This is a genomic window from Paenibacillus sp. OK060 (genome assembly GCF_900101205.1).
GTDB classification, from domain to species: domain Bacteria; phylum Bacillota; class Bacilli; order Paenibacillales; family Paenibacillaceae; genus Paenibacillus; species Paenibacillus marchantiae.
In genome coordinates, this window is the sequence record NZ_FNFR01000002.1 from 576,714 (window position 1) to 634,384 (window position 57,671).

At 45.0% G+C, this 57,671-nt stretch carries 53 protein-coding genes, 1 pseudogene and 1 riboswitch (1 of these 55 only partly in view); of the genes and pseudogenes, 12 read left to right on the top strand and 42 right to left on the bottom strand.

The window, feature by feature from the left end; all coding sequences use genetic code 11:
- From BLS14_RS08805 to BLS14_RS33545, 12 genes and pseudogenes are all read right to left on the bottom strand, one after another.
- Positions 1–940, bottom strand: partial view of a cytochrome ubiquinol oxidase subunit I gene (locus BLS14_RS08805; RefSeq protein WP_063562784.1) — the 5' portion only. The gene continues 425 nt to the left of window position 1, outside the view; the window shows 940 of its 1,365 coding nt (coding positions 1–940); it begins with the start codon at positions 938–940; the stop codon falls past the left edge of the window.
- Between the two features lie 565 nt (positions 941–1,505).
- Positions 1,506–2,069 (bottom strand): TlpA family protein disulfide reductase, encoded by a 564-nt coding sequence (locus BLS14_RS08810; RefSeq protein WP_256336305.1) that lies wholly within the window; start codon positions 2,067–2,069, stop codon positions 1,506–1,508.
- A 32-nt stretch (positions 2,070–2,101) separates the two neighbouring features.
- On the bottom strand, positions 2,102–2,815 hold the full coding sequence (gene ccmA / locus BLS14_RS08815; RefSeq protein ID WP_090807041.1) for a heme ABC exporter ATP-binding protein CcmA: 714 nt from the start codon (positions 2,813–2,815) through the stop codon (positions 2,102–2,104).
- Positions 2,808–3,629, bottom strand: a complete 822-nt coding sequence (locus BLS14_RS08820) for an ABC transporter permease (protein ID WP_090807043.1) — start codon at positions 3,627–3,629, stop codon at positions 2,808–2,810. Before BLS14_RS08820 ends, ccmA begins: the two co-directional genes overlap by 8 nt.
- Before the next feature lie 25 nt (positions 3,630–3,654).
- Positions 3,655–4,230 carry a nitrous oxide reductase accessory protein NosL gene (locus BLS14_RS08825; protein WP_256336307.1) on the bottom strand — a complete coding sequence of 192 codons (576 nt, stop codon included), beginning with the start codon at positions 4,228–4,230 and terminating at the stop codon, positions 3,655–3,657.
- Positions 4,227–5,582 carry a right-handed parallel beta-helix repeat-containing protein gene (locus BLS14_RS08830; protein WP_256336308.1) on the bottom strand — a complete coding sequence of 452 codons (1,356 nt, stop codon included), beginning with the start codon at positions 5,580–5,582 and terminating at the stop codon, positions 4,227–4,229. Before BLS14_RS08830 ends, BLS14_RS08825 begins: the two co-directional genes overlap by 4 nt.
- Positions 5,583–5,771: 189 nt before the next feature.
- Positions 5,772–6,425 carry a response regulator gene (locus tag BLS14_RS08835; protein WP_063562787.1) on the bottom strand — a complete coding sequence of 218 codons (654 nt, stop codon included), beginning with the start codon at positions 6,423–6,425 and terminating at the stop codon, positions 5,772–5,774.
- Complete coding sequence (locus tag BLS14_RS08840) at positions 6,422–7,267, bottom strand: sensor histidine kinase (protein ID WP_090951147.1); 846 nt, start codon at positions 7,265–7,267, stop codon at positions 6,422–6,424. Before BLS14_RS08840 ends, BLS14_RS08835 begins: the two co-directional genes overlap by 4 nt.
- Positions 7,268–7,295: 28 nt before the next feature.
- A complete protein-coding gene (locus BLS14_RS08845; protein ID WP_064637232.1) occupies positions 7,296–8,024 on the bottom strand; it encodes a response regulator transcription factor in 729 nt (242 codons plus the stop codon).
- A 190-nt stretch (positions 8,025–8,214) separates the two neighbouring features.
- Positions 8,215–9,297 (bottom strand): ABC transporter substrate-binding protein, encoded by a 1,083-nt coding sequence (locus BLS14_RS08850; RefSeq protein ID WP_090951150.1) that lies wholly within the window; start codon positions 9,295–9,297, stop codon positions 8,215–8,217.
- A 101-nt stretch (positions 9,298–9,398) separates the two neighbouring features.
- Positions 9,399–10,154 (bottom strand): ABC transporter substrate-binding protein, encoded by a 756-nt coding sequence (locus tag BLS14_RS33540; protein ID WP_371121625.1) that lies wholly within the window; start codon positions 10,152–10,154, stop codon positions 9,399–9,401.
- A gap of 96 nt (positions 10,155–10,250) precedes the next feature.
- Positions 10,251–11,012, bottom strand: a pseudogene (locus BLS14_RS33545) (helix-turn-helix transcriptional regulator); the annotation flags it as partial.
- Positions 11,013–11,292: 280 nt separating this feature from the next.
- Between BLS14_RS33545 and nrdI the strand changes: the two are divergent.
- The 3 genes from nrdI to nrdF are packed head-to-tail and all read left to right on the top strand — an operon-like array spanning position 11,293 to position 14,728.
- Positions 11,293–11,652, top strand: a complete 360-nt coding sequence (nrdI, locus tag BLS14_RS08860; protein ID WP_063562791.1) for a class Ib ribonucleoside-diphosphate reductase assembly flavoprotein NrdI — start codon at positions 11,293–11,295, stop codon at positions 11,650–11,652.
- Complete coding sequence (nrdE, locus tag BLS14_RS08865; protein WP_090951153.1) at positions 11,639–13,723, top strand: class 1b ribonucleoside-diphosphate reductase subunit alpha; 2,085 nt, start codon at positions 11,639–11,641, stop codon at positions 13,721–13,723. The genes nrdI and nrdE overlap by 14 nt, the downstream gene beginning before the upstream one ends.
- Before the next feature lie 42 nt (positions 13,724–13,765).
- Positions 13,766–14,728, top strand: coding sequence for a class 1b ribonucleoside-diphosphate reductase subunit beta (gene nrdF, locus BLS14_RS08870; protein ID WP_064637224.1), 963 nt, complete (start codon positions 13,766–13,768; stop codon positions 14,726–14,728).
- An 86-nt stretch (positions 14,729–14,814) separates the two neighbouring features.
- Here nrdF and BLS14_RS08875 read toward each other — a convergent pair whose 3' ends face one another.
- The 8 genes from BLS14_RS08875 to BLS14_RS08910 form a co-directional block, all read right to left on the bottom strand.
- On the bottom strand, positions 14,815–15,858 hold the full coding sequence (locus BLS14_RS08875) for a hypothetical protein (protein ID WP_063562794.1): 1,044 nt from the start codon (positions 15,856–15,858) through the stop codon (positions 14,815–14,817).
- A gap of 12 nt (positions 15,859–15,870) precedes the next feature.
- A complete protein-coding gene (locus tag BLS14_RS08880) occupies positions 15,871–16,662 on the bottom strand; it encodes an ABC transporter permease (RefSeq protein ID WP_256336310.1) in 792 nt (263 codons plus the stop codon).
- A gap of 24 nt (positions 16,663–16,686) precedes the next feature.
- Entirely contained in the window at positions 16,687–17,496 is an 810-nt protein-coding gene (locus tag BLS14_RS08885) for an ABC transporter permease (RefSeq protein ID WP_063562796.1), read from the bottom strand.
- Positions 17,493–18,476, bottom strand: coding sequence for an ABC transporter ATP-binding protein (locus BLS14_RS08890; protein ID WP_090951156.1), 984 nt, complete (start codon positions 18,474–18,476; stop codon positions 17,493–17,495). The genes BLS14_RS08885 and BLS14_RS08890 overlap by 4 nt, the downstream gene beginning before the upstream one ends.
- Positions 18,477–18,534: 58 nt before the next feature.
- Entirely contained in the window at positions 18,535–19,710 is a 1,176-nt protein-coding gene (locus tag BLS14_RS08895) for a radical SAM protein (protein ID WP_063562798.1), read from the bottom strand.
- Positions 19,682–20,788, bottom strand: a complete 1,107-nt coding sequence (locus tag BLS14_RS08900) for a glycosyltransferase family protein (protein WP_090951160.1) — start codon at positions 20,786–20,788, stop codon at positions 19,682–19,684. The genes BLS14_RS08895 and BLS14_RS08900 overlap by 29 nt, the downstream gene beginning before the upstream one ends.
- A 22-nt stretch (positions 20,789–20,810) precedes the next feature.
- Positions 20,811–22,103, bottom strand: coding sequence for a hypothetical protein (locus tag BLS14_RS08905; protein ID WP_256336312.1), 1,293 nt, complete (start codon positions 22,101–22,103; stop codon positions 20,811–20,813).
- Positions 22,104–22,188: 85 nt separating this feature from the next.
- Positions 22,189–22,464 (bottom strand): acyl carrier protein, encoded by a 276-nt coding sequence (locus tag BLS14_RS08910; RefSeq protein WP_064637210.1) that lies wholly within the window; start codon positions 22,462–22,464, stop codon positions 22,189–22,191.
- Positions 22,465–22,813: 349 nt separating this feature from the next.
- On the opposite strand from BLS14_RS08910, the gene BLS14_RS08915 reads away from it, so the two are divergent.
- Entirely contained in the window at positions 22,814–23,692 is an 879-nt protein-coding gene (locus BLS14_RS08915; protein WP_079693904.1) for an aminoglycoside phosphotransferase family protein, read from the top strand.
- Positions 23,693–24,201: 509 nt separating this feature from the next.
- On the opposite strand, the gene BLS14_RS08920 is transcribed toward BLS14_RS08915, so the two are convergent.
- Positions 24,202–25,095: an aldo/keto reductase gene (locus BLS14_RS08920; protein WP_090951165.1), complete on the bottom strand. Its 894-nt coding sequence runs from the start codon at positions 25,093–25,095 to the stop codon at positions 24,202–24,204.
- A gap of 153 nt (positions 25,096–25,248) precedes the next feature.
- Positions 25,249–25,737 (bottom strand): GNAT family N-acetyltransferase, encoded by a 489-nt coding sequence (locus tag BLS14_RS08925; RefSeq protein WP_076289151.1) that lies wholly within the window; start codon positions 25,735–25,737, stop codon positions 25,249–25,251.
- A 159-nt stretch (positions 25,738–25,896) separates the two neighbouring features.
- On the opposite strand from BLS14_RS08925, the gene xerS reads away from it, so the two are divergent.
- Positions 25,897–27,003 carry a tyrosine recombinase XerS gene (xerS, locus tag BLS14_RS08930; protein ID WP_064637202.1) on the top strand — a complete coding sequence of 369 codons (1,107 nt, stop codon included), beginning with the start codon at positions 25,897–25,899 and terminating at the stop codon, positions 27,001–27,003.
- A gap of 212 nt (positions 27,004–27,215) precedes the next feature.
- On the opposite strand, the gene mobB is transcribed toward xerS, so the two are convergent.
- Together mobB and glp are read right to left on the bottom strand one after the other, a co-directional pair.
- Entirely contained in the window at positions 27,216–27,761 is a 546-nt protein-coding gene (gene mobB, locus BLS14_RS08935; RefSeq protein ID WP_176854444.1) for a molybdopterin-guanine dinucleotide biosynthesis protein B, read from the bottom strand.
- Between the two features lie 7 nt (positions 27,762–27,768).
- A complete protein-coding gene (gene glp / locus BLS14_RS08940; RefSeq protein ID WP_090951748.1) occupies positions 27,769–29,037 on the bottom strand; it encodes a molybdopterin molybdotransferase MoeA in 1,269 nt (422 codons plus the stop codon).
- 172 nt (positions 29,038–29,209) lie between these two features.
- On the opposite strand from glp, the gene BLS14_RS08945 reads away from it, so the two are divergent.
- A complete protein-coding gene (locus tag BLS14_RS08945) occupies positions 29,210–29,500 on the top strand; it encodes a restriction endonuclease (protein WP_079693907.1) in 291 nt (96 codons plus the stop codon).
- Positions 29,501–29,613: 113 nt separating this feature from the next.
- On the opposite strand, the gene BLS14_RS08950 is transcribed toward BLS14_RS08945, so the two are convergent.
- The 5 genes from BLS14_RS08950 to BLS14_RS08970 form a co-directional block, all read right to left on the bottom strand.
- Positions 29,614–30,360, bottom strand: coding sequence for a DUF4247 domain-containing protein (locus tag BLS14_RS08950; RefSeq protein WP_090951171.1), 747 nt, complete (start codon positions 30,358–30,360; stop codon positions 29,614–29,616).
- 11 nt (positions 30,361–30,371) lie between these two features.
- Complete coding sequence (locus tag BLS14_RS08955; RefSeq protein ID WP_063562808.1) at positions 30,372–30,878, bottom strand: DUF4178 domain-containing protein; 507 nt, start codon at positions 30,876–30,878, stop codon at positions 30,372–30,374.
- A gap of 23 nt (positions 30,879–30,901) precedes the next feature.
- Positions 30,902–31,303 (bottom strand): DUF350 domain-containing protein, encoded by a 402-nt coding sequence (locus BLS14_RS08960; RefSeq protein ID WP_063562809.1) that lies wholly within the window; start codon positions 31,301–31,303, stop codon positions 30,902–30,904.
- A 95-nt stretch (positions 31,304–31,398) separates the two neighbouring features.
- Positions 31,399–32,070 (bottom strand): PspA/IM30 family protein, encoded by a 672-nt coding sequence (locus BLS14_RS08965; RefSeq protein ID WP_024634017.1) that lies wholly within the window; start codon positions 32,068–32,070, stop codon positions 31,399–31,401.
- 129 nt (positions 32,071–32,199) lie between these two features.
- Complete coding sequence (locus BLS14_RS08970) at positions 32,200–32,544, bottom strand: prenylated flavin chaperone LpdD (protein ID WP_090951173.1); 345 nt, start codon at positions 32,542–32,544, stop codon at positions 32,200–32,202.
- Positions 32,545–32,693: 149 nt separating this feature from the next.
- On the opposite strand from BLS14_RS08970, the gene BLS14_RS08975 reads away from it, so the two are divergent.
- Entirely contained in the window at positions 32,694–33,482 is a 789-nt protein-coding gene (locus BLS14_RS08975) for a polysaccharide deacetylase family protein (RefSeq protein ID WP_072733275.1), read from the top strand.
- Between the two features lie 132 nt (positions 33,483–33,614).
- Here the strand turns inward: BLS14_RS08975 and BLS14_RS08980 are convergent, their stop codons facing one another.
- The 3 genes from BLS14_RS08980 to BLS14_RS08990 form a co-directional block, all read right to left on the bottom strand.
- The gene (locus BLS14_RS08980) at positions 33,615–34,283 is read right to left on the bottom strand and encodes a 3D domain-containing protein (protein ID WP_090951176.1); all 669 of its coding nucleotides are present in this window, start codon (positions 34,281–34,283) and stop codon (positions 33,615–33,617) included.
- A gap of 2 nt (positions 34,284–34,285) precedes the next feature.
- Positions 34,286–34,482, bottom strand: a riboswitch (cyclic di-AMP (ydaO/yuaA leader).
- Between the two features lie 285 nt (positions 34,483–34,767).
- Positions 34,768–35,490, bottom strand: coding sequence for an amino acid ABC transporter ATP-binding protein (locus tag BLS14_RS08985; RefSeq protein WP_072733276.1), 723 nt, complete (start codon positions 35,488–35,490; stop codon positions 34,768–34,770).
- Complete coding sequence (locus BLS14_RS08990) at positions 35,477–36,940, bottom strand: ABC transporter substrate-binding protein/permease (protein ID WP_083584624.1); 1,464 nt, start codon at positions 36,938–36,940, stop codon at positions 35,477–35,479. Before BLS14_RS08990 ends, BLS14_RS08985 begins: the two co-directional genes overlap by 14 nt.
- A 181-nt stretch (positions 36,941–37,121) precedes the next feature.
- Between BLS14_RS08990 and BLS14_RS08995 the strand changes: the two genes are divergently transcribed.
- Both BLS14_RS08995 and BLS14_RS09000 read left to right on the top strand, forming a co-directional pair.
- On the top strand, positions 37,122–38,297 hold the full coding sequence (locus BLS14_RS08995) for a M20 family metallopeptidase (protein ID WP_063562814.1): 1,176 nt from the start codon (positions 37,122–37,124) through the stop codon (positions 38,295–38,297).
- Positions 38,298–38,541: 244 nt separating this feature from the next.
- Positions 38,542–40,293, top strand: coding sequence for an alpha-glycosidase (locus BLS14_RS09000; protein WP_063562815.1), 1,752 nt, complete (start codon positions 38,542–38,544; stop codon positions 40,291–40,293).
- Between the two features lie 90 nt (positions 40,294–40,383).
- Here the strand turns inward: BLS14_RS09000 and BLS14_RS09005 are convergent, their stop codons facing one another.
- The 3 genes from BLS14_RS09005 to glgB all read right to left on the bottom strand — a co-directional run bounded on the left by BLS14_RS09005 (position 40,384) and on the right by glgB (position 45,625).
- Positions 40,384–42,090: a right-handed parallel beta-helix repeat-containing protein gene (locus BLS14_RS09005; protein ID WP_090951178.1), complete on the bottom strand. Its 1,707-nt coding sequence runs from the start codon at positions 42,088–42,090 to the stop codon at positions 40,384–40,386.
- 74 nt (positions 42,091–42,164) lie between these two features.
- On the bottom strand, positions 42,165–43,607 hold the full coding sequence (gene glgA / locus BLS14_RS09010; protein WP_090951181.1) for a glycogen synthase GlgA: 1,443 nt from the start codon (positions 43,605–43,607) through the stop codon (positions 42,165–42,167).
- Positions 43,604–45,625 (bottom strand): 1,4-alpha-glucan branching protein GlgB, encoded by a 2,022-nt coding sequence (gene glgB / locus BLS14_RS09015; protein WP_090951751.1) that lies wholly within the window; start codon positions 45,623–45,625, stop codon positions 43,604–43,606. The genes glgA and glgB overlap by 4 nt, the downstream gene beginning before the upstream one ends.
- A 195-nt stretch (positions 45,626–45,820) precedes the next feature.
- Here glgB and BLS14_RS09020 point away from each other — a divergent pair, with 195 nt between their 5' ends.
- Positions 45,821–47,047, top strand: a complete 1,227-nt coding sequence (locus BLS14_RS09020) for a glucose-1-phosphate adenylyltransferase (RefSeq protein ID WP_063562819.1) — start codon at positions 45,821–45,823, stop codon at positions 47,045–47,047.
- Between the two features lie 106 nt (positions 47,048–47,153).
- On the opposite strand, the gene BLS14_RS09025 is transcribed toward BLS14_RS09020, so the two are convergent.
- The 5 genes from BLS14_RS09025 to BLS14_RS09045 all read right to left on the bottom strand — a co-directional run bounded on the left by BLS14_RS09025 (position 47,154) and on the right by BLS14_RS09045 (position 52,688).
- A complete protein-coding gene (locus BLS14_RS09025; protein ID WP_064637177.1) occupies positions 47,154–48,647 on the bottom strand; it encodes a sensor histidine kinase in 1,494 nt (497 codons plus the stop codon).
- Entirely contained in the window at positions 48,644–49,342 is a 699-nt protein-coding gene (locus BLS14_RS09030) for a response regulator transcription factor (RefSeq protein WP_063562821.1), read from the bottom strand. The genes BLS14_RS09025 and BLS14_RS09030 overlap by 4 nt, the downstream gene beginning before the upstream one ends.
- Positions 49,335–50,612, bottom strand: coding sequence for a hypothetical protein (locus tag BLS14_RS09035; protein ID WP_064637175.1), 1,278 nt, complete (start codon positions 50,610–50,612; stop codon positions 49,335–49,337). The genes BLS14_RS09030 and BLS14_RS09035 overlap by 8 nt, the downstream gene beginning before the upstream one ends.
- 67 nt (positions 50,613–50,679) lie before the next feature.
- Positions 50,680–51,405, bottom strand: a complete 726-nt coding sequence (locus BLS14_RS09040; protein ID WP_024634002.1) for a phosphonate ABC transporter ATP-binding protein — start codon at positions 51,403–51,405, stop codon at positions 50,680–50,682.
- 83 nt (positions 51,406–51,488) lie between these two features.
- The gene (locus BLS14_RS09045) at positions 51,489–52,688 is read right to left on the bottom strand and encodes an MFS transporter (RefSeq protein WP_063562823.1); all 1,200 of its coding nucleotides are present in this window, start codon (positions 52,686–52,688) and stop codon (positions 51,489–51,491) included.
- Positions 52,689–52,889: 201 nt separating this feature from the next.
- Here BLS14_RS09045 and BLS14_RS09050 point away from each other — a divergent pair, with 201 nt between their 5' ends.
- Both BLS14_RS09050 and BLS14_RS09055 read left to right on the top strand, forming a co-directional pair.
- A complete protein-coding gene (locus BLS14_RS09050) occupies positions 52,890–53,810 on the top strand; it encodes an ArsR/SmtB family transcription factor (protein ID WP_090951184.1) in 921 nt (306 codons plus the stop codon).
- A 42-nt stretch (positions 53,811–53,852) separates the two neighbouring features.
- Complete coding sequence (locus tag BLS14_RS09055; protein WP_072733280.1) at positions 53,853–54,617, top strand: HAD family hydrolase; 765 nt, start codon at positions 53,853–53,855, stop codon at positions 54,615–54,617.
- An 87-nt stretch (positions 54,618–54,704) separates the two neighbouring features.
- On the opposite strand, the gene BLS14_RS09060 is transcribed toward BLS14_RS09055, so the two are convergent.
- A complete protein-coding gene (locus BLS14_RS09060) occupies positions 54,705–57,053 on the bottom strand; it encodes a type IA DNA topoisomerase (RefSeq protein WP_090951186.1) in 2,349 nt (782 codons plus the stop codon).
- Positions 57,054–57,178: 125 nt separating this feature from the next.
- The gene (locus BLS14_RS09065; protein ID WP_024633997.1) at positions 57,179–57,646 is read right to left on the bottom strand and encodes a ferric iron uptake transcriptional regulator; all 468 of its coding nucleotides are present in this window, start codon (positions 57,644–57,646) and stop codon (positions 57,179–57,181) included.
- Between the last annotated feature and the right edge of the window lie 25 nt (positions 57,647–57,671).

Consider the following 57,671-nt stretch of genomic DNA (forward strand, 5'->3'; position numbering starts at 1 on the left):
GCGGCCATTCGTCCTTCGGAAACTCCTCCAGTCCGGTTACCTCTGCATTAAAGTCACTAAAGGCCAGGAAGCTGAGCAGTTTCGGCAGGTGAAGAGCTCCTATAATTTCATGCTCTGCATTCAGCCATCCCAATAAAATCAAATCCGCGCCACTTTCTGTCTCAAAATGCCATTCTGCCGCTGCAAGTTTCTCCGGCTGATGCTCGGCCAAAAACTTGGCGGACACATCTCCCGCTAACGTGTTCAGTAAGCCGAACAGCAGAACCACCGCCATCATGAGATTCAAGGCTTTTTTGTGGTATGCAGATGCCCCTTTTCTCAGCAGCGAGAAGGCTGCAATTCCGGCTAACAGGGCAGCTCCTGTCAAATATGCTGAGCTTAATACATGAAACACCTTGGAAAACGTCGCCGTATTCAGCATCGCCTCCACTGGGTTAACCGCTGTGAATTGGCCTGCTTCCATGACAAAGCCTCCAGGCTGGTTCATGAAGCCGTTCACCGTCGTAATAAACACAGCCGACATGCCTGCTCCCGTGACGATTGGAATCGTCAGCAGCCAGTGAATGTATGGATTTTTGAATCGATCCCACGTATACAAATAAATGCCCAGAAAGATCGCTTCAAAAAAGAACGCAAACACCTCCATGAATAACGGAAGTGCAATGACATTGCCTGCCAGTTTCATAAAATTCGGCCACACCAGGGCCAGTTGCAGTGAAATCGCTGTACCGGTCACCACACCAACCGCCACAGAAATGACAAACCCTCTTGACCACCTCTTCGCCATCAGTGTGTAATGGGGGTCCTTCTTGCGAATCCCCATGAATTCTGCAATTGCGATCATTAGAGGTATACCGACGCCAAGTGTCGCAAAAATAGCGTGGAAGCCCAGCGTCATACCTGTCACCAGCTTGCTCCACATCACCGTATCGATTGCCATTGTTTACTGCCTCCTTTCAAACTCTGTTCGATTTTCGTACTGATTTGAATCTTTTAATTATTAGGTCAGTCAGCCCTTGGACTGCGTTCTTTATCAGGTTGATAGAAGCCCCACTAGACTGGTTCAGAGTTTATCTACAAACCGTTCCTCCATCGTTGTATGTACAAAGAGAATTTTTTCACAAAGTAAGTGACGAAGGAGCTTTACCACACCATCATTGTGCATTGCTACACATAGTTATTGGACTGAGCATGGGTTGGCGAGCTGTGTTTTACCTGATACTGAAGGGCCAAAGTACTTAACAGGACCTAATAGTTAAAATTATTATATCTTTGTGAATTAGCAATTCAATCACTGACACGTCTTCGTCCCTAAATGTTCAAGAAAGGATCAACTCTTTCTGACAACTCGGTGAAAAGCATAAAAAGCACCCAAAGGGGCTATTGATTCATTAGGCACAACCGTGGTATTGCGATTTTCAATTCTACTATGCTTGCAAGATGTTCGGGAAAAATAAAACAAAAGAAGCCGCTCGTATAGTGAGCGACTTCTCGACTTTTTTTGTTCATAAGTCTGCAAAGCTCCAATTCCGTTGCTGTACGGTCTCCTCCAGCCATTGCTGCAAAGGAATATCCTTAGTCAACTCACCGAGCAAAATGTGACTGAATATACCTTCCTGATCTATGATCATGGTCGCTGGCAACCCGGTGATACGATACAGACCGGAGACCTTTCCGGTCACATCAATGATAACAGGGAAATCGAATTGCTGTTTCTCCATAAATTCACGAATGGTGCCCTTCGCTTCCCCCACGTTGACAAACAGAGCCTCTACATCGTTTTGATACGTCTGAGCAATCTGCTTAATCTTTGGCATTTCCCTCACACAGGGCGTACACCATGAAGCCCAGAAGTTAATCATGACGACTTTGCCCCGATAATCGGAGAGCTTCACCTGTTCTCCGTCTGAATTAACCGCAGTGAATTCAGGAGCAGTTGCACCGGCTTCAATGGCACCGGTTATTTTGGGCTCGGATGATGAAGTCCCCTGGTAAATTGCCCACACAGCGGTCAGTAAAGCAGCCATTCCAATCAGGATAGTAAGCAAACTTCTCATTTTCGCACTCATTTTTTTACTCTTTTTTTCCAATAAATTCACCTTCATTTTAAGCCAAGACTATGATGAAATGCAGCATGAAGCGACCCGAACTGTTGACGAAAGTCCTCAGTAGAGCCATCTCCCACATTACGTCCTTGGTTCATAAAAACAATGTGATCGGCAACATCATCTGCGATCTCAAGCTGGTGGGTGGAGAACACGACCATATGCCCTTCCTCCTTGATCTGTTTTATCAGATTTGCAAACTCCTGCATCCAGAAGGGGTCCAGTCCATTCGTCGGCTCATCCATGATCAGCAGCGGAGGCTTGGACAGCAGAGCCTGGGCAAATAACACACGCTGCCGCATACCTTTGGAAAAGGTCGTGACCCGTTTCTTTTTTTGATCGGCCAAGCCTACCATGGTTAGCACTTCCGTTACTCGCGCTTTAGGCACTTTCCTTAACGCCGCCCAGAACTGGAGCGCCTCCTCTGCCGTCAAACCCTGGTTGAAATGATAATCATCCGGCATATATCCGATCTGTTCCGAATATCGCTTTCGTTCTTTGGACCAGCGCATATTGTTTACAATGATTTCACCCGAGGTAGGTTGAAGAATACCTGCAAGCATACGCAGAACGGTGCTTTTTCCGGCCCCATTTCCGCCGCATAAGGCAAGCACATGACCGGAAGAAACGCGAAAGGATATATCTTCAACAATCTGTTGTTTTTTTATGGATTTACACAGTCCAACAATCTCTGTTTCCACATTATCCATGGGAACGTCCCCTTTCCCATATCCCGTATACTGCCACGATAGAACATGTAATCCACAGCAGACATATCCCCATAAAGATCCAGCTCCCGCTCGATGGATGTACCCAATCTACCCACTGATAATATTCAGGTCCCAGTATCGAGCCCCCGCCAAGTTTGATCACCACAAACAAACGTACCAACTCAGCCGGATTGATGAAGGTTAGAACGGTGAGTAAGGGTTTTACCCACTGATACGGCATGAGTCCCAGCACGGAAATTAGAAGCGTGGGCCACCCGATCACAGCAAAAAACCAAACGGATACCGATATCGTTAACGCTTGCCAGCGATTTTTGGATAACGAACCGATGAACAGTGCAATAGTCAGAAATAGCAACACCAGTCCGCAGGAGAATACCAGAAACAAAAGATATGTCTTAACATCTAAAGGGCTACCCACCCATCCGCTAAGAAGTCCCATCAGGCCATATCCGAATGTAACTATCGTCATTAATACAACCGACAGCCCCAGATATTTGCCAACAATAAAAGACATCGTGCCGATGGGGTAAGTGGACAACAGCTGCCAGCTGCCCTCTTCCTTTTCAGAAGTCAACGAGAACGAGCCCAGAAAGAGGGTCATCAGCGGCAACAGATAAAGAATAAGATTTAACATGGAACCTGTAGTGCCAGAGTATCCTGCTACAAAATTCTGAGAATTAATGATTAACAAACTCAGACTAAATACGCAGAAAAGAATCAAAAATGAATATGCCCAAGGGTTGCGAAATCCCATTTTCATTTCTCGTCGGACGACTTGTACCATATCTCCCATCATGCATCACCATTTTCATTGGTCATTACTTGTGGCCTGATTCTTCCGTTGATTCGCTTTCTCCATGTGTTTCTTCATGCACGCCTTCACCCATTCCCTCCTCGGATTGCCCATGCTCCCCCATCATATCCATCGTCTCTGTGTTTTGTTTCCAGTCGTGGGAGGCGAGGTCTTCAGCGGTCATAATGGTTCCCACACCCTGCTCGGCAACAAAAGCTTCGGCAGATGGTTTATCCTTGAAATTGAGGATGCCGTAAGCCATCGGTGTACGCAGTGAAGCATCGTATACATAAGTGGCTTTGCTGTACTCAATCCATTCCTTGTCATTATAATCACGAACAAAATCCATCCCGATGTTATCTGTTCCGTTCTCTTCTTTCCACTGATGCATACAACCAATGTCATCAAATTTATAATTTTTACCGTCTTTCGTGGTAAGCTGCGTGGCATAGGCATCATCTTTCACCTGCATTTTGCAAATGGCACAGATATCCACGTCTTCATTGATAGGCAATGCCTCGTATTTTTTTCCGCAAGCTGTTAATAACAGCACCCCAAAGAGAAGCACCATAACTGTTTTCCAATGTGTTTTCATTCTCATTTTCGTAATACCCCCATATTGATCATAATAAAAGTGGCCAGGCCCAGCAGAATGCATCCGATGATCCAAACCCCGGTTATCTCTTTGACCCCTTGTGTACCTACCTTCGTCGTCTGAGATACCGCTTCCATGCTCATTAATGGCGATCTGTCGCTTGTCCACTCTGCCTTGCCTTCCGTAAACAAGTTGCTCATAAAGATCATGCCTGGAGATTGAAAGAAAAGCTGATAGGCCGAATTCCGGTTGACCACTTGCTCATAAAAAGGATTAATTCCATAGGACAGTTCACTAATTCCATCATCGTTCAGGTCAAGACCTTGAAAGGAATCCCAGAAGTTTTCCTTCATCTCATTGTTCCGGCTGTCCTTCGCTGAAGCTTCAATCACATTCGAAACAAATTGATTTCTGGTAAACTGATTATCCTCCGCAAGAACGAGCTGAATTCCGATGAAATTCCGGAGCACCGCATTGCCGCGAATTTCATTTCCTGAGGATTCAGCAATGTTCATGCCAACACGGTTACCTTCCACGACATTGTTATGAACCGAGGATTGCTGTACGTCATACAACAAAATCCCTTGTGAATGCACATTTTCGTTCTGTTTGCGAAAAGAGTTTCCCGATACAACCGTATTCTTGACGCCCATGACCATGGCTCCGGTACTGTTGTTCTCTCCCACATTGTCCACAATAGAAGAGCCATCGATATACATACAATGAATTCCATACCTGGTATGTAACAGCGTGTTACCCTTAACCGTAAGATTGCGACTGTTCTCCAGATATATACCATCCCGCATGCCCGTAATTTTGTTGTCTTCGATGTGGGTACGATGGGAATTGTACAGATCAATGCCATTCCCCTTTTGACCACTGGAAGCAGACTCCGGTCCAGCCCATGAAATAGTATTGCTATGTATGAGCCCATCGACGGAACCCCGCAGCACGATTCCAAAACTTTGACTCTGAATATCCAGGCCCGTGATCTCTACTCGATCTCCTTCAACCTGAATCGCTGCAGTGGGTTCATTTGTTAAGTGTCGTACCGTGAAACCCTGCAATGTCACTCCATCTGAACGAATGGTAATGGTGGATTCAGCTTCCGTATTCAATACCATTACGGATGAGTCCCCTCGAATGGATATATTCTTGTCTATACTTACGGGACCAGAATAAATACCCGGCTCAAGTACAAGCACTTCTCCAGGTCTAGAACCATCAATGATTGGCTGGAGTGGAATAGCATCTTTGGTTTCAGGAGCAGCATTTGCAGTGTCCAGCGGGTAAGATAGCGGGATCAACAGTATCCCTATAAGCAGCAATATGCCCAGGACAATCCGTTCGCGAAACATCATAACCTCCTTCATGAAACACACTGCTCATAGTGTACATAAAAACAAATTTTTGCCATATAGCTCAAGCTAGCTATAGAGCTGGACGTTTTGTGTCCAAATTGTGAGGTCATTGTGGTAAAAGTAGAAAAATCACATCCACTTAACATGAAAATAGAAAGAACACACGGATATAGTAAAAAAAGCTTATTACAGACGATTATGGTCTGTAATAAGCCCTTGCTCCAATGCGTAACGTGTCAGTTGAACACGATTTTGAACCTGCAGTTTTTGCAAAATATTTTTTAAATGATTCTTGACGGTATACTCTGAAATTGTATAATTCACAGCGATTTCTTTGTTCGTCCATCCTGCAGCCACGCCATACAGAATATCCTTTTCCCTTGTCGTTAGTGGAACGTCAGGTTCTTTTTTCTCCGTGAGTGAGACATCCTTCAGGATTTGGTAAGCCACCTCGCGGCTCAATGGAGCTTCTTCTGTAACGATGGAATGAAGATATTCCAGCCACATGGAGGGTTCAAGGTTTTTGAGCAGATAACCCTGAGCTCCCCGTTTCAACGCTTCCAGAAGGTGTAGTACATCATCCGAGACGGTAATCATGACAATTTTCACATAAGGAAACGCCAATTTGATCCGCTGTGTTGCCTCAAGACCGTTCATAATTGGCATCTGAATGTCCATGAGGATTAGATCGGGAAGCCACTGTTCTGTATAATCAATCGCTTGTTGACCGTCCGACACGACGCCAATCACTTCGAAGCTGGGGTCCATGGATAAAATTTCACATATGGCTTCTCTCGCATGAGCGTGATCGTCTACAACAAGTACGCGAGTATGGCTCATAACATCTCACCATCCTTTGAAAATTCGACAACAGTAAGCTGCTGTTCCCTTCGGAATTGCATGTTATAGTTCAGCTCATTCATCCGCTCTCTCATGATTTTCAGTCCATATCGATCCTTTCGTTCAAAGGGATTCATCTCAAATCCTTTTCCATTATCTCGAATCGTAATAATCCAGCACTTCTTGTGCCCTTTTCCCTGAATCCATCCTTGAGAAGCAGATGCGTGCTTTTGAATATTAAAAAGAGCTTCCCGAATACAAGCGAGCAATTCTACTTTCTCTTTGTCAGTAAATGCATCATCCGGGATGCTCCAATCCAGTTCGATTCGGACGGGGATATCTTTGGCAATTCTTCGAATTTGACCAAGTAGTGTGACCGATTCGTTCATAGTGAAGGTATTGTCAACGTTAGGATCATAACGTAAATCGGCAATGGCCTGACGCACATAACGATTGACTTCATGAACCGTTTTCTTGATCGAATACACATCGTCCAACTGTTGATCCAACTTGGCTTGTTCCTCTAAACGCCCCACTTTTACCGATAATAAAAAAAGGGATTGGGCGATTCCATCATGGAGTTCCTTGGCCATCTTTTCACGAGATTCCAATGCGGCTTTGGCTTCACGCTCATGCTCCAGCTCTTTTTGAATACGTTCCAACATCAGAAACAGCCGAGTTAACAACGTTATACTCACGACATATACAATGACAGGCGTAAGCCAGTTGCCCAAATTCATTGATATGTAGGGGAGCAGAAACTGATGTCGTACATACTCCCACAGTCCAACGGTCAAGGTGGGAATGAGCAAGATCATCCACTTGATTTGTTTGTAAGACATATTCTCCTCCTGAACTGCAAGATAAGAATCAGTGAGGCAAACGAAGAATATAACCGAACCCCCACAGGGTTTGAATCAGATCTTCCCGATTCGGCACATACTCGGATAGTTTGTCACGCAACCGTTTCACATGGGTATCTACAGTCCGATAATCCAGATCTTCCTCATGCTCCACTTTCCAAACAATTCTCAGCAAATCCTGCCTAGAGAATGCGATTTCCGAGTGTGTCGCCAGATGATAAAGCAAATCAAATTCTTTGGGAGTCATATGAATCTCCTCTTGTCCTACTGTGACTCTACGGGAAGTTGGATTGATTAGAATGGAGGAAATCAACACCTCGCTCGCTGAATGATCTTTTGGCGCAGGTTCGATTAATCCGTTATAACGAGCCATCATAGTTTTAATACGTAGCACAACCTCCCTCGGACTGAATGGTTTCATGACAAAGTCATCCGCCCCTGCTTTGAAAGCTTCAAGCCGATCAGTTTCTTCTGACTTGGCTGTCAGAAACATGACGGGTATGCTTAAGTTGGTCCTAAGATAATGGCATATTTCAATTCCCTTAATATCGGGAAGAATCCAATCGAGAATGATCAAGGCATAAGAACCGTGATGAAGCTGCCCAAGGGCTTGCCAGCCTAGCGAAGCCTCCTCAACGATAAATTGTTCTTTCTCCAAATACATGCGAAGAAGTCTTCGGACCCGTTCATCATCATCTACAATCAATATTCTATTTTGCTGCAGGGTCCCGTTCATGTCTTACCTCCAAATCTTTGCGATATTCTGGTTATTTTCTTAGTTTCTCATTGTAAAGCCTCAAGCCAGTGAGTGAACTTGATGTAATCAGCATACCTTCAACGTACTCAAAAGGCATGACTCCATAGAGCCATGCCTTTAATAATCTATCTCTGAATTGTAGACAATGTATGAACGATTATGTCCAGGCTTATTTCTTGCCAGTGACGGCTGCTACCACATCGTCTGCCACCTTGCCGTCTGCAATTGGGCCGGACATCATCCAATGTCTGGCTGACACTTTGAACACATGGTTGTCCTTCACAGCAGGCATCGTTTTCCATACATGAAGTTTCTCAACTTCCGTTGCAACGGCACTGTTCTCATTGAACTCTTCTTCCGTGCTAATCGATCCTCCGTAGATGGCAAACACATAATCAGCTCCAATAGAAGGCAGCTTCTCTAGAGATGTCGTGACTCCCCAATCGTCCTTAGTATCCTTCTGGAATGCTGCAACGCTTTCGTCTGGATTTAACCCCAATTCAGTGTAGATAAGTGGAGCGAAGCTCGGAAAGAACACCTGCAGATCCTTGTCCGATGGACGCATGAAGACAACTGTTTTGTCCGGGCCCACAGCCGAAATGATATCTTCCTTGGCCTGTTTCAGTTTGTCGGTGTTCGCCTGAAGCACCTCCTGTGCTTTATCTTCCAAGCCCGTTGCCCTTCCTATTTCCACAATGGTTTTCTCCCAATCATCCGGTGAATAGGCAATGGTTGGCGCAATCTTGCTCAGTTCCTCATACGCTTTGTCATCAATGGCGTTTCGCTGAACCACGATAAGATCGGGCTGGGTTGCCAAGATGGCTTCCAGATTCGGATTGAAATCCGCATTTCCAGCGAGCGGAATGTTCAGTGCTTTGAGCTGGTCATCCAAGTAGTAGCCATCAAAGTCGTATGCATAGACCATCGGTACGCCCAGGGACAATGTAAGATCCTCCAGACCAAATACGGCAACACGTTTTGGATGTAGCGGAACTTCCGTTTTGCCCATGGCATGTTCGATGACCTGAGTCTGAGGCTCTTCGGCAGTTTGAGTCGCTGCGCTTGCGTTTGTCTTGGTCGTTTCTGTTGTGGCTTGCTCCCCTGCTGTATTTGTTTTATTTCCGCAGGCAACAACCATAATTGAAAGAACCAATAGCAGGAGCATCAATCCTGCAAATCCGCGTTTCCTTCCATGTGTATCCTTTTTTGAACGATCTCTTCTAAAGAGATCATTATTTTCTGTGTGAGACATGAGTTCCCCTCCGCATTTCTGTATTGAGAATGATTATCACATGATGATTATACAGATGTTCCTCAGCGAAGAAAATAGAAGAAGATGTCTACTTTCGCCCATTACCGGGCACTAAATAGCAAGTTTACTTCCTGAAGCAGAAGTTCATGCCGATTGGCTGTATGTTCCAGGATCGGTTCGCTTAACCAATGTCCTCCCTGTGTCAGATAGACTTGTCGGTTTCGTACGGCATGCAGCTGTTTCCAGCTTTCCACATGTTGAAGCCTCTCCCACACCATCAGGGAATGATGGTCCTTCATAACACTAACGATGATGACGTCCGCATCGAATGCAGCAAGCTGTTCGGCTTCCACGTATCTGGTAAATTCGATCTGATCCACACCCGAAGCCGCGGCAATCTTCAAATCGTCATAAAATACGGTTCCTGCTCTTCTACCCCAGATCTGAATGCCCCGGGGAGACACACTTAATGCGATTAGCTTACCTTGCTGAAACGAATGAGGAATATAATGAAGAACCGTTTCCACCTTTTCCTCATATCGAAGAAGCCATCTTTCACTTTCATTCTCCCGATCCAAAAAACGGGCCGTTCGCCGCAGATGTTGCCGCCAATCCTCTCCGTGCCAACTTAGAAACAACACCGGTGCGATGTGCCGCAGCTTCTCTTTCTCCTCTTCGGGGATCATCTCGTCCAATGCAACAATCCGGTCTGGCCTGGCCCGCATCAATGCTTTGAGGTTGAAATCATAGTCGTGGCTGAGTGCTACCTTGACATCATAACGATATTTCCGACGGTAATCATCTGTCCAAAACTGATCAATGGGCGCTGCGAAGGGGATGATTTGCAGGGTCAGCAAATGCCCGATATTGGGCCAGCTGTACGCGGCTGTTTTGCATTTCCTGTTCGCAATATATGTACGAGGCGGTAATCCCACCTGCTTTTTGAATTGGCTGCTGAAATAGTGTTGGTCCTTGAAACCTGCCAACAGAGCAATGTCCTTCAGTGGTTGTCCTGCTTCCATCAGACGTTTGGCCTCGTTGGTGCGAATCTCTGCCAGATAGTCCATCGAACTCTGACCGAACTTCTCTTTGAATGATCTCATGAAATAATAGCGGCTCATGCCCGCTTCATCGGCCAGGTTCTCGACTGTGATTGTATCCTGATAGTGATGCAGCATGTATTTCCGTGCTCTCTCGAGTGCGTTCTCGTGTTGGTTCTGCTTCTTGAACAGAAGATGCAGCAGGTCCTGGAAACCTGCTTGGCTTGCGAAACGATCTGTTGAATCACCGGTATGCCAGTAACAGACGATTTTTTCGCAAAGTTGCTGCACCTGTGCATCTGGAAACGTGATTGGCTTACCAAGCTCCGTCAACAAATGCTCAGAGGACACCTTCTGTCCTTCATATGGAATGATGCCGATATGAATCCGGTATATGATCTGCTCTCCATCCGCTAAATAAACGGTCTCGACCCGTTGGCCTGGTAATACTATATGGGCACTATTTGGAACGAACGGATGCGGTATGCCATCAATGACGATTTTGCCGTGACGATTTGCAGCAACAAGAATGACATGATCTGGTGTTTCTTTGTATACCAAACGATAGGCCTTGTCGACCGAATCCTTGAATACGTTCTTTAATCCATACCATGCGAGATCTGCTGCTGTCTGTCCTTCACCCTCTGGGTGATTTTGTTGTAAATGTGTCATCATAGCGCATCCCTCTTTTCGAATCTTCTTCAAAATTCTAAATGATAACAATTCTCAATGTCAATCATAATTCTCTCATGCACCAAATATCGTGTCTTCGAATATGGATATCTACTAAGCCACAAATTTTTAAACCTAGTAATAGAGCCCATTCATCCGGTTTTTCACAAAATTGATACCGATAAGCATTTGACAAAGCTATATATTGATATAAAATTAAGAAATAGATCTATATATAGTGTTTGTTTTTGATCACCTTTCATTTGTCAAGGAGGATATGATAGTGCTAATTGTGTATGATTCTATAACCGGGAATGTTAAGAGGTTTATTTCCAAGCTTCAACTGCCGGCTGTTCAGATTCAGAATCAAATGACGATTGATGAACCGTACGTACTTGTGACATATACAACTGGTTTTGGACAGATACCTGATAAGGTGTCTTCTTTTTTGCAAAAAAACTCTGCATACCTGATTGGCGTGGCCGCCAGCGGTAACCGTAACTGGGGTGAGCGTTTTGCCAAAAGTGCAGATTTAATATCTGCATCTTATAACGTCCCGGTTATTAGTAAATTTGAATTATCGGGCTCCAAGAGAGATGTGGAGTATTTTGAACAGGAGGTGAGCCGCATTGCGTCATATTGAATTAAATAACATGCTGCTAAAGCGCGACTCTGATGGCTTCTTCCAGTTACATAAGGATAAAGAGGCTGTAGAGGAGTTTATGAGAGAAATCAAAAATAAAAGCATGGCGTTTGCCAACATTGATGATCAAGTCAAATTCATGATTGATCATGATTATTACGAAGATTTCTATGCTTCCTATACAGCTGACCAAGTTAGAACCGTATTTGAAATTACGCATGGCTATCAATATAACTTTCCTTCCTATATGGCAGCTTCTAAATTCTATACTGATTATGCATTGAGAACATATGACCGCAAAACATACCTTGAGCAATATGCGGATCGAGTAGCAGCCGTAGCACTTCATCTGGGTCAAGGACACTTTGATACGGCTTGTTTGCTGTCTCGTTCTATGATGGAACAGCGTCTTCAACCGGCAACCCCTACTTTTCTAAATGCGGGAAAAAGTCGGCGCGGTGAACTGGTTTCTTGCTTCCTGCTTGAAATGGATGATTCACTGAACTCCATAAACTATGTACTAAACACTTGTATGCAGTTATCCAAAATCGGTGGTGGAGTGGCTGTCAACCTGTCGAAGTTGCGTGCTCGTGGTGAAGTCATTAAAGGGGTTGAAGGTGCTGCTAAAGGCATCACGCCTGTTCTCAAGCTGATGGAAGATGGCTTCTCCTACGCTGATCAGATGGGTCAACGTAAGGGGTCTGGTGCAGCATACTATAATATTTTCGGTTGGGACGTTATGGAACTGCTGGATAGCAAAAAGATTAATGCGGATGAGAAAATCCGGCTGAAAACTCTCTCTATCGGACTTATTGTCCCTAATCGTTTCTATAAGCTGGCTCAAGATAATGAGCCCCTGTACCTCTTCGCACCTTATAGTGTCTACAAGGCGTATGGAACACATTTGGATGATATGGATCTGGACGTGATGTATGATACCTTGCTGGCTGACGACCGCGTGAAGAAGAAGAAATCGCTCAGTGCACGGGATATGCTGACCAAAATAGCGATGACTCAACTTGAATCCGGTTATCCCTACATCATTAATAAAACCAATGCCAATCAAGCACATGCCTTGAAAAACGTAGGACAAGTCAAAATGTCGAACCTCTGCACAGAGATCTTCCAGCTCCAGGAAACTTCTGAAATTACAGACTATGGTCAACCGGATATTATCCGCAAAGATATCAGCTGCAACCTGGCCTCCCTCAATATTGTTAATGTTATGGAGAGTGGCAAGATCAAGGAATCCGTTCATGAGGGAATGATCGCACTAACCTCCGTCAGCGACATGACACATGTAGCCAATGCTCCCGGTGTGGCAAAAGCCAATTCCGAAATGCATTCCGTTGGCTTGGGTGCCATGAATCTGCACGGTTACTTAGCCAAAAACAGGATTGCTTATGAGAGCTCGGAGGCCAAGGATTTTGTACGTACCTTCTTTATGACCATGAATTATCATTCTCTGGAGAAAAGTATGGAGTTTTCAGAGCAAACGGGTCAACGGTTCTATGGATTCGAGGAATCGGACTATGCGACTGGGGTATATTTTGATCGTTATGTGACTACGGATTACCGTCCCACCACATCGAAAGTACAAGAATTGTTCAACGGAATTGCTGTTCCGTCTCCTGAAGATTGGAACCTGCTTAAGTCTAAAGTGATGAAAAATGGCCTCTATCATGCCTATCGCATGGCTATTGCTCCAACGGCCAGCATCTCTTATATCCAAAACGCAACATCCAGTGTAATGCCCATCGTGGAACAAATTGAGACACGGACCTATGCCAATTCAACCACGTATTATCCAATGCCCTATTTGCAAAAGGATAATGTCTTCTATTACAAGTCAGCGTATCAAATGGATCAATTCAAGGTAATTGATTTGATTGCGGAGATTCAGCCGCATGTGGATCAAGGCATCTCAACCATTCTGCATGTAAACAGTGATGTATCCACGCGGGAGTTGGCTCGCTGCTACCTGTATGCTGCTCATAAAGGGTTGAAATCTCTGTATTATACAAGAACCAACAAGCTGACGATGGAAGAATGCATTGCTTGTTCAATATAAATAATTTCCCTTTAGGGTATTACGATTGGAGTATGATTTACCATGCCGGCAATTCAAGCTGTGAACTGGAATCGAGCGGATGATGATTTCACTCTGATGTTCTGGAATCAGAATATTATGCAATTTTGGACCGATGACGAGATTCCTTTATCCGATGATAAAATGACCTGGGGCATGCTCAGTGATATAGAAAAAGACGCTTATATGAAAGTTTTGGGAGGCTTAACCCTTCTGGATACGATCCAGGGCGGTGTAGGTATGCCGCAGATTATGGAGCATGTCGATGGACTGCAACGCAAAGCCGTACTTAGTTTTATGGCGATGATGGAACAAATTCATGCGAAATCATACAGCAGTATTTTTACCACGTTGGCATCAACCGAAGAAATTGACAGTGTATTTAAATGGGTGGAAGAAAATCCATATCTGCAAACCAAAGCGACGGTTATACGTCAGTATTACATGAACATTGAAACTTCAAAAGATCTGTATATGGCGATGGCGGCCTCCGTTCTTTTGGAAAGTTATTTGTTTTACAGCGGATTTTTCTATCCACTCTATTTAGCTGGACAAGGCAAACTCACATGCAGTGGTGAGATCATTGATCTGATTCTGCGGGATGAAAGTATTCACGGTGTATATGTGGGGGTATTGGCCCAGGAAATATACGCGAGCTTTGATGAAACGCAGCGGAACGATGTGTATCAAGGTTTGGTTGATCTAGTACAGCTTCTTCATCAAAATGAGTTGCAATATACGGAGGCATTATATACACCTATTCATTTGACCGAAGAAGTGGAAACCTTCCTTCGTTATAATGCTAATAAAGCCATGATGAACCTCGGTTTTGAGCCATTATTTGAAGACGAGGAAGTTAACCCGATTGTGTTAAATGGAATCAGTACACATACCAAACAGCACGACTTTTTCTCTAAAAAAGGCAATGGGTATATTCGTACTCTGAATGTAGAACCTCTGACGGATGATGATTTCAAGTTTGAATAAGTCATAAAGAATCATAATAAGGCTAACGTGAGCCTATGAATATAAATAAAGAAGGCTGTTCCTCCCCGAGGAATAGCCTTCTTTATTTACTTTTCGAGCAATGAAATCAGTCTTTGCAGCAGAACAGGCTCTTCCTTGCGGAATTGCTCCAACCGGAGTCTTACCTTCGCAAACACGGCTTTGTCTTCACGAATTTCATGACGGATGTATTGATCCCTTAGCTTCATTGCCCTGGTGGTTATATCCTGATAACCATTCACAAGTTCTTCGTCGTAGGGGATCATCCCCTCATCGATCAAGTAGGCAATCCGTTCACTCATCATTTTTTTGTGCTCCCAGAGCAAATGAAGATGCCTTACATCGTTACGGTCACCGAGACGAGGATCGTTGCTCTCTACCGCATCATAGTACATTTGCAAATAGTCGTAGACGTCAATTCCGAAAGCCTGTTCGTCATCAGGAATGTAATTAATGCGATTCAGATGAGTCTCTCCGTTCAGGTAATCATGCAGTTGGTCGAGTGCTACGATTCTATCGAAAGGATAAGGAGAATGCGGCTCGTATTTGTAAAAATAAGTGTGATGATCCGCGGTGAGCCCCTCTCTGAGCAGATGTCTCATGGAATGGACAGCATCCAGGAATTCCGTGAATGGAATCTGTACATTGCGGTAAACTCCCGTATGGTCGAACATGGAAGCATCAAAAAAACGATTGTCCCAATCGAAACCGTACAGAAAAAGATGATGAGGAAACGGTTCCTGCTGATAGGCCGCCGCTGGCGGTAGCTTCGCTTCGTCCAAAAACACGACACAATAATAGCCGCTGCGAATCTGATCCGCGAAAAATTGGGGCCAGGCGTCCAGCGCCAAATGCTCCAGAATCGTATAATTCACAGAGCATGTGAGTAGAAATGGATTATTGAAATTCAGTTCGTTGGGTTTGCCCCGAAAAAAATCGATATAAAACTGTCTGCCATCCTCCAGAAAGGTTTTCTTGCAGGACAACTGAATGAAGTTGCTGTAATACCAAGGAATCGTTTCCTCATGTGCACTGGTAATCGAAAGCGTGTAAGCCCACCTCAGAAATCCTTTAAGCGGCGGATTTGACACGGGCAGCTGAACAGCATTCATTCTTTCTCCCCCTTAACTGCTTGCACTACTATATCCCTTTACAGCCTGTTTCCAGAGCAATCGTATAACTGTGAAGAGTATAAGCGAAGCGACCAACGCCAGTCCTGTATAGAGCCAGCTGAGCTGTCCTAGCAGGAACATCGGCCCGAAATTGGTAATCAGGAACAGCGGAATGACAAAGGTACCGATCCGCCGGACCCAAGTTGGATATATTGCCATTGGAAAATTGTTGGCGTCCCAGGCGGAATGAGCAATCTCCGATGCAGAGCCCGTCTGAACGAACCGAAATGAAAGCAATGCAGGGATAATCATTAGACAGTATGTGATGATAACGGACACGAATAACAGCAGCATAAACCCGGCTAGCTGGAGAAACGTCAGGGGTATGTCCATGGCATGCCAGCCAATGCCAATCATGACGAAACCAACTAAAATATCAGGGATTGGCAGCGCCAGATCGACATAACGCAAAGAAGCCATGAATTGAAGAGAAACCGGCTTCGTTAACATTAGATCAAGTGAGCCGTCCTTAATATATTCCGGAATTTTCGTGAAATTGGTGAAAAACAGACCCACGTACATTCCTGTCACCACGGTGTGCATGCCTATAAATAGAAGCAGCCCTTCTGGCGGTATGCCGTCGACGTGAAGATCGGTTCGGAACACAACCAGTACATATAACAGTTTGGCGAGCAGGTAGACGGATTCCACCAGCAGGCTCATCATGAAATTACCCCGAAACTCCATCTGGGCAATGAGACAATTTTTGATGAACATGCCATACAAATGTGCGTATTTTCTCATGACTCTAAACATATGGAATCTCCGCTACCCCCCAACCGCTGAATATTTCTTCATGGATATGCGCCACGTTAGACGGGATAGCCATAAGAACAGGAGTATCCACCCCAACTGGATGAGCAATCCTTGATACATCGCCGCCACTTCCGTTTTGCCGCTGAGCACATTGACCGGAAAATAAATGGTATACGGAAACGGCGTGTACTGAAGTGCCTCCACTATCGAATCCCCGAAAATCTCCAACGGAAACATACCTCCGCTCAGAATATTCACGAGCAGACTCGTAATGACGAAAAAATAAGAGATTTCATTTAGATAAAAAGCACTTGCACAGATGCAATAAGAGATCAAGAAATTGAGCAATAGCGCCCCCGACAACGTAACGACGAACAAGATTAGCCGTATGATCTGGAACTCAAGCACACCACCGGCAGATGATATCCAGATAATCCCGACAAGCAGCACAGCTGTAACGCCGTAATAGATCGCCTTCTGTCCGAAAAAGGATACTAGCCGATATCCGAAGTAACTAACCGGTTTGATCAAATACTTGTTGAGACCGCCGTTCTTGATGTCATCGACAATCTGGTGCTCGAACTGGGTAGCGATCAGCTTGGAAACCAAGCCCGCCAAGATCGTATACAAAATAATTTGATTATATGAATACGAGAATAGCGCCGTTTCGCCGGAATGTTGGTACACCGCAGTCCATATAAAATACTGGACAAGAATCGGAAACGCGGCTCCGAGAAGACCGAGAAAGAAGTGAAATCGGTATTCCATCGATTGCTGCACACCCATCGAAAATACAGCCGTATACAATTTGCGTCCATTCATCCGACGGATTCCTTTTGGTAGAGCATCGATATACTCTCCTCGATCGGCACATCCTCAATCGTCCAGTCAACGATTGGAAACGAATCGAGCATAGCACGCGACACTTCTTTTAGACGGTGTTTGGGCAGTTCCAGAACAACGCTGTAGTCGTCTGCGCTGATCATTTTTCCGAATTTGGCCAGCCGCTGCTCGGCAACCGGTTCCGAGAACTGCAACTTTACAATTTTGTGATCGCCAAACAGATCATTAATCTTATGAAGATCTCCGTCATACAGAAGACTTCCTTCGTTAATAATGATTGTCCGCTTGCACAGGTCCTCCACGTCCTTCATGTAGTGGCTCGTCAGCAGGATCGTGGCGCCAAACTGCTCATTATAGTATTTCAGAAATTCCCGCACCCTCTTCTGAGAGGGGAAATCCAGGCCGATCGTTGGCTCGTCAAGATACAGCAGCTTTGGTCGGTGGATCAGAGCGGCGATTAGCTCCATTTTCATACGTTCACCCAAGGACAGCCTGCGAACCTGTACATCCAGCAAGTCTTGCACATCAAGCATCTCTGATAGTTCGGCAAGACTTCGACGATAGAGATTATCCTCGACGTCATATATACATTTGTTCAAATAAATCGAATCGCTCGCAGGAAGGTCCCACCAAAGTTGATTTTTCTGACCCATTACAATGGAGAACAGTCGTTTGAATTCGTTCTTTCGCTCCCAAGGTACAAAGCCAAGTACGTCGGCTTCTCCGCTTGTGGGATATAGAATGCCCGACAACATTTTGAGCGTTGTGGTTTTACCTGCTCCGTTCGGACCCAGAAATCCAACGCACTCTCCGGGGCCGATATCGAAGGAAACGGATTTAACCGCTTCCTTCACAAGTGATTTACGAGCAAATAAGTTTTTCAGTGAATGTTTGAGTCCTGCTTCTTTCCGGTAATATATGAACGATTTGTGCAGTTCCCGTACACGGATAAAGTCCATCCCCGCTCCTCCTGAATGATTGCATGTTTTCCCTTATTGGCGGCTAAAGTTAAAGCGATTAAACTCCGTTGTTATACAGAAGCACGCATTTGGAGCAAATCGGTGTCAGACCGCAGGCCAGAATCTCGCGTTGTTTTCGCAGATCCTCACCGTGGAAAATATCGGCCACACTTTCTTCGTATAAATTACCGACACTGAATTCCGGAAAAAATTTGCATGGATTGACCTTACCGTCTGGCATCACGTCCATCCGGTTCGAGATCGAGAAACACTTGGTCCGATTCATGGCTGGCTTTTCGCTACCTCGAATAAAACCTTCTACCTCTTCGGGCTCCAGCGCAGGCTGATAGCGGATACGTACATTCCACACTCGTGAATTGACTCGTTTAAATTCCTCGATTAATGTGTCGAAACGGTCCGGTGAGATGTGAAACGTGAAAGAGTGCCAGCTATTCTTGTGGTCACTCGCAAAGCGGGAAGCAAGGTGTGGAAAGTGTGCATCAAAGTAGGTGTCCATTTTTTCCGCCGTATCGGAAGGGATGTACCATGGGAAGCAGAAGTACACGGAATCAACGCCCAGCTCTTCAAAGAATTCCATCAAGCTATACAGCTGATCGACCATCTGGTCATTTACTGTCAGGGCTACGGACACTTTGCCTTTGTACAAGCCCTGCTTTTGCAGATCCAACAGCAGCTGTATGGCGTGAATCACTTTTTTGAAAGTGCCTTTACCCCGAATCGCGTCATTCTCCTTCTCGAATCCTTCCAGGCTGACCAGCATGACTAAATTTTTAGACATTTTCAAAATGGAATCCAGCTTTTGTTCAATGAGAATCGCGTTTGTGCAAATGGTCGTATGCCGGTCTTCCTTAGCCAGCAGTTCTGCCAGTTCATCGAACTTAGAGTAAAATAGCGGTTCTCCGCCCCACAGGAACACACGTGATTTGCGTTCTCTCGTTTCGGCGAGCAGTTTCTCCACGACGGGAATCTCGATTTCGTCTCTCTTCACTTCACTGGCAAAGCCGTGATGGAAGCCATCTGGATTCCATTCAAAGCAATGCTTGCAGCGCAGGTTACAGCCGTTATTAAGCTTGATTCCGATCTCATAAGGCACGGGTGCGGCATACGTCGGGTCCTCCCGGCGTTTCCTTCCCGTTTCCGCGAGTGGAACGAGGGTTCTTTTCATATTTTGGAATGTCAGCTTATCAAACGTAACTGCTGTTTTCGGCTGCATGCGTTTTCCTCCCCAAATGATTGATTTTTGATCGCTGCTCCAGTAAACGTTCGTACATTTCTTCGAGATGTTGTTCCGAGTAATCTAGGGCTTTCCATTCCGCAAATCGGATACCGAAACCACAGGATTCCCAATACTTTGAATTCTGAAGCTCATGGTCACCAAACGGCTCTAACATGACAAAAGGTATTCCGTAGGACAACGAATCGTTCAGTGTCGCTCCTCCGGGCTTGCTGATAATGGCAGCGCAATTGCGCATCAGATCCGTGTAAGCAGAGTAATCACGGAGCGGAATTGCCCGAAGAATGCCCTCTTCACGCACATATCGATTCATTGGTGGAAACAAATGCCGCCCCTGGGCATCCCGACTCCACGGATTCCATGAAACCTCTGTTCCGAAGTAGCGTGTGCTCTCATCGTCCTCCTCCACCTCGGAAGGATTGTAGACGATCACATCCAGCAAATAACCAAATTGACGAAGCTCTGCAATCGTTGACGCGTATGTTCCTATCCCCCAGCCGCCGCCATGGATCAGAATGCGCCCGTCACGCTGTGCATAAGCCAGAAGCTCCTTTTCATCTGAGGCAATATAGAAGTCTGGAGACAACCTTGAAGGCTCGTAAAGCCAAACGTTCTCGTAGTCCGGATACAAGGACTTGTGTACCTTAAACGATGGCGTATCGCACACGTCCAAGCGGATCAGTTGAATATCCAAAGGCGTGTGCGCAATGGCTTTGTACCTCTCCAGGATCGGAAGCCAAAAACCGGTAAACACAGCAAAATGAGATACCCCATCACGTATCCATGAGTCCAACAGGAACTGGACTTCCGCTTCATTCAGGGAAGAGTCTACAGGCTTAGCCAGTTTATGCCCCATAAGGGCAACAGAGAAATCGGCATGAAATGCTTTTTTGGTGGAATTAATTTTGCACCTGATTTCTTCATGATACAGGTTCTCCAGAACGTGAACTTCTGTTCTAACACCTCTATCTTGTAGGTACGTGTTTAGATGCATAGCCGGAATGTATGCACCAAGCGAATTGCCTGACGCAAGCAGGGTAACCGAAGATGAATTCATGCGCAGCCTCCGCATTCCAGAATTAGTTGTACACCTTAATGGACAAGTCAGCGAGTACCTGCCTCAGACTCACGATCAGTTCACTGCGATGTTCGTCATTACGGCCCACGACCGAGATATACAATCGTCCCTTCGGCATACCCCGATGACTCTGGATTCCCGCGGAAATACGTCGAGAGGTCAGAATTTCATTCACCATTACGGTGTTAGATGAAATAGGCATAATTCCGTACTCATCTTTCCCTTTGAATAGAAGACCGGATACATGCAAAGCGTCGAGCAACTTTCCGAACGTGAAGCCTTCAGGTAGGCCGAGAGAAAGGAAGGTAAGTAGACCGCTATGGCCGTACGTTTTCCAGCCTTTATCGAGATAAGCATTAATAAGGCCCATGGACTTGCGGGCGTTGATCTCAACAATGGGTACAATATCGCCGTCCTCTAGAATCATGGAGTCGAAGCACACGAAGCCATGGTATCCATCCTCGAATAATATCCGAAGTGCCTTTTCCATCGTATCAAAATAACCTGCGTTCTCCAGCAGAAGGAGCAAAGCCTCATCTGCTCTAATAGAACCGCCGTAATTCTGCTGCTGATTTATCATTCGCTGAACGGAAATGAAATCTCTCTCCCCGCTCTTATGAATAAACCAATGTGAGCTGAAATCGATCTCTTTTCTCAGTAGTGGTTCCAGCAGGAATTGCGAGCGCAATCCTCTTCTCTCCTGCTTATCCAGATGCTCTGCTATCCTTCGCTGCATGGCTTCATTTTCAATGAGAATATTGCCCTTGCCGGAAACACCGAATGGATCTTTCAGCAAATACGCCCCTCGCTTCAGTAACGTATTTCCGACAGCCTGTACTTCTACTACATTGTTCACTTCTGTGCCATAACACTTTTCCCCGATCCTGGTCAGCAGTCGGTTGGAGTAAAATTTGGAATTTACATACTTAACCGTCTCAAGGTTGGGCAAAGACCCCAACGACCCTTCGGCACGCAGGTACTCCTCCGTATCAGCCGTAATGGCATAAGGAGAGAGCTGTTTTACGTTGTGGGTCAACATCGCTTCACGCTGTTGATCGTCTGAAGCAAGACTGAACATGCACTGCTTGAAAACGTCCGGTTCGGGTAAGGAATTCTGTTCATCGTTCAAATCAAAGTGATAACGGCTATGAAAGGAAAAACCTAACCCATTCAGATACTCGTACAGCTTTGGATCGATTTTGCAGCGGGTGTAGAGGATATCGTCAGGTCCGCAAAAAGGAAATAACAGCTCGTCCATACATAGGACAATGGATTCCCTGTCCTTATCAGGCATAGCAGGTAACTTGGCTAAGTCCGGATCCCTCCATCGCGTTTCCGGATCAAATGTCCCCATAACGATCGTTGGAATTACTCTGGCCTCACTTCTGGACATCTTCGTACAATGATTGCTCTTGAGACTGGCAGCTTTTCAGAAAGGTAATAAATGTGTCGATAGACTGGAGATGTTCATAATCGAATTCGTCATAGTCAATGATTACGTTTAACTGATCCTCGACTTTGAGCATAAACTGGATCATTTGCAGAGAATCGAGACCAATATCGTTATTCAGTTCCGTTGCTGGGGATAGGGATTGGCGTAGTTCCGGTTGGTCTTCTTTGATAGCGCACAAAATATCTACAATTTTATCGTACATGACTACACTCCTTTAAAGTGAACATTGTGTGAGGTACAACCGAAATTATTACGCTTACATATGCATTCAAATCAAACCTAAATTCGGTTTTGATTTCTCCTCCCTCTTCCAAAGTTACAATTATTATCTTTATAATGACATTTTATGTCAAGGGATAAAAACCTATGATATTCTACTCATAACAGGGCTTCTACCAACTAAAAAATCGCTAAATATAAGGGTTTTTCCGGGTCTGCCCTCCTCATTTGGTTTTAGACGATTTTCTCCCTTTGATAAGATCAAGACAAATTGTTAAAATTTATGTACTAACGTTAGAACCCATCCATTTAATAGAAAATGAGGCGAGAACATGATTGAAATTACGATTGAACTGGTTCGTCAATTAGTCGATAGTCAATTTCCGAAATGGAGAGGCTTAACGATAACACCCGTAGAAAAAAGCGGGCACGATAACCGCACCTATCGATTGGGAGACGAAATGACAATTCGTTTACCCAGTCATGAACGTTACGCCTCTGCTGTAGAAAAAGAACTGACGTGGCTTCCAGTTTTCAAGCCTCTTCTGTCCTTGCCCATTCCAGCTCCCATTGCAAAAGGTGAACCTTCGGACGACTATCCCCTTCCCTGGTCGATCAACCAATGGATCGCAGGCGAGACCGTCACGCATACCAACGTAATCGACCTAAGCGTTTTTGCAGAAGACCTCGCTAAATTTCTGAGAGAACTCGAAGCCATTGATGCTAGTTACGGCATACCCGCAGGCATTCAAAATTTTCATCGCGGCGGGAACTTAGCGGTTTACGATACAGATACAAGGACTGTCATTGGAAAGGTATCCGGCGAATACGATCCAAAGCTTATGACTGAAATATGGGAGCTTGCCCTGGCAACGAAATATCAAGCGGCACCGTTATGGCTCCATGGTGATGTTGCGGTAGGTAATCTGCTCGTGCAAGATGGACGACTATGCGGAGTCATTGATTTTGGAACTATGGGCGCGGGCGATCCATCTAGTGATCTTGTGATGGCATGGAACTTTTTTGATGATGTAAGTCGTGATATATTCTTAAGCTCCATGAATGTTGACCAAGATACGGTTAATCGTGCCCGTGGCTGGGCTTTGTGGAAAGCACTCATCTCCTACCATTGGAATGAACCAGGCTCGGAAGCCTCGAATTGGGGAAAGCATGTCATAGATGTCATTATTCGTGACTATAAATCGCTCTAAACAGATAAGCCAACCAAAACCCTATGCAGGGCGCATAGCCCCGCGTAGGGATTTCTTTCTGCTTATCCGAAGGTTTGTTTTGCATTTTATTTTAGCCATGCCATTTATTCTCGAAATCATCTGGCAATATTAATTGCAAATCAGTGTTGACATGAAGCCGAGGATAAGGAAGTTCGTTATAACGGGTTGGTGAGATGACGTAGTGGAGATGCAGATATGTACAGGGGAGCGTAAATTGATTTTTCTATTGTGAATTTTTCATATGTTGAAATAATAATATAGTGTGCGAAGAAAGGTGCAGGTGAGTTAACGTTTTAAGCTACACGATTAAATTTCCCCATAATTATTGAATGGAAATATGGCGGAAGCACCCCCTCCCTATGGACATAGCCAGTTCGCTTTTATTGTTGTGAATTTTTCATATAATGAAAATATAAGGTTTTTGCCAATAAAAAAGCCGCCATTAAGGCGACTTTGGCATATCTCACGCTATTTTATAGCTGAAAGAATCAAGTTCGTCCAGTCCAGTCAGTTCCCGCTATTTCTTTCCAACGTTCTCTAATCTCGTCATATAACTCCTTACTCAGAGCTCCCTTGGCGACAAGATCGGCATTTTGCTGCCAACGGTTAGGTTTTGCTGTACCCACAATCGCCGTGTCTACCCCTTCTGTACTGAGCGTAAAACGTAATGCGGTTTCAACGGCTGCTTGTGCATCTTTGCCCAGAAAACCATACCCAAGTTCGCTCAAACGTTTCCAATATACAAAGGCATATGCTTCTTCCGGAAGCGAGTCATACGTCCATGCCGCATTGGCAATGGGCCGTTTGGCAATAACCCCCATATTTCTCTTTCTCGCTTCAGGCAACGTCAGATCGATGGCTTCCTGATCGGCAATGTTCAGCGAGGTTTCCAAGCTGTCGAACACGCCTGTCTGAATCGCATAAAGGGCATCCGTCGTATCGCCGCTATATCCAATAAACCTTGTTTTCCCAGCTTCCTTGGCTCGTTGCAGCACTTCTATGACTGCTCCTTGCCGAAGTACTTCTTCAGAGCAACTATGAAGGTGAATTACATCAACGTATTCCGTTTTTAGTCTTCTAAGGCTACGGTCAATCGTTTGCTCTAATACTTTGGCGTCCCAATCTGGGCCATCTACCCCAGCGGCATGTCCACATTTGGTAAACAAATAATAATCGTCTCTGCGATGTGACAGCACATCTCCAATTAACTCTTCACTATCCCCATAACATTCAGCCGTGTCAATGACGTTTAACCCTGCATCCAACGCACTGTTTAGCAATGTTTCTACATCTGCTTTGGATACGTTCTTGCCGATCTCCGCCCCACCAAACCCAAGTGTACTTACTTTCATGCCAGTGTTTCCGTAATTACGCAGTTCCATGGATCATTTCCTCCAAGCTTCGTGAATTTGGTTACAGATAATGAAAGTACATATAGTACAAATTAGTCTTCGGTATGTATTACCCTTATGGTGGGTATTACACCCACTTGTTCATCTTACTTTATGTCCTCCAACACGGATACATCCGTTGAATCAGGTTACGAAGAACTGACTCGGGTTCCCCAGTTCAGGATGAAATTTCTCACGAAAGCGGCCTCCCGTGTATTCCCCTATGATTTTCCGCCAGAATGCTTGAGCAATGACATTGTTGCGAACCTGGGTTACTTTCCACCTTCCCGGAAAACGTTCAAACAGCTCATAAGCTGCCCGGGTACCCACTCCACTACGCCGGTATTTCTGCATTACAAAAAACTCGGTCAAATAATAGTCATTATCTTTGCTGCCTGGTTCACAACGTTCTACTAATGCAAACCCAGCGGGTGCCTCATCACTCGTAATCAAAAAAGGAAACTTACGATCTTCCTCTGACCAAAAAGCGTCCAAACCGGGATACTCCGGGAAAATACCGTTGCTGTCCACATCAATATTCAGATATTTTGTAAAATCATATAGATAAAATTGCATTAAGTGCCGAATCACCTGACTGCGTTCCCGGGGAACCAGCTCTATTTTTATATTCATCCGGTTCACCTCCTCTGCTCTACTTATAACTCATACTTTAAAGCTTTACACCGCCAAGGGCAAGGAAGCATGAATCTGCTTATTCCGGTTTGGAGAACAGGCTGTGACGATTTAAATATGGTAAAATAGGATATAGCATATTTTAGAAATTATTTTATCATGGGGGTGCCGAACTTGACCAATGTGCAAAAAGAGATTGACCGACGCAAGCTGGATGACAAACTGCCTTCCATGCCTTGGTTCGTTCAGCAATTCATTGACTATAAATTACCCGATTTATCTCCTTCTACTTTGCTTGAATATTTAAGAGATTATGAAGCCTTCTTTGGTTGGTTACGCGCAGAAGGATTATCCGAGGCAAGCTCTAATAAGGAAGTTACATTGCTTGAACTGGAAGTCCTTCGAATGGAATCAGTGACATCATATCGATTATTTTTGGCCACCAAGCGTGAAGGAGCCAACTCCAGAATCACGGTTTCCCGTAAACTTTCTTCTCTGCGTTCGCTCTTTCATTATTTAAGTCAGATTGCAGAAGACGAAGATTTCTACCCCCTGCTGAAACGAAACATTATGGCGAAAATTGAGATCAAACGTACCCATAAACCCAAAGATACAGCAGCCAAACTAAAGGGTAAACTTCTGGAAGAAGAAGAGTTACTGGAGTTTATCGGATACATCCTTGAAGGATATGCCGTGGATATGGAAAAGAACAAACAGGCGATTTACTCACACGAGCTAAACAAAGAACGGGATGCCTGTATCGCCAGCCTCATTCTGAATTCGGGTTTGCGTGTATCTGAAGTGGTGAACCTGAACGTGGATGATCTGGATCTCAACAATAAGCTGCTGTATGTATATCGCAAAGGTAATAATGATGAGACATTTAAGACGCCCGTGTATTTTAGAGAACAAGCCAAGGATGAACTCGCAACTTATATCAATCTGCGCCAGTCACGTTACCGCACACCCAAACGGGAAAAAGGCTTGTTTATCGCTCTTCGCAATGGAGATTCCGAAGGAAGTCGGATGACCAAACGGGCCATACAGGCCATGATCATGAAGTACGCCAAACAATTCGGGAAGCCGTATCTGACTGTGCATAAATTGCGTCATTCTTTTGCGACCGACTATTATTTGCAAAATGATATCTATAAAACAAAAGAACAGCTTGGACATGCTTCTACGGAAACAACCGAAATTTACGCGCATCTCACGGATAAAACGATGTCTGAAGCAATTGAACGTCGCACTGATGAGGGGATATAGTCTATTTATACACCTCAGCAAGCCGATTCATTCGATTCGTTTAGATTCGTTAGATTCGTTAGATTCTTTACAAGGTAACTTAAAAAAAGCGATTCTTTCAGGAGAATGTCCTGCGAGGATCGCTTCTTTATATTTATTGCTTCGCAAAATTAATAAAAACATACTCTTTTCCTTACATTTCATATCATCAAGTTTACATAATAATTATTTCGTCATAATTTTCTTTTCTCTTCATGACCCTCAAGCGAAACCAGCCATCTTACTATATCCTGTGTTTCATGGACAGAATGCCAAACGAGGTCCTCTCTTTCCTCCATACATTCACTCTTGTCATGCGTCAGCCATGAAACAATCCCGACCACATCCTGTAACGTCTCTAATAGAGAGAGGTCTTTCTCTTCACGGACCATGACCAATTTGGGGTATGGCGCTTGTTTGTATCCCTCAATGAGAATCCAGTCGTACGGTGACAGATATTTTATCATGTCTTCCAACGACGTCGCTTGTCTTTCAATGAGTGCAGTACGTTTCTCCGACATGACAACGACTGCATCGGCCCCTGCTTGAGCAAAGCTGTAGGAATCGGTTCCTTCGTGATCCATCTCAAAATGATCGTGTCCATCATGTTTTATTACAGCCACTCTTCGTCCAGCAAAGGTAAGGGACCGGGTAAGCGCAGCAATTAAGGTGCTTTTGCCTGTGTTCTTATATCCAACAATCTGCATGATATGGGGTGAAGTGCTGCTTATTACAGACATGTATGACCTACCTGACATGACCCGTGGGAAGTCTGAGAATTCGAACCTGTTCACCAGCAGGAATGCCTTTTTTCTCGGGCGGAACAACGATCAGGCAATCACTATCTTTAATGGTGATCATAACACTGGATTCATCCACACGTGCGGCAGAAGGCTTAGCATACACCATTCCGTTACGTATCTCAGTTCGTCCACGTACAAAGCGCGTAAAATTATTGACCTTTGTATAATCATCATCCAATATGGCTGTCCATTCCTCCAAATATGGATGAGCATCAGCTTGCATCGTGCGAATCGTTGGCCGAACAAATAACTCAAAGCCGACAAAACAAGCTCCAGGATTGCCCGAAAGTGCAAAGAGCAGCTTGTCATTGACTACAGCAGCTGTCGTAACACTGCCGGGACGCATGGTCACTTTGTTAAACAGCATCTCCATGTTCCCTTCCCGAACCAGGTCACCCATAATATCATAATCTCCTACGGATACCCCACCTGTTGTGACCACCATATCATTATGTTCAAGCGCTTCTGCAAGCTTCGTACGTGCCGTATCCACATCATCAGCAATCGAACCATACATAACCGGCTCGCCCCCCGCTTCAACGACCAGAGAACGAAGCATATAGCTGTTACTGTTCCGAATACGCCCGGGTTGCAGCGGCTCGTCTACTTCCAACAGTTCTGTACCTGTTGCAAAAATGGCTACTTTGGGGCGTTTGTATACAGGCACTTGGCCTACGCCGAATGTTGCCAGCACGGATTGTTCACCTGCCTGAATAATCGTTCCTGCTTCAAGCAGCAATTGGCCCTCATGAACTTCCAATCCAATTGGCGTAATGTTGGCCTCCGGCTGAATCTGGCGCTTCAGGGCAATCCATTGTTCCCCGTGCTCTTCTTTGCTTTCAGTCATCTCCATCATAACAACAGCATCTGCACCTTCCGGTATCTGAGCTCCTGTCATGATCCGAGCAGCTGTACCGGATGTAATCGTAAGATCCGATGTATATCCGCATGGAATTTCATCAATGATACGGAGCCAAATCTGCTGCTCGCTGGATGCTTCAATCGTATCCGAGCTTAGAATCGCGAACCCATCCATTCCGGAACGACGAAAGAATGGGTAAGGATGGGGAGCATGAATCGTCTCAGCAAGCGTTCGACCATGTGCTTGTTCAAGTGTTACTTTTTCTGTTGAACCCGATCTGACATGAGCAGCAACTTTCGCCTGCGCGTCCGGCACCTGTATAGCTTTACGGATAAATTTCGCAGTCGTCATATCCGTTAAATGTGTATTTATTTTCAATGGTGATAGAACCTCCCTGAGTCATTTGTTCATATTAAAAAGTGTAGCCCGAAAGCCAGGTCATGACAAGTACTCTCCTACCCCCCATTCACATGAAAGACGAATACACAGACCATAATATGTAAGAGAAAAGGAGCTGACCTTGATGAACCAACGATGCGAATTATGTGGAAGGGAGCCTGTCGAGACAACAGTCCACCACCTGACACCAAAGGAAATGGGCGGAACGCACATGCCTACTGCCGATCTCTGTATCCCTTGCCACAAACAAATTCATTCTCTGTATACCAATCGCGATATTATAGCCTTAGGTTTAACTGAGATACAGGCCCTAAGGCAAGATGAGCGCATCGCTCCTTATATCCGCTGGATTCGCAAACAACCAGCCACAACCATTCCTCGTGTTCGAAAGTCCCATCATGTCCGCAAATCGTAAAACAAAAAGAACAGCCTCCAAGGTCATTTTCAGTGGCATAGCTCGCTCCACCTTACCTTTTCACTGTTCTTCTGCGAATGATTTAATATTGCGGGCCCCATTCAAGAGATGTGCTACCTACGCCTCATGATTCGGCCACCGCCAACCCTCGTTTTGGGCTTTTTATAAGAGCTCTTGGGTGAATCAAACAATCCTCCAAGACCGCCACTGCTTTTATTACGATCAATTGTGCCTTTGCTTTGTTCCTTATTTCGGCTGAATAATCCTCCACCGGACCCTACGCTCGAATCCTTATCGCTGCCACGCCGGGTAATTGACCCTTTTCGGTCAACGGTAATCGGTGGAGCAACCTTTTTGTCTTTACTCGTCGGTGTCCGATAAGAACCTTCACTTGGTTTGTACGTGTCCTTGTTCGTATAACCACGATACGTACCGGACCCTCTACCCCCAAACGAATCAAACAAATTACCAATTAATGTTGCGGTTAAGTAACCTTGCAAAAATGACGAATCATAATTCTTCCGAACATATTCCTTGGAATCCACCTCAACCAAGGTGTCTTCCGCTTTATTCGGGTCTTGCTGCAAATGATAATACTGGTCCTGATACACCAGGAACATCCGCTCTGTATTTTCCGCCGAGATCTGATCCGGCTTCCGTTGTTCAGATAATTCCTGAGCAACCTCTGGAACGGTACGATCGGCAGCTCGGTACACATAGGATGTCGTGTTACCACTGCCGCTGACCGATTCAAGCGGATATGTGTCCTGAACGGAAGGTGCTCCGCACGCGGACAGCAGCGACATCACAAGGCTGAGGACCAGCATTAATTTTAATCCATGTGCCAAGCGCTTTTTCATTGGAACCTCTCCTAGCTCGAACGAATCACTTTGATATCCGCAGGAAGAATGGACTCACCCTCATACAGCGTAAATCTTCTGTCTTGCCACTCCACACGCAAAAGCATGTTATCATCAGACTGATATTGCCATACTAATTGTTCCCCAGCCTGACCATAGGGTGTCCTGCCTGCAGTGGTTACCATTCCTCCGTATTCTTCCTCCAGATGATACGCACGTCCATCCAGATCCAGCAACGTAGGCACCTCGTCTGGTGCATCAAGACGGCCATCAATGGGTGTATAGAGGGCATACCGGGTCATTTCCCGTTCTTCAATATGCAAATGTCGGATTGCCGTACCATCCTGCAACGTGAGGACAGCTGCATTCCGCGCTCGATGATGTACCCGTCCAACCACTTCATAGGTGACCAGCGAAACCTCACAGATATCACCAGGTGCCAGCTGAAGCATTGTTTTCTCTGCCTTAGGAGGTTCAGGTTTGGCTATTATCCCTTTAATCCGTTTCCACACACTCATACCCATTACTCCTGTTCTTTATCTTATAAACAAGCTGCAATAATTAATGCGCCCACGATATGTAGTGCACCTGAGAACAAACCATAACCTGTCTTGCCCTGCTGTATTCCCGTATCCAGATCCAGGTTGGCCCATCTCCGAATCATAAAGTGAACCACACTCTCCAGAATCAGCAAAATGATAAATGAAACAACGGATACCAACAACGCTTCTCCAAGATGACCCGCTGTCGAAATGGAGGTGGCGAGTACATATCCCTGAGCAAACAGCTTCATAACCATACGTGTTGTAACGGCCATATTGCCCGCCTTCACTTCGGCAAAATCCTTATACTTCGTGAACAAAGAATCCACATACATTAAGACAAACAGCAAAACCGAACCCGATAACGTCCAGACCAGCATTGCCAAAATGTTCAAATCCATTTACATAGCCCCCACATCTCAACATGAACCGCAATTAAAAGCGAAGGAGAAACGCTGGTCTCTCCTCCGCTGGTGCCCCTGCTTGCTTACAAGGTTTAGTTCTTATTTTCGTATTGCTTCATCAATGCTGCCAGTTCATCCTCAACAGCCTGATCCTTGCCCAGCTTCTCGAACTCATCATCCAGCGATTTTCCTTTGGACGACATCTCATTGCTAGCTTCAGCCTGAGCTTCCATCTGCATCATTTTTTCTTCCATACGCTTCATGCCGGCACTTGCAGTATCGGAGCCAAATCCGTTCAGCGCCTTGTTGATTTCGGTTTGAGCTTTTGCAGCGTTGTAGCGCGCAACCAATGTTTCACGTTTATTTTTCATTTGGGTCAACTGTTTGCGCATTTCGTCCAGCTTGCCACGAAGGTTATCGGCAGAAGCCTTGTTTTGATCATAGCTTGTTTTGTATTCAGCCATCTTCTCTTCAGCCACTTTTTTCTCTTCCAGTGCCCGACGAGCCAAATCCATATTCTGTGCACGCGCTGCTGTATGTGCTTGCTCCTCACGTTTCTTCACGAGAGCTTCCTGTTCTTCGAACAGCTGCTTGAATTTCTTCTCAATAGCGATCTGTGCAGCAACAGCTTTCTCCGCATCTTCCAGATCTTCCTGCATATCTCGGATATATTGATCCGTCATCTTGATCGGATCTTCTGCCTTGTCAATAATAGAGTTAATGTTAGACATCGTTAAATCGCGCAATCGTTTGAAAATGGACATTATGGTATTCCTCCTAGTCGATAGTTCATCCTTGTATATAAACATACATACGTGGCAATGTTCTACTCGTTTCAATTTTAACAAAAAAAATCATAAAAAACGATTTTAGCCTACTTAGCGTCCATCGAACTATTGAATCAGTTGACTAGTTTGGCACAGCTCTTCATCAAGCAGCTTCTCTGCAGTCTGCACAATCTCATCAATCTGCATGCGCGTAATTGCATCAAAGTGAATCCCCATAATCACGGTCACGGTTACTTTTAAATGTAGGGCAGCCTTACGTGCGAGCCTTTCACACAGCTCTTGCTCTTTATGCCCCGGAATATGCATCGTAGCCCCGCTTACCCGCTCACGGTCCGGATAAAATGTCGCTACTGCTCCAATATGTGATCTGCCTCCAGTTACCATAAACAGCTTGTCTTCCCCTGCCTCAATCACCTGTAAACGAACGGAATTTAAGTCGTATGTACTCATCCTGATCCACCTGTCCTTTTCTATATATATATGGTGGAATTATGGCTCCGATTTGATAAATCAGCAATGAAACATCTCACATTATGCATAAATACGGATGGCCCCGGGCATACCAAAGAGAACGCAATTTGGGAAAAGGAGGCACTAACATGCGTATACGCCTCATAATGTTATCCATCATGGTCATTCTTCTGGGAGGAAGTTACGCTCCTGCTCAGTTATGGGCTTCTTCAAGCCCGCAAACCGAACCTGCTTCGAAGTCTGATTCTTCTGAAGAGGAGCAGCTGACGCTGGGACAGCTCAGACAGAAATATGCGGATACATTCAAAACAAATGGCCCCTCGACAAAAAAGGTCGCACTGACTTTTGATGACGTACCTGATCCACGGTTCACCCCGCAGGTGTTGGATATTCTAAAAAAATACAAGGTGCGGGCTACGTTTTTCATTGTGGGACATCGCGCTGAGAAACATCCGGATTTAGTGAAACGCATGGTAAAGGAAGGGCATATTGTTGGCAATCACAGCTACAATCACCCGGAGTTCAGTAAGCTGTCCATGAATGCATTTCGCAAACAAATCTTACATACCGGGGATATTATTCGGAATCTGGCGGGGTACACGCCCAAAATGATTCGTCCACCTTATGGCGACATTAATGAGCAACAGCTGCAATGGGCGGCCAAACAACATTACAGCATTGTGAATTGGAACGTCGATTCCCTGGACTGGAAGGGCCTCTCCAAAGAGGAAGTCAAACAAAACATCCTGTCGGCCGTTAAACCAGGTTCCATTGTTCTGCAACATGCAGGAGGCGGTGTCGGATCGAAGCTGAGTGGTACCATCGAGGCGTTGCCTGAAGTTATCGAGGAATTGCGAAACCGCGGGTACGAGCTGGTGACTTTGGACGAAATGCTGGAACTGCCAAAGGGTAAATAGGTTTAGAATACGGCAGTCGGATATTCAAAAGGGTGTCCTTCATTCACATTATCGTGATTGGAGAACACCCTTTATTGTTTAATTTAGATTTAGTTGGAGTCACATATGATGATGTGCAGCTACGCTTTGATTTTATTTCAAAATGTAAAGTTCAACATCCTGAATACCAAATGTGCTCACGGATTGCTTGCTGCCAGGAATAAAGATATCGATCTTGTGACCTTTAATGGCACTACCCACATCACGAGCCGTTGCTACAAATGCCTGTTTTGGCAGTCCTGGATGTGTATGACCTGTCACCAGTACCTTTGTACCCAATGGAATGATACTTGGGTCTACTGCAATGGTACCCAATTCAAGCGGATTACCGAAGTAATCCACGGCACCCCATCCTCCATTTTCGGAAGCGTCTGCGGAGTATGCTGTTGCTTTGACGTCGACAGCTTTGCTGTAATCAAACGTTTTACCCCAGGCTTGTACAACTTTACTATCTGCATTAACGTCAAGGCTTGCGGCAGTTACCGTTTTGGCCTCCGTTTTAGCTGCTGCTGCAGAAGCTGTGTTCGTTGTTTTACCAGGGATCGTAATTTTCAAACCACCATAAATGTTGTAAGCTGAAATCTCATTGTTAGCTTTAATAAGAGCGTTAAGTCCAACTCCATATTGTTTGGATAAGGTGTAGAAGGTATCCCCCTCTTTGGCCACATGAACTGAATCAGCATGAGCCGGAACGGCCTGAATGAGCATTGCTGCTGTCAGCAAAGCTGTTGCTGTTTTGGCTATACGTTTCTTGTTAATCATGGTCTTCCTCCCTCATTATGCCTGCGAAGTTAGTTGTCGGATTCGGATGGAGGAAACCACCCTATAGGTTCAATTACATTAATAATTTATGTAGCCCTAATTCACCCCAAGCCGTGTGCAAATGATTCTTCCCCAAGCACACTCTGCATCGTTACATCCCCCACACTCCCAACTCCGGAAGTTTCGGCAGGAACAAATATATCACAACTTTGTAACCAAGAGTCGTAGTAAATGTTACCATCTGGCTAATTCACTTCAATATTTTTGCTGAATTCAAGCGATTTTTTCAAAAAAATGTCTATTTGAGCTTATATCGTTGATGACAGAAACGTTACTTTTTATGTAAATCCGTGTGTATTCACACGCAACAAAACAATCCCTGCCGACAGGTCGCCGACAGGGATCTATGAGGGAATAAGAATTCTCATCCACAGTATATATTTTGCATTTTCATCCAATTCATCCTAATGATGACTTGGATGTATTAGAGCACTTTAGCAAGGAAGTCACGTGTACGTGCATGCTTAGGCTCACCAAACACTTCAGCAGGGGTTCCTTCTTCTACAATAACCCCGCCATCCATGAACAGGATGCGGTCCCCTACTTCGCGTGCGAAGCCCATCTCATGCGTTACAATAACCATAGTCATGCCGCCCTCTGCAAGCCGCTTCATGACATCCAGTACTTCACCGACCATTTCAGGGTCCAGTGCTGAAGTAGGCTCGTCAAACAGCATGACATGCGGCTGCATCGCAAGCGCTCTTGCAATAGCTATCCGTTGTTTCTGTCCACCGGACAGCTGATTAGGATAAGCGTCTTTTTTGTCAGACAGGCCAACCGTCTTCAGCAAATCTGCGCAGATTTGTTCCGCTTCCTGTGCAGATTGTTTTTTCACTTTAATGGGAGCAATCGTAATGTTCTGCTGCACCGTTTTGTGCGGGAACAGATTGAAATGCTGGAATACCATCCCCATTTTTTCACGAGTTGCATTAATGTTGTGTTTAGGGTCAGTGATCGAAACTCCCTCAAAGTCAATCTCACCGGAAGTAGGCTGCTCCAATAAGTTAAGACAGCGCAAAAAGGTACTTTTCCCCGATCCGGACGGACCGATGACCACGACAACCTCGCCTTTGCCAATTGTTACGTTAATGCCCTTGAGCACATCGTTATTTCCATATGATTTGTGTAATTGTCTAACGTCTATCACTTGCACTCAACTTCCTTTCCAGTCGACCCAGCAGCTTGGACAAAATGAACGTCAGCACAAAGTAAATGGCCGCTGCAATCAGGAATGGATTCATTCCTTGGTACGTAATGTTTTTGACTACACTTGCCTGGTACATAATGTCCACCATACCAATAACCGAGATGATGGAAGATTCCTTGATAATGGTCACGAATTCATTACCGATCGCCGGCAACACCGCTTTGAACGCTTGTGGAAGCACAATGAAGCGCATTGCCGCACCTCTACCCATTCCCAGGGAACGAGCTGCTTCCAACTGGCCTCGATCCACACCCTGTATACCAGCGCGGAAAATCTCGGCAAGATAGGCACCACTATTAATGGATAGTGTGATAATCCCCGCCTGAAGCGGCGTGAAATTAATCCCCAACGTTAGAGCAAGACCGTAATAGATAATCATCAACTGAACCAGCATTGGTGTACCACGAATAACTTCAACGTAAGCTGTTCCGATCCAACGCAGAATTGAAACGTCATGCAGACGTAACAGACAGATGATCAAACCGATAATTACCCCGAATATTACACCGAGTGCAGACAGTAAGAGGGTGTAACCTACGCCTGTTGCATAAAAGCTTTTGTATTCCCAGAACACTTGAAAAATGTTTTGATCTTTTTTCACCTTGTCTGCCATCAACTGGCTTGCCTCGGTAACCAACTGATCGATTTTATTTTCGCTTTTCAGACGTTCGAGCGTTCCGTTCACTGCATTCAGCAATTCCGTATTGCCCTTACGAATCCCAATTGCCGCTTCGGCCTGCTCTTCATCCGGAATAGCCGGTGCTAATCCAATCACATCATCCAGATAACCGGCAGCCACCGTATCTTCAACGATCGCAGCATTTACACGATTGGTCTGCAATTGCAGCACGATATCAGATATTTTATCAAGTGCTGTCAGTTTTGCGCCTGGGATTCCCTGGCCAATCGTTTCCTGAATGGAGCCTTTTTGAACTCCAATCTTTTCATTTTCCAACTCCGCCATGGTTGGATATTTATCTTTATCCGCATTGCGAATCATGATGACTTGCTTTGATTTATAATAGGTATCGGAGAAGTCAATGCTTTGTCTACGATCATCTGTTGGCGTCATTCCCGAGATGACCATATCCACACGACCACTCTGCAACGCAGGAAGAAGTCCGTCAAAACCCATATCCTCTATTACAAGTTCTGCGCCAAGATCGGCAGCAATTTCTTTAGCAATCGAAATATCAAATCCGACAATTTGGTCTTTACCATCAATCACTTTATGGAATTCATATGGTGCAAAATCGGCACTTGTACCGAGCACCAGCTTTTTACTGCCTGAATTGCTTGTAGTTCCCGTTGCCAACGCAACAGGTGCAACCGTAGTAAGCAAGACCACAAGAGCTAGCAGCATCATGGTGTAACGACTAATCAATTTCAACCCTGTTCTCCCCTTATAATACTTTGTATGCTTTCTGTTGTTGATGCCTGAGTCATTATAAAGTAGAATGCATGATTATGCAATGAATTTCGACATTACAAATCCTGACTAGTTTCTGAAAAATAACCGCAACTATGATATAATTATTGAATTATTTTCATTTTTGCTTAAGGAGTCCACCATGACACATACCAAAACACAAATTTTAACTGTAATTGATCAATATGCTTCCCGTTTTAAAGAGATTTCATCATACATTGGTGCCAATCCGGAACTTGGTAACGAAGAATACCTCGCCTCTGCTCGGTTAAAAGAAGAACTTGCCTACCACGGTTTTTCCGTAGAAGCTCCTGTTCTTGGCTTAGATACCGCATTCATCGGTACGTATGCTGCATCCAAACCAGGTCCGACTATTGCCCTGTTATGTGAATACGACGCACTTCCGGAAATCGGTCATGCTTGTGGACACCATCTAATCTGCATGATGAGCCTCGGAGCTGCGGTAGGTCTGAAGTCCATACTGGATGAAGTGGGCGGAACATTAAAAGTATTCGGTACACCAGCGGAAGAAACGCGTGGCGCTAAAGTTCCTATGGCTGAAGCAGGTTTATTTGATGACTGTGATGTCGCGCTAATGGCTCACCCTTACTACGCCTATGAGAAATCTGGAAGCTCCCTGGCTATTGATGCCGTACAATTTGAATTCCATGGGAAATCTTCACATGCTGCTGCAAGTCCACATGAAGGCATTAATGCCCTAGATGCGGTGATCCAGACATTTAATGGCATTAATGCGTTCCGACAACAAGTGAAAAGCACGGTTCGTATTCACGGTGTTATCAATAGCGGAGGACAGGCAGCCAATATTATTCCTGACTATGCTTCAGCCCAATTCTATGTACGTGCCTCGACGAGAAAAGAGTTGAATATTCTCACTCAACGCGTAATTCAGATCGCGGAAGGTTCTGCTCTGCAAACCGGATGCCGGCTTGTTACATCTAATTATGAGACTTCCTATGATGAGATGGTCACGAATGAATCATTATCTGCTGCTTTTAGTACTAATCTGCTTGAACTCGGCATTTCTCAAGAGGAGATCGTGAGTGGGAACGACCATGGTTCTATGGATATTGGTAACGTATCCTTGCGTTGTCCTGCGATCCATCCTTATATCCGTGTTGTGGACGAAGTTCATACGCTTCATTCCATTGAATTCCGTGATCTGGCGCTTCAGGAACGGGCCCTGGATGGTATGATCCTTGGAGCCAAGGCACTTGCTGCAACTGCTTATGATGTTCTTACACAGCCTGAATTGCTGCAAACCATTCAAACAGAGTTTAAGCAAGCAAGTCGCTAAGTTTTTCGCAAAATACTTCGTCTTAACAGTAGGGTGTTCTGCAGGACCTGCATTTGGGGTCTTAAGGAGCGCCCTTTTTGTTATCATAAATACGTATATACGGACACAAGCTGGAAATGCTGTGAAAAGAAAACGTTGAAAAATGTTGAAATTTTTACATTTAGCGGCTGTACTTATGGTTCACATGCTGTCTAACTTGGTTATTTATAGCTATAACTTTATCTTAAGTTCAGGAGGTGTTGTCATGCTGCTCGAAGCGATGTACCACGTTCCCCGCGATAAATGGGCTTATGCTTATAATCCCTCGACCATTCACCTGCGTGTACGAACGAAGAGAGACGATGTACAATATGTGACTGCACTGACTGGTGATAAATACGATTGGAATGGAACCTATAAGGAAATTCAATTGGAGAAAGCGGCTTCTGACAGTATGTTTGATTATTGGGAAACGGCAGTTAAGCCCAAATTCAAGCGTCTGACTTACATCTTCCGTATCACCGCCGGTACCGAAAATATATATCTGGCTGATAACGGAATCCATTATGCTCCCCCGTACCCTACAGGAGGATATTATGAATTTTCCTACATTCATGAAATCGATGTATTTAAGGTTCCCGAATGGGCCAAAGAAGCCGTGTTCTACCAAATCATGACCGAAAGGTTTGCTAATGGCAATCCCGACCTGAACCCTGAAGGAACCCAGGAATGGGGTGGCCGACCTGAACTGGATAACTACTTTGGCGGAGACCTGCAAGGTGTGCTCAATCACCTGGACGATCTGACTAAACTCGGTGTTAATGCCATTTACTTTACCCCGCTGTTCCAAGCAAACTCCTACCATAAATACGATACCGTTGATTATAAAAAAGTAGATCCTCATTTCGGGGATAATGAAATGCTCAAAAAAGTAGCAGAACAATGTCATCGCCGTGGAATCCGTGTCATGCTTGACGCGGTTTTTAACCATTGCAGCGAAGACTTCCCTCCTTTTCAGGATGTCCTGAAGAATGGAAAAAACTCCAAATATGCAGACTGGTTTCATATCAATGAATATCCGGTGCAGATTAAGGATGGTATCCCAACCTACGATACCTTTGGGTTTTATGGCAATATGCCGAAGTTCAACACGGCCAATCCCGAAGTAAAAGACTATTTGCTTGATGTGGCTGAATATTGGATCAAGGAGATCAAACTCGACGGTTGGCGACTCGATGTTGCGAATGAAGTGGATAACCATTTTTGGCGCGATTTCCGCAAAGTGGTCAAAACCGCCAATCCGGAAGCCTATATTGTAGGCGAAGTATGGAGTGATTCCCTGACCTGGCTCATGGGAGATCAATTTGATTCCGTGATGAACTACCCTTTTGCTGACAAGGTGCTTGAGTTCTTCTGTGGTTCTATGGATGGTTATAACTTCGCTAACGAGATGGGATCACTCATTATGCGTTACCCGCAACAGACGAATGAAGTCATCTTCAACATGCTGTGCAGTCATGATACCCCACGTCTGCTTACTCGGGCTGGAGAAGACAAACGCAGATTAAAATTGTCGGTTGTGTTTCTTTTCACTTATATTGGTACACCCTGTATATTCTATGGGGATGAGGTTGGTATACGCGGAGAGAGTGACCCGGATTGCCGTAAATGCATGCAATGGGATCCTGCCAAGCAAGATCAGGAGCTTTATGACTTCTACCGCCTGATGATTGATTTGCGGAAAAGTAATGAAGCTCTACGCAAAGGTCGCTTTCGTTTTTTGAAGGCGGATCACAATGATCCATGTATCATTTATGAACGTATGGATGACACTCTTCACTTCACAGTGTGGATGAACAATACTCCACAAGAACGTACCCTGTCACATCCGATGGAAACAAAGGACTGGAAGGATGCACTAACCGAAGATGCTGTTGTTCCCACCAATGGAATGATGAATATTAAACTTGATCCTTACGGATACCGTATTTTGTATAGACAATTGGAACCGAGTTAACTAATTTCCAGAAAACTCCTGAAATATTGAATGACCCTTTAATGATCATCGGATACTTCAGGAGTTTTCTAACGAAAAGCTGAACTAAAGCTATAACTTCGTCGTTTTTAAATCCCCTTTTGCATCTATAGTTATTCTCCATCGTGTAGAATTCGGACCAAGCATGACAATTTCATTTACTAATTGATATAACGTTCCATTATTATCTTTAACCAGATCAACCACTACGTTTTTCCCATTTGTAAAAGGACTTGCGCCAAAGAGATAACGTCCCGTCGCACTTGCCGCAACCATCAGCATGTTATCCCTTATGATGTTTCCCTCCACCGTATTATTAACAATATCCAGATGCACTGCCCACCATGTCCCCTCATATTTTAAACGATTTCCAGTTATGATATTGTTCGAGCCACGTAATTGTATACATGTACCTTTTCCTGCAACTGAATTATGAGAAAAGGTACAATCATTATGCAAACTGACCATTCGGTCAGGATTGGTCGTCTCAAAGCCGGGCTCAATGATGTTGCTTGATGCAATCACTCCATTGGCAATATCCATGGCTATGCCCGCTTGGGCAATGTAATTACCTTTTACGATAATATGACCATCCGCGACAATTCCCCAGTGTTTTCCTCTTGGAATGATGATGTTGTCAGATATAATTCCGATGTCCATGCCTTCTGCACCTGTACTGGTTTTAGCTTCAATGGCAGCAGTAGCACTTGGTCTTAAAATGGTGTCGATCAGGTTGCCCTGGATTACAAACAAATGGTTGCTCAGACCGTTGGGATTGTATCGGGAGGGAAAGAAAGATACCGAAATGACAGAAGTGATTTTGATATCCTTAAAGACATTGGAGGTTACAAAGGCTCCTTGGAAACCGATAAGCCCCACGCCAAATGCTGTTCCATTCAGGCTGTTTCCATGTATATGCAGATTTTTGGCTCCAGTCTCGCCTCCCTCATTGTTACAGGTAATCCCGCCGCCGACTGAAGGCATATTACTCACTTGTTGTCCGCCTGAAAAAGCAGCATAATCTGGATCATTGGATAATACAGGAGTGTGCAGAAAGTTATCGGTGATCGAAACATGCCATGTTCCCTTGACCAGAATGCCATCCCCAAGATATCGGTAACAGTCATTCTCACGAATCACCACAAAAACCAAATGACTCCGAACTGCAATCGGTTCTTCTCCCAAGTGATGAAGTTTATTGTTTCTTATCACGACATTTCGGGCGGGATTGTCTTGACTGCTGGAACCATTGACTCCAATGCCATCGGTAAATTTACTAATATCGTTATTTTGCAACAATACATTGCTTGAATTCTCGATGTATAAACCTGTCTTGTTTTTACTCCAAGCTGCTTGAGTCGTACGAACCAAAGTCACGCCACTAATCTCTACATGATTGCTTCCTTCAATTCGGATTCCCTGATCCGAAACCTCCAATATTGCTCCTGGCAACGCCTTGATGATGACAGATCTTCCACTAAACGTATAGAACCAGCCCACCTTAACAACTTTATAGTGCCCTGGCGTAAATAATAAAACATCACCATCCTGTGCCGAGTCAAAAAAAGCTTTGATCTGGGCTGTCTGATCTCTTCCATCTCCCGGAGCAAAACTCCTCACATCAATAAGGCTGCCCGTCAGCGTGGATTGCACAGCGGCGATATTCCCCATGATCTGGCCAAACATTTCATTCATTTTAACGGCATTATACCCGTCGGTACTGCTTAAAGCCTGCAAATTAGGATTGTAAGTAGAGGTAAAATTAATGTAGTTGTTCATTTTAAATTCGCCTCCTCCTTATGATCGTACAAAAAAGCCGCAGTACGAATATACTGCGGCTCATTTGTGCAAATCTATTTCACAGATTCAAGCGTTATGCGGCGATAAATATCCATATACTCTTCAGCTGAGACGTTCCAGCTGTAGTCTCCGCTCATTGCATTTTTCACGATCTTTTTCCAGTGCTCTGGCTGACGGTAAAATTCTTCAGCACGGCGAATAGTGTTCATCATATCATGGGCGTTAAAGCTGGTGAAAGAGAATCCATTCCCCTCACCGCTGAATTCATTGTATGCCTGCACCGTATCGTTCAGACCCCCTGTTTCCCGGACAAGTGGTACACTGCCATAACGGAGTGCAAGCAACTGGCTAATGCCACATGGCTCGAACCTTGATGGCATCAAGAACAGATCACTTCCGGCATAAAAACGGCGGGATAACCCATCATTGAAGGTGATCTGAGCAGACATTTTCAGCGGATAACGATTCGCTGCCTCACGGAACCAGTGCTCATAAGCCGGATCCCCGGTACCCAATACTGCGAATTGAATGTCGTCATAGTACAACAATTCATCCAATACACGACATACCAGATCCAAACCTTTGGAATCCACAAGCCTTGTAACCATCACCATAAGTGGAGCATCCGGACGTACAGGCAATCCTAATTCCTTTTGCAGCTCGATCTTGTTCTCGATTTTCTTGGACAGGCTGGTTCTGTATTTAACCGCAATTTTATTGTCCGCTGCCGGGTTGTAACTCTTGGTATCAATACCGTTGACAATCCCACTGAAACGATCGCCCAATGAACTGAGCAATCCATCCAGACCATAGCCATAATAGGAGGTTTGTACTTCCTTGGCGTAAGTAGGGCTGACGGTCGTCACATGATCCGCAAAAACGATTCCAGCCTTAAGGAAATTGACATTGCCATAATATTCTGCCCCGTCCACCGTAAAATACCGATCATCCAGTTCAAGCAAATCACTGAATAAATCATGTGGAAACACACCTTGATATAACAGGTTATGTATCGTAAAAACGGTTTTCATCTCACTATAAAAGGGATCATGAGCAAAGTGAGCCTCCAGCAGTAAAGGAATCATACCCGCGTGCCAATCGTGACTGTGCAGCACATCCGGCTTGAATTCAATTTGTGGCAACACCTCGAGAACAGCACGATTGAAGAAGGCAAAACGCTCCCCGTCATCCATATACCCATAAACGCCATCCCGTCCAAAATAGTATTCATTGTCTACAAAGTAGACAGGAATCCCGTCATGAACCAGCATCTCTATTCCACAATAAGGTCTGCGCCAACCAAGAGGAACATCTGTCGTGATCACAGGCTCCATCGCCTCTTTATACTCATCCGGGATGCCATTGTATTTGGGTAAAATGACACGAACATCTGCCCCACTCTTCTTTAGTGCTTGTGGTAATGCGCCGATGACGTCAGCAAGGCCCCCTGTTTTGATAAATGGATGTACTTCAGCAGCAGCAAATAGAATATTCATGCCTTCGTCCTCCTTTTGGGTTTAACTGTAGTGCTTTCTTTTGTTTTACTGGTTTTAGTGGTACTGGCTTTTGCTCTGACGGATTGAACTTCAAGGGGCAGTGCATCCGTTTTCCGACGTGTGTTCTTTTTTAAAATAACTACACTTAGCGGTGGCAAAACAACTTCCAGACTATGTGGTTGCCCATGAAAAGGAATCTTTTCTGTAGTAAGCTGCATATCATTGATAATGCCTGATCCGCCGTAATCGGAATGATCACTGTTCAGTACTTCGGTATACATACCGGGACGCATGACACCAATCCGGTAACGCTCCCGCTTGACTGGCTGAAAGTTAATGAGCACAAGGAGTGTATCCGCAGATTTTTTTCCTTTGCGCACATATGAAATGACACTTTGGTCCTGATCATCCGGAGTGATCCATTCATAACCGTCAAAGGAATGATCAAGCTCCCACAAAGCTTTTTCGCCCAAGTATAGCTCGGACAGATCCCGTTCAAACTTGTGGAGTTTACGGTGACTGTCATAGTTCAGCAAAAACCAGTCCAGTTGATCTTCATCTTTCCATTCGATAAACTGGCCGAATTCTCCACCCATAAACAGCAGTTTCTTGCCTGGGAATGTCATAAAGTACCCCATGAAGGCACGCATGCCGGCAAACTTCTGCTCGTATGTTCCTGGCATCTTGTCTAGGAGCGACTTTTTGCCATGAACGACCTCGTCATGAGACAGAGGAAGCACGTAATTTTCAGCAAAGGAGTATACGACTGGGAATGTCAGCAAATGATGTTTGGAAGGACGTTCGTGAAAATCCGATTCCATGTAATCAAGTGTATCGTTCATCCAACCCATGTTCCATTTGTAGTTGAACCCTAATCCACCCTGATCTACTGGCGAAGTAACCATTGGCCATGCACTGGATTCTTCTGCCATCATCAGAGCATAGGGAAAGTACTTGAAGACCGTTTCATTCAACTGCTGCAAAAAAGCAACAGCTTCCTTGTTTTCCAGGCCACCTTCGTTATTCGTTCGGTATTGTCCTGGCTGCTTTTCGAAATCCAACTTAAGCATGCTGGTTACCGCATCGACCCGAAGTCCGTCGAAGTGGAACATCTCCATCCAATACAACGCATTAGAGATCAAAAACGAACGAATTTCAGGTTTAGAGTAGTCAAAGCTGAGTGTGCCCCAGCCTGGTCTCTCTGCTAACAGTGGATCTGCATATTCATACAAGGGCGTTCCATCAAACAAACGCAAGCCATGAGCATCCTTCGCAAAATGTGCGGGGACCCAATCGAGCAAAACGCCTATTCCTGCCTGATGTAGAGTATCAACTAGATACATCAGATCTTTAGGCTGCCCGTAACGGCTGGTTGGCGCAAAAAATCCTGTGTTTTGATACCCCCACGATAGGTCGTAAGGATGTTCACTTAGTGGCATCATCTCAACATGGGTATATTTCATTTCCAATAAATAAGGAACAAGCAAGTCCGCAAGTTCACGATAACTGTAGAGTGTGCCGTCCTCTTTCCGTTTCCAGGTTCCAGCATGCATTTCATAAATATGTAGAGGTTTGTTATAAACGCCTCGTTGTTTGCGTCTCCACGCGCCATCATTCCATTTGTAACCTTCGATGGAGCTGGTGACCGATGCCGTACGCGGACGAACTTCAGCCTGGAAAGCATAAGGGTCAGCTTTAAGCAATTCGGTACCCTCTTCCGTTAATATACGGAATTTGTATAATGTTCCTTCACTGATTTCCGGAATAAAACGACTCCAAAATCCAGAATCGGGTATCTTATATAAAGGTTCCTGTTCACCTTTCCATCCATTACGGTCTAAAGCCAGGCCTACTTCTGTGGCATTCGGAGCCCACACGGTAAAACGATACCCCTGACGATGATCTTCGATCGCAGGCTGTGCGCCCATTATTCGATAACTGTGATGAAGGTTTCCTTCATGAAACAAATAAATGTGCTCCGGCGAAATTTCCGGGTTTGTTAACGGTTGAATGGCCAAGAGATCACCTTCTTCTCCAGAAAATAGATATAACAATAACCATTACCCCATTCTAGCCAAGTTGAAAAGAAAAATGCGGTGTGTAAAAAAATGTTGTAATTTTTCAGGAATTTTACAGTATACATCGTTTCAATAGCTCCGCATTGCGTTTATGTATGTACTACACTGGACAAATATCTTGGGAGGGAAACGATTATGTTTAATAAAGATTGCATCGCTATGCTGTTGGCGGGAGGAGAAGGGAAGCGATTAGCCCCTTTAACCTCAAGTATCGCAAAACCCGCTGTACCGTTTGGCGGGCACTACCGGATTATCGATTTTCCTCTCAGCAACTGCGTAAACTCAGGCATCGACACTGTAGGTGTTCTGACGCAGTATCAAGCTGATTCATTACATGATCACATTGGTGGAGGAGAACCTTGGGGACATGGTACTTCAAGTGAGGCAGGAATTTCCTTACTTCCATCTTATCATACAGGAAATGACGAATACTTGGGAACCGCGGATGCTATTTATAAAAATATTGACTATATTGACCAACAAAACCCCGAAAATGTTCTAATTTTGTCGGGTGACCATATCTATCATATGAATTATCGTGAAATGCTGGAAGCTCATACAGCGAATGAAGCGGTAGCGACGATCTCCGTTATGGAGGTTCCGTGGGAGGAAGCCCATCGCTTCGGCATCATGGCAGCGGATGAGAATCTGAGAGTTACCGAGTTTGCCGAGAAACCGGCCGAACCGAAAAGTAATTTGGCTTCCATGGGCATTTACATGTTCAAATGGGAATACCTGAAGCGCCACTTGCTCGAAGATGCCGCTAATCCGGAATCCAGCCATGACTTCGGTAAAGATGTGATTCCTCAAATGTTGAATGAGAATACGCCTCTCTTCGTATATAACTTCAATGGTTATTGGAAAGACGTGGGTACCGTGAAGAGTTTATGGGATGCGCACATGGATCTGCTTCATAACGATGAAGACTGGAGCCTGCAAAAAGAAGACTGGCCGATGTTTACTCGTGACTGGAGAACTAAACCAAGTGCATACAAAGCACGTAATACACGTGCTGAGCTCCTGCACTCCATGATCCATGAATCTTGCTCCATTGATGGCCGGGCTGAACGTTCTGTTATTTTCTGCGGAGCCGAAGTTGGGAAAGGTTCTGAAGTTAAAGACAGCGTGATTATGCCAAATGCACGGGTAGGTCGCGGTGTTCACATCGAACGCGCCATCATTGGCGAAGGTGCCATTATTAAAGACGGTGCCATTGTCAAAGGCACGGCGGATGAAATCGTGGTTGTCGGACCAAATGAGATTGTCTCCGCCAAACCGGCTGTGCGCACACAACCTGTACGCATGCTGAAAGATGTTTACGAAAAAAGCGGGCGTCTGCGCGCTGGTGAACTTTCTTCATAATCTTAAAGAAAAGGCGAGCCATATATGGCTCGCCTTTTTGGTGCATTAAATCCAAACGTTATTTCAAAAAATACAATATACGTTGCCTTAACTTTGCAATTAGAGATTATGTTTCTTCCTTATCGGTGTTTGACTCCTTGGCTTGTGTCTCCTGCAGTTCTTCAGAGTCACTGTTATGCTTAGGAACTTCACCTGTTACAACCTCTTCCTCAGGCAATGCTGGCAAAGAAACGGTAACCGTGGTTCCCGAACCAAGCTCACTTTGAATCGTGATCGTGCCTTCATGCAGTTCTACAAGTTCCTGCGTAATGGCTAGACCCAGCCCTGTTCCCCCGTTTTGGTGATTCACTTGGAAGAACCGGTCACGTACTTTGATGAGATGTTCTTCACTAATTCCGATACCGGTATCCTGAACAGCAGCTATGATCTGCCCCTTCTCTTCTTTAACAGAAAGGAAAATCCACGAATTTTCATGAGAAAATTTAATCGCGTTGTCAACCAGATTAAGAAAAACTTGTTTCAGCCTATTGCCGTCTCCAAATACGTTAAACGCACGCGTCTCATCCGTGTCCAGCTTGAGATGTACTTGCTTTTGCTCCGCTTTGGCCCAAACGTTCAACATCGTTTCCTGAACAATTTCTCGAATGCTGACCGAGCCTTTTACAAGCTTCATCTGATTTTGCTGCAATTTGGAGAAATCGAGCATTTCTTCAACAAGACCGATCAATCGCTCGGTTTCTTTGGAGATAATACTCATTCCAATTCTCGTCTCATCGGGATCGTATCCGCCAGAATCCAAGGTTTCGCTCCAGCCTTTGATACTGGTCAGAGGTGTCCGCAATTCATGCGAAATAGATGAAATAAAATCGTCTTTAATCTGGTTACTGCGTACAATCTCATGTGCCATGAAATTCAATGTAGATGCCAGTTCACCAAGCTCGTGCTTGTAATTCCCTTTAACTCTGACATCCAGACGTCCCCTGGCCATTTGAGCTGAAACAGCTGTAATGTTATTGAGCGGTCGCACAATTGAATTCGCCATTCCGATACTGATAATTAAAACAATGACTAGTACAGCCACACCTACAGCAACCGCAAGCAGCCCCATAACCAGAAGCTTGGAATTAACCATATCCAACGAGGTGAGGTACCTCACAATATAAGTATTTTCGCCACCCAAATCTAACTTGTGGGATACCGCCATGACTTGCTCACCCGTAAGGGGTTGTCTTCCCACCCAACGGCCAATGCTTCCGTTCATGGCCTGTGATATATCGCTCGTTTGAAGAACGGCATGCTCGGACTCAAAAGCAGTTGAACTAGCCAAGACTCGGCCATCCATATCAAGGATTTGCAGCTCGGTACTACCCAATTGTAAATTAGCGAGCAAATACGATAAATTATTAGCCTCATCCGTACGAGATAACGTTTCTTTAAAATCGTTCGTTGATGTAATCTGCTGATTAATCGTATTATAAATACTCTCGTAATAATACCTTTGTACTGCAATCAAAAATACGAATTCCACCAACAGCAGAGCCAGAAAAACTACAATGAAATAATGTAGTACGATCTGCCGTGTAATGCCTTTTTTGATCATTGATCCCGGCCCTTCCATTTGTACCCGTGACCCCATACAGTCTGCAGGTATTCAGGTTCGGAAGGATTGTTCTCAATTTTCTGGCGCAAGCGGCGAATGTTTACGTCGACGATTTTGGGATCACCCATATACTCTTTGCCCCACACGTGATCCAGCAGCACATCTCGACTAAGCGGTGTGTTTTCTTTTTCCAAGAAAAATTGAATCAAGGAAAATTCGGTTGGTGTTAACTCAATTAATTCATTTTGTTTCTTAAATTGTTTGGAGATCAGATCTAGCGAGAACGGCCCTGATTGGAACGTTACCTTTGCAGCCGTCTCCCGGTGAACATTGACCCGGCGCAACAAAGATTGTATACGTGCAATCAGCTCGGTTGGACTAAACGGCTTACTTACATGATCGTCTGCTCCAACGGATAGCGCATATACCTTGTCCTGCTCCTGTACTTTGGCTGTCAGGAAAATAATACCCAGACGTTCATTCGTTTCACGAATTCGTCGACACACTTCAAACCCGTCAATTCCGGGAACCATAACATCCAGCAAAGCCAAGTCAATATCTGGTACGGATTGCAGAATACGAAGCGCTTCATGTCCGTCTCCCGCTTCGAGCACTTCGAACCCGTTTCTCTTCAAATTAATAACAATAAAACTGCGGATGGATTCTTCATCCTCAAGAATAAGTACTTTACTCATTAAGTTCTTCCTTTCTGTTCAGATGCGACATATTGTCCAGTAATCCACCATCGTTATTCGCAGATTGCGCGCCACGATAAGCAATCACTCGATCATTCGATTTGGTAATTTCTTTCCACCCTTTACCTTTGTCCTGTTCCCATTGCGTAAGTGTGAAATATTTAATTTCACCCACCGTTTCATCCGTATCAATCATTTTGAAACGAATATATTTTCCCTTTTCCGATTTGGTATCTATTGTAACTTTTCCGTACCAATCCGTTTTCAGGTTAAGATGGAATGCATTCGCATCATCACGATACTGGAAGGATACAAAATCTTTGCCATCCTTACCATTCCATTGATAGAAAGTATAGAACCACATTCGAGCATCAAATACGTAATGTTCCCAGCCTCTGGGTGTCTCTTTCAATCCAAATTCAATAATACCATCATTATTAAAATCACCGCTTAAAATTTTGTCATCTCTATAGGTTTGATCAGGGGAATTGAATGCATACACCAATTTGTTGTCTTTTACATAAACAATCTGTGTAAAAGTACTTCGGTCGTCCAATTCGGCATCCAATACGAAGCCCACTTTATCTTTGGCAATTTGACCACCAAGTGCATTATAAAATTCTTTTACTGTATAGTCCGTCTGTATACGGTCCACTTCCTTGAAACTGCCATCATCATATTGATATAGGGCAATGGAGGCAAATCCGCTGGTGTTGAGGGAAACGATAGCAAAATCATTTTTTTTGTCCCCGTTAAGATCCAAAGGATTTCCTTGTAAATCATCAATAATCAACTCATTATACGGTACTCCGCCCATCACCTGTTCAAGAGCTCCTCCTTTGTAGGAATATGCCATTAAAGCTTTCTGTGCTTCAAGGCTCACTCCAAGAACAATATCAGGATTGCCATCGTTCGTGATGTCCAGCAGTTTAAACGATTGTAAGGTATTTCCCGGAACATCAAAAGTAAGTTTTTTCACCCAGGTATCACCCTGCTCTTCGAGAAGCATGCCATGAATCCGCACATTTTCACTCGGAGTTTCGTAGAAAACAATAGCCTCTCGGGTTCCATCCCCATCTAAATCTGCCACCCGTATCATGCTTGTATTGTTCAAGTCTTTGGGACGAATTAATTGGCTTTCAGGAGGCTGTTCTTTCTGTACAATTGTGAGAAGCCTCTCCTTGTCCATCGACATCATGGGTTGTTTCATTAAAAGCTTGGGATCACTCAGGACAGTGCATCCGCTAAGAACGGAGCCGAGTACAATCATAGCTGCTCCCCCCGCTAACAGGCGCCCCCACCGTGAATTAAGCAAATTCATCACTCTTTTCAATAGTTTAAATCATATTTTTTTCTTGCTGTGTCAACCGACGTCCACGTATATCAAAAGCAATCTTGCCTTCCGCAAGACCCCAGATGCGGGTCGCATGTTTCTCTGCCATCTCAATCGGCAATACTGCAATTACGGTAGCCCGTTCCTCTTCGCACAATTTGCGCAGTGTTTCCAGCACCGTATCTGCGGTATGAGGATCAAGTCCGATGACAGGTTCATCCGCCAAAACAACTTTGGCGCCATGCGCCAGCGCTCGGGCAATCGCAACACGCTGCTTCTCGCCACCGCTGAGTTTCTCTGCCGTCTGGTGTGCTTTATCCAGCAATCCGAGCCCTTCCAGATAATCCATCGCACCCATATAATCATCGGAACGAACCATACCTGTTACCATTCTCCATAGAGGAGTTTGACCAGAACGACCGATCAATACATTTTTCAAAGCTGTACGTCTCGGATACAATTGCGGATTCTGTTCCAAGTATGCCCATTCCCGTTTAATTTTCCGTTTTCCAGACCAACCTTCTTTTATAATCTCGGCGCCGTCCACCGTAAATCGACCACTGTCCCATTTTTCCATCATAGCAAGACATTTAAGCAGCATGCTTTTTCCGCTGCCACTTGAGCCCACTACACCAATCATTTCTCCCTGTTGCATATCGAATCGTATATCCCGCAGAACCGGAACCCGGTCCGCTCCAACGGATTTGCTTAAACCCTCAACTCTGATCATCGCGATGTCTCCTCTTGTCCATGTTTTTCCCTACTACTAGTGTACTCGGAAATGGACATCAATTTCCATGCGAACACCAGCTTCTATTTTACCACAGATTCGAGCATAGGTTTACGACGAAATAATACACCTGCTGCACCAAAAAGAAGATACATGAATCCAAGCAAAATAAACATGCTTCCTGGTGAAATCCAGTTAATCACTTGCCCACCCAGATTCGGTCCAATGATGCTTCCAATTGTAAAATGAAATGAGGCCACTACGTTCGCTGCAGGCAGCAGCACTTTTGGCAAAATATCTGCGGCATAGGCCAGGCCAAGCGAAAAAAATGAACCTACCAGACCTCCTGCTATGGTCAACAGCACAAGTGTCCACCAGAAATGTGTGCCGGCCACAGGAACCAGCATGAAGATGATACCTCCTGTAATACCAGCAAACATTAACGTTTGCTTCCGACCATAACGATCACTCAACATACCTAGAGGTAATTGCAGAAACAGACCACCTATTCCGACAAAAGGCAGCAAGGACGATATCTGATTGGCATCCAGACCAATACGCAGCCCGTATACCGGAAAATTGCTGTTCATCCCGGCTTCCATGTACCCGTACAATAACGCAGGCAACAGCGCATACCATGCCCAGGCCAAGCTGCGTCGGAAACGGCGTTCAGGCAGTTGTCCATGTTCGGCCTTTTCCGGCTTCGTATCGGGAAGCTTCATTAATACAAGCATAAGTACCGCAGCCATACATACGAATAATACCCAGAATGGAACGGCATCCCCAAACCCGAGCAGCTTGATTCCCAATGGGCCAATACTGAATCCTAAACCATAAGACATACCATATAAAGAGATGTAACGTCCGCGTTTTTCGGGTGCGGTCACCAGTAGTACCCATAGCTGGGCAGAATAATGGAGTGCACTATCACCGATTCCGACGACGAGACGCAAAATAAACCAAATTTTGATATCCGGAAAATAAGGAAATAGAATCAGGGGAATCATGACAAATAACAGTCCGCCGATAATCAGCTTTTTGAAACCAATAGCTCCCAGCAGTCGTTCCGCCACCAAGGTCATGGCAAAAGATCCAACGTACAATGCGGCTGCATTCAATCCGTTCAAACCCGGCGAGACTCCTTTTTGCTCCAAGAAAATGGAGAGCACCGGCAATAAAAGTCCCTGGCTGATCCCCGCCACAACAATAACGGTAATCAGAATGAGATAGTTTGATGTAGAATGTGATAATTTGGGGGTGGTTATAGATGACACAAAAATCATTCCTCCTGCAAGCATACAAAGAAAAATCGCCATCACTGACGACCTTTCGCATGTTATAACTATTCTATTGATCATGTATGGTTACGCCAGGCGTTTTGCCCTGGACTTGAACATTATAGTGGACAACGCCCTGCAAAACAAGCCATAATAGTACTTAAGTCGCTGCGTACATTTAGATGTGACGGGAGGATTCTGCATCATATGGCTTATCATGTTAAAATCGATGTTTCACCGATATATGAAATGCTCAACAGCTTTTTGGTATATGTAACGAAGAAGTGGATTCAACATCTGGATGTTGGCCCTGAATGGATCATTGAGGTGGAAGGCAAACTAAGTTCCAATGTTCGAGCAGCGCTCGCACCTGCTGCCACCTGGCCTTTTGATGACTTTGATGTATTATTTGCATGGGCGGCCTATCGGAACACTTCTAATGAGAATATTGATTTTCTGGATATGCTTGCTGGACTAACAGCCGAAGAGCTGTTCGCACGCGTATCTGTTCTGCTACCCCATCTTACAATAGAAGAATCTACACGTATTCGGGATAGCTATGTGCCACTTTTGCGACTCTGGGATCAGCATTACTGCCAGAATATGAGTGAGGATTATCGTACCTGGCTGGAGGAAGAAGCTGAAGAGAAACGCGTACTGCTTGAAAAAATGGGGCCTGAACTCCTTATTGAATACGCTACTGCGGGTGTTCTGGTTGAACCGATGCCTGGACTGGATGAAGTTATCCTGTTTCCAACCGTCCACAACCGCCCCATTAATATGTACTGCTTCTATGAGGGCATGATGATCATGCAGTATCCTGTAGACGCACCCGAAGAGGATGAAGACCAACCACCAACCTGTCTGCTTCGTTTCACACATGCCCTAGCTGATCCGGAAAGACTCCGTCTTCTACGCTACGTGTCAGGTGAACCGAAGTCACTCGCTGAGATGTGTGAGGAGCTGGGTAAAGACGAGGATATGGTTAAAGATCAGGTTATGGCACTGCGCATCGCCGGACTGCTGCGAACCCATCTGCTCGGCAGTAATCGCAAAGAGAAATACAGTATTCGACCAGATGGCGTATCTGAATTGAATATGTTCCTGGAATCTTATATTCGCATATAAAATATGAACAACTGTGCTGCTGCTGCAAGGAGTGAATTGGATATGAAAATAATAAAACAACATATTTTGTTTGATCTAGATGATACACTCGTGTATTGCAATAAATATTTCAACCTAGTGCTAGGTGAATTCTTCGAGAACATGCAGGAGTGGTTTGATGGACATGCCCTAACGGTTCAACAAATTAGGGAGAAGCAGCTAGAGATTGATGTAACCGGGGTCAATAAATTGGGATTTGCAAGTCACCATTTCCCGCAATCCCTTATTGATACCTACCGTTACTTCTCCCAGAAGTTCTCAAAGCCAACCTCTCATCAAGAAGAGTCTTACCTCACCAAATTGGGAATGAGTGTATATGACCAAGAGGTTGAACCTTATCCTCATATGGTCGAAACGCTGGAGAATCTTAAATCAGCTGGACATGCCCTCTACCTGTATACAGGTGGAGAAACCGTAATTCAGCAGCGGAAGATTGACCAGATGAAGCTCTCGGCTTATTTCGATGACCGGATCTACATTCGGCAACATAAGAACATTGAAGCGCTCGAAGGCATTCTTTCAACTGGACCGTTTGAACGTCGTGCAACTTGGATGATTGGAAACTCACTGCGCACAGACATCATGCCAGCAGTGACGGCCGGCATCCATAGCATATATATCAAACAGCCGAACGAATGGCAATACAACATGGTTGAGCTTCAACCTAATCCAGAGACATCGATGTATACCATCACCGCCCTGGAAGAGGTTCCGAAGGTCATCCATGAAAATATACAACAGCAGCAACAAAAAAGGACCCTTGGATAAGGGTCCTTTTCTTATTTAATTCTAATAGGATTTGGCGCTGGTATATCAGCCTTCACGTTCTTCTTTCTGCTTTTACATCCAATAAACTTATGCATCCTGCTTTTCCGCAGATAGTTTGCCGGTTACCTTATCTTGCAAAATAATACGTGCCTTCACCGTACTTCCGTCTTTTCGTTTAAAAGCCAGTACCTGAGTACTGCCCTTTTCAATCAACGCTTTTAACATCGTACTGGTTATTTTCTTGCCGACGTACTCTTTCCATATGACAAAGCCGCAGCCTTCCTTAAACCTTGTACAGCCATAACCTTTTTTTCCTTCAATAATCTGACCGGTGCAACCCGGTGATGGACAGGATGCCAGCGTTTCACGAACGCCCGGTTGACTGGAAGTCGAAGTTCGCGTTTGTGCCGTTGAGTTCGCAACACTGCCATTTCTGGATGACGCTCCCGACGCTTGACGTGAAGGCTTCGAACCTGCAATGGTACTTGAGCCAGTACCTGATGTCTTGGTAGAAGTAGTTCTAGTGCTGGTTCTCTGGGTTTTGGCTCCTTTGCCTTTACCCCGTCCCCCACGTGTGTCTTCCCCAAAAGCATCCGCTGGTGCGGGTGCCTGCACACGTACTTTATCAATAATGGACATCGTAAATTTTTTGACATTCTCCATAAACTTGTCCTGGCCCGCTTCACCTTTGGAAATTTGGTACAGTCTTCTTTCCCATTGGCCCGTCATTTCAGGAGAAGTTAACAGATCTACGCCTGCCTTACGAATTAGCTCGATAGCTGTCCGACCCTTCAACGTCAATTGCATCTTTTTACCCTGCATCGTAATGTAACCCACGTTTTTGAGTCGTTCGATCGTTGCCGCACGAGTCGCAGGTGTACCTAGTCCACTGTCCTTCATAGCATCACGGAGCTCTTCATTCTCGATCTGTTTCCCTGCACTCTCCATTGCTTTTAGCAACGTTCCCTCAGTATAACTCTTGGGAGGCTGTGTCGCCTTCTCCTTGAATTCACTCTTGGTACATTGAACAGGCAATTCAGGTTGAACGGCAAAGGCCTTGTCCGTCCATTCCTCTGCTTCCTCTTCTTCGTTGCTGTTTTTCTTTGTCTTTTTCTTGCCTGTCTGCTCCTGATCCGAAGTTCCCAGTACCACCTTCCACCCCAGTGACAGCAGTTCTTTCACAGATGTCTTGAACTGGTGCTTCTCAACATCAGTGAGCACGGTATGCTGCTTATACTCTGCTGGCGGATAGAAATGAGATAAGAAACGTCTTACGATCAGATCATAGATATTCTGTTCATCCTTGGATAACGTACCCGGTCGTTTTAATGTAGGCAGAATTGCATGGTGATCCTCAACTCTGGATGGGTTACATACACCCTTGTTACCTTTATGAACAAGTTCAGGTTTCGCTCCTTGCGCCAGTTCACTATAAGGTCCATTTTTAAGCAGATTCAGCGTTTTGTGCATACCTTCAATATTCTGTTCCGTAACATAGTTTGAATTGGTCCGTGGATAAGAGATCACTTTATGTTTCTCGTAAAGCGCCTGTGCAATATCCAACGTTTTCTTCGCTCCATATCCATACTTGGCATTTGCTTCACGCTGCAAAAGGGTCAGGTCATACAACCGGTATGGATACTCCTTGGTCTGTTTTGCTTCGTACTTGGTAATTTGTCCCGTCTTTCCCTTCACACTGGTCGCAATCGATTCAGCAACGGCGGGGTCGGTCAGCTTGTCTCCTTGACGTAATCCCCTGTACTCCACTCCTTCCTGACGAAACCAAGCGGCTACTTCATAAAAGGTCTGGGACTGGAACGCTTCAATCTCGATTTCCCGATCATAGATCAAGGCCAGTACCGGAGTCTGCACCCGGCCTACAGAGAGCAAGGCATTATGTCGAGTAGTGAAAGCCCGGGATGCATTCATGCCAATCAGCCAATCCGCTTCACTACGAGCCCTGGCAGCATGGGTCAAATTCTCAAATTCGGAGGCATCTTTCAAACCGTCAAAACCACGTTTAATACTCTCAGCGGTCAGGTCCGATATCCACAGACGTTTGACAGGCTGACGCAGCTTCAACTGTTGTTGAATTAAGGCAAAAATATACTGTCCCTCTCGCCCTGCATCACAAGCATTAACGATGGCCGATGCCCTTTTTGCAAGTTCTCCGATCATTTTCAGTTGATCTTTCGTTCTGGGGTTGGGTACAATCTTGAACTGATCCGGAATGATCGGCAGGTCGCCGATATTCCAGCGCTTGTACTTTGAATCATAGGCATCCGGTTCAGCAAGTCCCAATAGATGACCAATCGCCCAGGTGATAATGTAATGCTCACCTTCCAAATAATTGCGATTGTTCTTGGCTCTTGGTTCTATGACGGCGGCAATGGTTCGGCCCATGTCGGGCTTTTCCGCAATAACCAGTGTCTTCATCCGTCCATCTCTCCTCCTTCACCGTCCAGATGACGGCAAAAAGGGGCCTTCCGCCCACGGAAGCCCCTTGCTTCTGAAACTTATTATATCAGATTTTGGTTGCGGGAGCATCCTCCCCATTGGATTTACCCTGCTGCCTGTTCATTCAAAGCCTGCTTCGCTCTGCACTCTTTGCATACGCCCTGAAAATCAAGACGATGGTCTGTAACGGCAAAGCCGTACTGACGCTCGATTTGTTGTTCCAAACGAAGCAAGCCATCCTCCATGATCTCTTCTACAGTGCCACACTCTGTGCAAATCAAATGATGATGGTGATGTGAGCCATCCGTACTTCGCAGGTCGAAGCGCGCAGCACCGTCCCCAAAGTTAATCTTTTCTACGACCTGTAGGTCACTAAGCAGTTCAAGCGTACGATATACCGTAGCCAAGCCAATCTCGGGGAATTGTTCCTTGACTAGCAGAAACACTTCCTCTGCGCTAAAATGATCCTTCTCATGCTCAAGTAACACACGTACCGTAACTTCTCGTTGCTGTGTCAGCTTATACCCTTTTGCAACCAACTGTTTTTTAATGTCATCAATCTGTTCTGAAATGGATTTGTCCCGGTTACTTGCCATA

Excerpts from the sequence above, each read along its gene's own strand:
- BLS14_RS08810 (WP_256336305.1), bottom strand. The coding sequence starts at position 2,069 with ATGAGTGCGAAAATGAGAAGTTTGCTTACTATCCTGATTGGAATGGCT.
- ccmA (WP_090807041.1), bottom strand. The coding sequence starts at position 2,815 with ATGGATAATGTGGAAACAGAGATTGTTGGACTGTGTAAATCCATAAAA.
- BLS14_RS08820 (WP_090807043.1), bottom strand. The coding sequence starts at position 3,629 with ATGGGAGATATGGTACAAGTCGTCCGACGAGAAATGAAAATGGGATTT.
- BLS14_RS08825 (WP_256336307.1), bottom strand. The coding sequence starts at position 4,230 with ATGAGAATGAAAACACATTGGAAAACAGTTATGGTGCTTCTCTTTGGG.
- BLS14_RS08830 (WP_256336308.1), bottom strand. The coding sequence starts at position 5,582 with ATGTTTCGCGAACGGATTGTCCTGGGCATATTGCTGCTTATAGGGATA.
- BLS14_RS08835 (WP_063562787.1), bottom strand. The coding sequence starts at position 6,425 with ATGAGCCATACTCGCGTACTTGTTGTAGACGATCACGCTCATGCGAGA.
- BLS14_RS08840 (WP_090951147.1), bottom strand. The coding sequence starts at position 7,267 with ATGTCTTACAAACAAATCAAGTGGATGATCTTGCTCATTCCCACCTTG.
- BLS14_RS08845 (WP_064637232.1), bottom strand. The coding sequence starts at position 8,024 with ATGAACGGGACCCTGCAGCAAAATAGAATATTGATTGTAGATGATGAT.
- BLS14_RS08850 (WP_090951150.1), bottom strand. The coding sequence starts at position 9,297 with ATGTCTCACACAGAAAATAATGATCTCTTTAGAAGAGATCGTTCAAAA.
- nrdF (WP_064637224.1), top strand. The coding sequence starts at position 13,766 with ATGCCGGCAATTCAAGCTGTGAACTGGAATCGAGCGGATGATGATTTC.
- BLS14_RS08875 (WP_063562794.1), bottom strand. The coding sequence starts at position 15,858 with ATGAATGCTGTTCAGCTGCCCGTGTCAAATCCGCCGCTTAAAGGATTT.
- BLS14_RS08880 (WP_256336310.1), bottom strand. The coding sequence starts at position 16,662 with ATGAGAAAATACGCACATTTGTATGGCATGTTCATCAAAAATTGTCTC.
- BLS14_RS08885 (WP_063562796.1), bottom strand. The coding sequence starts at position 17,496 with ATGAATGGACGCAAATTGTATACGGCTGTATTTTCGATGGGTGTGCAG.
- BLS14_RS08890 (WP_090951156.1), bottom strand. The coding sequence starts at position 18,476 with ATGGACTTTATCCGTGTACGGGAACTGCACAAATCGTTCATATATTAC.
- BLS14_RS08895 (WP_063562798.1), bottom strand. The coding sequence starts at position 19,710 with ATGCAGCCGAAAACAGCAGTTACGTTTGATAAGCTGACATTCCAAAAT.
- BLS14_RS08900 (WP_090951160.1), bottom strand. The coding sequence starts at position 20,788 with ATGAATTCATCTTCGGTTACCCTGCTTGCGTCAGGCAATTCGCTTGGT.
- BLS14_RS08905 (WP_256336312.1), bottom strand. The coding sequence starts at position 22,103 with ATGCCTGATAAGGACAGGGAATCCATTGTCCTATGTATGGACGAGCTG.
- BLS14_RS08910 (WP_064637210.1), bottom strand. The coding sequence starts at position 22,464 with ATGTACGATAAAATTGTAGATATTTTGTGCGCTATCAAAGAAGACCAA.
- BLS14_RS08915 (WP_079693904.1), top strand. The coding sequence starts at position 22,814 with ATGATTGAAATTACGATTGAACTGGTTCGTCAATTAGTCGATAGTCAA.
- BLS14_RS08920 (WP_090951165.1), bottom strand. The coding sequence starts at position 25,095 with ATGGAACTGCGTAATTACGGAAACACTGGCATGAAAGTAAGTACACTT.
- BLS14_RS08925 (WP_076289151.1), bottom strand. The coding sequence starts at position 25,737 with ATGAATATAAAAATAGAGCTGGTTCCCCGGGAACGCAGTCAGGTGATT.
- xerS (WP_064637202.1), top strand. The coding sequence starts at position 25,897 with ATGGGGGTGCCGAACTTGACCAATGTGCAAAAAGAGATTGACCGACGC.
- mobB (WP_176854444.1), bottom strand. The coding sequence starts at position 27,761 with ATGTCTGTAATAAGCAGCACTTCACCCCATATCATGCAGATTGTTGGA.
- glp (WP_090951748.1), bottom strand. The coding sequence starts at position 29,037 with ATGACGACTGCGAAATTTATCCGTAAAGCTATACAGGTGCCGGACGCG.
- BLS14_RS08945 (WP_079693907.1), top strand. The coding sequence starts at position 29,210 with ATGAACCAACGATGCGAATTATGTGGAAGGGAGCCTGTCGAGACAACA.
- BLS14_RS08950 (WP_090951171.1), bottom strand. The coding sequence starts at position 30,360 with ATGAAAAAGCGCTTGGCACATGGATTAAAATTAATGCTGGTCCTCAGC.
- BLS14_RS08955 (WP_063562808.1), bottom strand. The coding sequence starts at position 30,878 with ATGAGTGTGTGGAAACGGATTAAAGGGATAATAGCCAAACCTGAACCT.
- BLS14_RS08960 (WP_063562809.1), bottom strand. The coding sequence starts at position 31,303 with ATGGATTTGAACATTTTGGCAATGCTGGTCTGGACGTTATCGGGTTCG.
- BLS14_RS08965 (WP_024634017.1), bottom strand. The coding sequence starts at position 32,070 with ATGTCCATTTTCAAACGATTGCGCGATTTAACGATGTCTAACATTAAC.
- BLS14_RS08970 (WP_090951173.1), bottom strand. The coding sequence starts at position 32,544 with ATGAGTACATACGACTTAAATTCCGTTCGTTTACAGGTGATTGAGGCA.
- BLS14_RS08975 (WP_072733275.1), top strand. The coding sequence starts at position 32,694 with ATGCGTATACGCCTCATAATGTTATCCATCATGGTCATTCTTCTGGGA.
- BLS14_RS08980 (WP_090951176.1), bottom strand. The coding sequence starts at position 34,283 with ATGATTAACAAGAAACGTATAGCCAAAACAGCAACAGCTTTGCTGACA.
- BLS14_RS08995 (WP_063562814.1), top strand. The coding sequence starts at position 37,122 with ATGACACATACCAAAACACAAATTTTAACTGTAATTGATCAATATGCT.
- BLS14_RS09000 (WP_063562815.1), top strand. The coding sequence starts at position 38,542 with ATGCTGCTCGAAGCGATGTACCACGTTCCCCGCGATAAATGGGCTTAT.
- BLS14_RS09005 (WP_090951178.1), bottom strand. The coding sequence starts at position 42,090 with ATGAACAACTACATTAATTTTACCTCTACTTACAATCCTAATTTGCAG.
- glgA (WP_090951181.1), bottom strand. The coding sequence starts at position 43,607 with ATGAATATTCTATTTGCTGCTGCTGAAGTACATCCATTTATCAAAACA.
- BLS14_RS09020 (WP_063562819.1), top strand. The coding sequence starts at position 45,821 with ATGTTTAATAAAGATTGCATCGCTATGCTGTTGGCGGGAGGAGAAGGG.
- BLS14_RS09025 (WP_064637177.1), bottom strand. The coding sequence starts at position 48,647 with ATGATCAAAAAAGGCATTACACGGCAGATCGTACTACATTATTTCATT.
- BLS14_RS09030 (WP_063562821.1), bottom strand. The coding sequence starts at position 49,342 with ATGAGTAAAGTACTTATTCTTGAGGATGAAGAATCCATCCGCAGTTTT.
- BLS14_RS09035 (WP_064637175.1), bottom strand. The coding sequence starts at position 50,612 with ATGATTGTACTCGGCTCCGTTCTTAGCGGATGCACTGTCCTGAGTGAT.
- BLS14_RS09040 (WP_024634002.1), bottom strand. The coding sequence starts at position 51,405 with ATGATCAGAGTTGAGGGTTTAAGCAAATCCGTTGGAGCGGACCGGGTT.
- BLS14_RS09045 (WP_063562823.1), bottom strand. The coding sequence starts at position 52,688 with ATGATTTTTGTGTCATCTATAACCACCCCCAAATTATCACATTCTACA.
- BLS14_RS09050 (WP_090951184.1), top strand. The coding sequence starts at position 52,890 with ATGGCTTATCATGTTAAAATCGATGTTTCACCGATATATGAAATGCTC.
- BLS14_RS09055 (WP_072733280.1), top strand. The coding sequence starts at position 53,853 with ATGAAAATAATAAAACAACATATTTTGTTTGATCTAGATGATACACTC.
- BLS14_RS09060 (WP_090951186.1), bottom strand. The coding sequence starts at position 57,053 with ATGAAGACACTGGTTATTGCGGAAAAGCCCGACATGGGCCGAACCATT.